This is a genomic window from Thioalkalivibrio sp. ALgr3 (assembly GCF_000377325.1).
Taxonomy (GTDB): Bacteria; Pseudomonadota; Gammaproteobacteria; order Ectothiorhodospirales; family Ectothiorhodospiraceae; genus Thioalkalivibrio.
Window position 1 is genome coordinate 1 of record NZ_KB897978.1, and the last position, 55,480, is coordinate 55,480.

The following is a 55,480-nucleotide window of genomic DNA, read 5'->3' on the forward strand; positions in this document are numbered from 1 at the left end:
CTCGCTGTGGGAGCTGTTGAAGAAAGCCATGAGCTCCTGCAGTTCGTTGGCCTGATTGTCGAGGGACTCGGAGGAGGAGGCGGCCTCTTCGACCAGGGCGGCGTTCTGCTGGGTGACCTCGTCGAGCTGCGAGATGGCTTTGTTGATTTCCTGGAGGCCGGTGGTCTGCTCCTCGGAGGCGGCGGCGATCTCGGAGATGATGTCGGAGACCTTTTTCACGGACTCGACGATCTGTTCGAGGGTCTTGCCGGACTCATCGACCAGTTTGCTGCCTTCCTGGACCTTGTCGACGGAATCGGAGATCAGGGACTTGATCTCCTTGGCGGCCTGGGCGCTGCGCTGGGCGAGGTTGCGGACCTCGGTGGCGACGACGGCGAAGCCACGGCCCTGTTCGCCGGCGCGGGCGGCCTCGACCGCGGCGTTGAGGGCGAGCAGGTTGGTCTGGAAGGCGATTTCGTCGATGACGCCGATGATGTCGGAGATCTTTTTCGAGGACTGGGTGATTTCGCCCATGGCTTCGACGGTCTTGCCGACGACTTCACCGCCCTCCTGGGCCTTGTCGCGGGCTGCGATGGCGAGCTGATCGGCTTGTTTGGCGTTGTCGGCGTTGGACTTCACCGTGGAGGTGATCTCCTCCATGGAGGAGGCCGTTTCCTCCAGCGACGAAGCCTGCTCTTCGGTGCGCTGGGACAGATCCGTGTTGCCTCGGGCGAGTTCCGAGGCGGACGAACGTACGCTGTCGGCCGTGTCCTGAATTTGCCCCACCAGCCGGCTTATGTTGTTGACGCTGGTCTGGACGGCGTCGGCGAATTCCGCGAATTCACCCTCGAAGTCGCCTTCCATTTGCTGGGTCAGATCACCTTTGGAAAGGGCTTGCACTACACGAGAGCCCTCGCGGACAGGCGGTACGACGGCGTCCAGAAGACCATTGATCTTTTCACCGACGACCCGGGTGAAACCGCTGTATTGCTCGGGGTCCAGGCGTTCGCCCAGATTGCCGCTGGCTGCTTTCTCGATCAGCGATGCGATTTCTTCTTCGGCATGCCGGACTTCCGTGACGTCCTGCCACTCCAGCATGTTGCCAGCGTAGTTCCCGCGAGCGTCGATGATCGCCGTCGCGTTGATGCGGAACCGCAGATCATCCAGGGCAATCTCGGCTTCATGCGGCAGGCGCGCGGGGTTGGTAAGGATCGCGCGCTGATGCGCCGGGTTTTCGTGGAACTGGTCAATCGACTGGCCCACCAGATTCCGCGGATCGAAGCCCGCGAAATGCCGGGCAAAGGTCGCCTGATGGCGCTCGAACATGCGCTGTACCGCCTGGTTGGCGAAGGTGACGTTCATGTCCTCGTCGCACATCATCAGGGCCGCTTCGGCGCCATCGATGGCCGCGGCGAAGCGTGCGCGTTCACGCTCGGCGCGATTGAACTCGGTGGTGTCGCTCCATTCCACCATGTTGCCCCGGTAGTTGCCCTCGTCATCCACGACGGCGGTGGCCTTGAGCTGGAACTCGATTCCGCCCACTTCAATATTCGCGGTCCAGGGCAGGCGATCCGGGTTCTGCAGGATCGCCCGCTGGTGCGCCGGGTTCACGTGGAACTGATCGATCGACTGGCCCACCAGGTTCTCCGGATCGAAATCGGGGAACCGCTGCCGGATCTGTTGCTTGCGTTCGGTCAGCAGGTCCACGACATGCTGATTCGCATATATGATGTTCATGTCCGGGTCGCACATCATGACTGACATGCGCGAACCCTCACATGCGGCGCGCATGAACTCGCCGTCGAGCCGTTCTTCGGAGGCGTTGGCGTTCTGCGTTTTTTCGGCCATGGTGCTGTCCTCGCTGGAAGCTTGTTGCGGAGTTTCGGTGCGGGCGGATCCGGTGTTCTTGCGGCTGCGGCTCTTCGCCGGTGCCCTGCGGCGCGCGGGGCGCGCCTCGCTCTCTGCGGCGTCGCCGGGATCGCCGGTGTCGTCGGACCCGGATGCCTCGCTCTGCGGTGGCTCGTCCGAGGGCCCGGACCGGGCTTCGTCGCCGTCGTCCATCCACCCCAGCGGATCGTTGCCCAGTTTGTTGCGCTTGCGTGTGCTCATTGCGTGTCCCGTCGTTCAGGCCGTTGCCGTCGCCGTTTCCATCAGGTCCCCGGCGAGGGCCCTGAAGTCCCCGGCGGCGCGATGCCGGGGCTGATATTCGAAGATCGTCTGGCCGAAGCTCGGGCTCTCGGCCAGCACCACCGACTCGCGGATGGTGGTTTCCAGCAGTTGCGAGCCGAAGTGCTCGCGGATCCGGTCGCGCACCTCGCGGGCGTGGCGGCGCTGTTCCATGAACCGCGACAGCACGATCCACTTCGGCCGCGAGCCGCCCAGGCGCTCCTCGATGCCGTGCAGGATGCGCATCAGCCGCGACAGCCCGTTCAGCGAGAGGAAGTCGCCGGCCACCGGGATCAGCATCTCGTCGGCGGCGATGATCGCGTTCATGCCCAGCAGGCCGGCCGACGGCGGACAGTCGATCAGCACGTAGTCGAACGGCTCGTCCATCGCCGCCAGTGCGCGCTGCAGCCGCCAGCCGCGTTGCGCGCCGCCCTCGTTCAGGTTTTCCACTTCCTGCAGATGCTCGCCGGCGGCGACCACCTGCAGGCCGTTGCCGGCCTCGCTGAAGGCGTCCTGCATGCGCGCCTCGCCGTGCAGCACCCGGTCCAGTCCGGCGGGATCCTCCAGGCCGAAGGCCATGGTCAGGTGCCCCTGCGGATCCGCGTCGATCGCCAGCACGCGGTTTCCGGCCAGTGCCAGCGCGTGCGACAGGTTCAGCGTCACCGTGGTCTTGCCGACGCCGCCTTTCTGGTTGATCACCGCGAACGTGCGCATGGGTCGTTATGCCTCAGGCGCCCTGTTCTTCCCGGATCGCGTCTTCGCTGGCGATCAGGCCGGGGCCGAGCAGGGTGTCGATGTCCAGTACCAGGATCATCTTTTCCTCCACCGTGGCCAGGCCGCGCACGAAGTCGATGCCGATGCGGGTACCGAAATCCGGGGCCGGCTGCAGGTTGTCGTCGCCGATGCTGTACACCTCGGAGACCGCGTCCACCACGATGCCCATCACCCGTTCGCGGTCCTCGCTGATCACCCGCAGCATGATCACCACCGTGGTGGGGCCGTACTCCAGCGGTTCCATGCCGAAGCGCAGGCGCATGTCGATGATCGGCACGATCATGCCGCGAACGTTGATCACGCCGCGGATGTAGTCGGGCGTGTTGGGCAGCGGGGTGGGGCGTTCCCAGCCCTTGATCTCCTGCACGCGGAGGATGTCCACCCCGTATTCCTCGTCGGCCAGGATGAAGGTCAGGTACTGGTCCTCCCCGGCGGTGGCCGGGTCCTGGATGGACTGGGTCGCGTCGTTAGCCATTGCGTTGGACTCCATTGGTGATCATGCGGCGCGGGTGTCGTGTCCGGCGGCCATCCGGGCGATGCCCGCAACGTCCAGGATCAGCGCCACCTGGCCGTCGCCGAGAATGGTGGCCCCGGCTGTCCCCGGCACCCGGCGGAAATTGGTTTCGAGCGTCTTGATGACGACCTGCTGCTGCCCCAGCAGGTCATCCACCCGCAGGGCCACGCGCTGGTTGTCCGCCTCGGCCACCACCAGCAGGGCCCGATCCGGCATCGGCGAGGGTTCGGCCTGGCCGAACAGGGCCGCCAGGTCGACGACCGGGATGTATTCGTCGCGCAGGCGATACAGCGGCAGCTTGCCGAAGGCCTGCTTCACGTTCTCGGGTTCCGTCTGCAGTGACTCGACGATCGCGATCAGCGGGATCACGAAGGTCTCGTCATGGATCTTCAGCAGCTGGCCGTCCATGATCGACAGGGTCAGCGGCAGGCGAATGGTGACCCGCGAGCCCCGGCCCGGTTCGGAATGCAGCTCGATGTTGCCGCCCAGCCCGCGGATGTTTTTCTTCACCACGTCCATGCCTACGCCGCGCCCCGACAGGTCGGAGACCTGATCGGCGGTGGAAAGTCCGGGCTCGAAGATGTACTGCAGGATCTCGTGCGGTTCCGGATTCTGGTCCGGCCGCAGCAGACCGGCGGCACGGGCCTTCTCCAGGATGCGGTCGGAGTTCATCCCGCGACCGTCGTCGCGGATCTCGATCACCACGTTGCCGCCGCGATGGTAGGCCTCCAGCGTGACCCGGCCGGTGGGATCCTTGCCGGCCGCGCTGCGCTCGTCGGGCATCTCGATGCCATGGTCGATGGCGTTGCGCACCAGGTGCACCAGCGGATCGCCCAGGTGCTCCAGCACGGTCTTGTCGATCTCGGTGAGTTCGCCCTCCATCTGCAGGTCGATCTGCTTGCCGAGCTGGCCCGAGAGGTCGTGGACCAGGCGGGGGAAGCGGTTGAAGACCTGCGCGATCGGCACCATGCGGATGCCCATCACGCTTTCCTGCAGCTCGCGGGTATTGCGCTCCAGTTCGGCCAGCCCCGAGCGCAGGCGCTCGATCTGCTGCTCCACGCGCGCGGGGTCTTCTTCCATCTGCTCGCTGATGTCGGTGAGCATCGACTGGGTGATGACCAGCTCGCCGACCATGTCGATCAGGGCGTCGATCTTGGCGGCGTTGACCCGCATGGAGCTGGATTCGGTCGGCTTCGAGGCCGCGCGTGCGGGCGCCCCGCCCGCGCCGTCCTCGCCGCCGGGGGGCGTGGATTCCGGGCCGGAGCCGTCCGGGGCCGGGTCCGCCGGGGGGTGCGCTCCGGTGCTGTCGCGGGCGGTTTCAAGCGGTTCGATCGTCAGGTCGCATTCGTCCTCGACCCATTCGAAGACTTCCTCGATGTCGGCACGGTCCGCGTAGCCGCGCAGCTCCAGGGTCCAGGCGAGGTAGCTGGCCTCCGGGTCGTAGCCTTCGAGCGTCGGGGGCAGGCCCTCCGCGTCGCAGTGCACCGTCAGCTCGCCCAGCTCCTCCAGTACTTCGAACATGCGCAGCGGGTCGTTGCCGGTGCGCAGCAGGTCGGCATGCGGGCGGAAGTGGATGCGCCAGCCACCCGATTTGCCGTCGTCGCCCCCGTCGGCGTTGCCGGAGTCCGCGTCATCGCTGCCCCCTCCGGTCGCCGGTGCCGGGGTGTCATCGCCCAGCGTGGCCTCGATCAGGGCCCGCACCTCGGCCGCCTCGGCCGGGTCGGCTTCACCACCATCGCGAGCCGCCTGCAGCTGGCCGCGCAGTACGTCCACCGCGCGCAGCAACAGATTCACGATCTCCGGAGTGGTCTCCTGCTGACCGTTGCGCATGCGGTCGAGCAGGGTCTCCATGCCGTGGGTGAATTCGGAGATGGCGCTGAACCCGAACGTCCCGGCGCCGCCCTTGATCGAGTGGGCCGCACGGAAGATCGTGTGCAGGGTTTCCTCGTCGCCGGCGTTGAGCGCCAGCAACTCGGTCTCCATGTGTTCCAGCCCCTCGAAGCTTTCTTCGAGGAAGGCCTCGGTGAACTGGGACATGTCCATGGACATGGCTAGCGCAGGACCTTGTTGACGGTGCTCATCAGCTTTTCCGGATCAAACGGCTTGACCAGCCAGCCGGTGGCGCCGGCGGCCTTGCCTTCCTGCTTCTTCTCCGGGCCGGCCTCGGTGGTCAGCACCAGGATGGGCGTGAACTTGTAGTCGGGCAGCTTGCGCAGCTCGCGGGTCAGCTCCAGGCCGTCCTTGCCGGGCATGTTCACGTCGGTGATGACCAGATCGGCCTTCAGCCCCTGTGCCTTGCTCAGGCCGTCGTTGCCATCCCGGCCCTCGGTCACGTCGTGACCGGCCTGCTTGAGCGCGAAGCTCACCATCTGTCGCATCGAGGACGAGTCGTCCACCACCAGCACCTTGGCCATTGCGTGCCCCCTGTTATCCGATTGTCTTGTTCATGCGGGCGACCCCGGGTCCGGTCGTGTGACCTGCAGCAAGCCGTGTGCCAGCGTCGCCGTCGCATTCTCCGAAAAACCTGTACAAGGACTGTACAGCAAACTCGGGGTCCGTCACAGAATTTAACGGGCCCCGGAGGAAAAACTTGAGCCGAGCGGTTCCGCTCCGCGGAAAAACGACCAAATCTTGACCATTCCTGTACAGCGGGAAAGGCTTTGCGTCCTGCTGCCGTCAGGATCCCGGCGGGTTCGCGGAGTCCTGCACGTGGCCTTCCAGGCCCAGGCACTGCAGGCCGCTTTCCAGGGCGGGGCTGACGGGATCGAGTGTCATGGGCTGGCCGCGGCGTTCGGCTTCCCGGCGCAGCATCGCCAGCAGCTGCAGGCCGGCGGTGTCGGTATCCCGGACGCCCTGACCGTCCAGCCGCAGGGGCTGGCCCTGGTCCAGGGTCTGGCGCGCGGTTTCGGTCAGCGCCTCGACGGCGTCAATGCGCAGGCGTTCCGGCAGTTCGATGGCGGGCTGTTCGTTGGTATTCATGCGGGCTCCTGGTTCATGCTGCGAGATGTCGCGTGCGGGGCGTTCCTGTCTGTGTCGGCATCAGGACACAGGTTTTGAGGTTCGTCACGCTTTCACAAGTTCCATTTCTTGTTTCCGGGAGCAGTCGCGATGGTCCGTTCCGGCCCGCCGCATCGACGCATCATCGCCTTGCCGGGGCGACCGGAGGTCTGCGAGCGCGCGGGCAACTGGCTGCGCCAGCGGGCCGAGGACCATGCCGTCCTGTGGGTGGGGCGCCGTGCGCCTGCGGATCTTCCCGCGGTGCGTCCGGCCCAGGCCGGAGACTGGCTGGGCCGCGAGCGCGACGTGGTGGTATTCGAGGCGCAGTCCGGCGTCCCCGCCGATGCCCTGGTGATCGTCAGCGGCATCCTGCGCGGGGGCGGGGTGCTGGTGCTGCTCACGGATGCCGATGGCGCCACGCCGTTCGGCGAGCGCTGGCAGGCCGCGCTGGCGGAGGCGGTGGTGGAGTATCCCGACCCCGGACGGCCGGCGGACTGGCCGCGCCCCGCCGGCGCCGTGCCCGGCGAGGGCTGGACCGACGACCAGCAGCGGGTGCTGGAGCGGCTGCGCGACCCGGGCGAACCGGACGCCCCGGGCGGGCGGCGCTGCGACGTGGTGATCGCCCCGCGCGGGCGCGGCAAGTCCACCGCGCTCGGGCAGTGGCTGGGTGAACAGCTGCGACCGTCGGGCGCTCCGGACGGGGAGATTGCCGTGACCGCGCCGGCCCCGTCCGCGGCCGAGCGGCTGCTGGCGCAGGCTGCGGAAGGCTCGCCCGTCGTGGATCCCGCCACGCTTTATCGCGCACCGGCGGTCCTGCTGGATTCCCCGGCACGGCCCGACCTGCTGATCGTGGACGAGGCCGCGGCCATCCCGGTGGAGCGCCTGCTGGAACTGACCCGGCGCGCCCGGCGGGTGGTGCTGGCGACCACCACCGGCGGGTTCGAGGGCAGCGGACAGGGGTTCCGCCTGCGGGTGCTGCCGGCGCTGGAACGGGCCGGCCTGCGACTGCGGATCCTGCGCCTGCACGAGCCCGTGCGCTGGGCCGCGGGCGATCCGCTGGAAGACTGGATCAACCGGCTGTTCCTGCTGGAGGCGGCCAGCCTCGAGCCTTCGCCCCAGGCCGTGCGTCTGGCGTGGCGCTCGCCGGCCGAGCTCGCGGGTGACGCCGCCCGCCTGCAGGCGCTGACGGGCCTGCTGGCCGACGCGCATTACCGCACCCGGCCCTCCGATCTGCAGCGCTGGCTGGATGATCCCGACCTGCATGTGCTGCTGCTGGAAGGCGTGCGGGACGGCGCGCTTTTCGGGGCGGTGCTGGTGCAGGCCGAGCCGGGGCTGGAGCCGGAGCTGGCGGATGCGGTGTGGGCCGGCGAACGGCGGCCGCCGGGGCGCTTCCTGCCGTGTACCATGGCCGCAGTAGGTTCATTTTCACTAGCGGGCCAGACCGCCTGGCGGATCCACCGGATCGCGGTGCATCCCGCCTGGCAGGGGCGCGGGCTGGGCACGCGCCTGCTGCAGGCGGTGGCCGAGCGGGCCGCGCGCGACGGGGTGGGGCTGCTGGGCGCGGCGTTCGGGGTGACCCCGGGCATGCTGCGCTTCTGGCGGCGCGAGGGCTTTGCGCCGGTGCGCCTGGGCGTGCGCCCGGATCCGGCCAGCGGGCAGGTCACGCTGATCGTAATGCGTGCACTGCCGCAGGCCGGCGAGGCGGGGCCGGCGCTGGCGGCGGTGCAGGGGGCGTTTGCCCGCGACTGGCCGTTATGGCGCACGCTGGCCGCAGAGCAGCTGGACAGTGCCACCACCCGGGCCATCGAGCAGAGCCTGCCGGCGCCCGGCGAGTACGGTGAAGCCGAGGCGGACGATCGCGCCTCGATCGAGGCATTCGCCCATCGCAGCCGCAGCTTCGAGTGGGCCCTGCCGGCACTGCGCCGGGCCCTGATGGCCGACACTCCGCCGGATCGTGAGCCAGATCAGAACCCGGGCCAGAACCCGAGCCAGGATTCGGGCCAGGACTCGGACCGGGCCCTGCTGCATGCCGCCTGTGTGCAGCAGCAGGACTGGGCGTCCCTGCAAGCGCTGGCCGGGGTCTCCGGCCGGCGCGGGGTCATCCGCCGCCTGCGCGAGGCGGCGGCCCGGTGGCTGGCCGGGAGCCGCCCCGAGAGCCGGCCCGAAACCCGCTAGTCCACCCGCACCAGGCGCGAGCTGACCAGCTCGCCGTGGCGCAGCATCGCGTCGTACAGGGCCTCGCTTCGTGCGGCCAGTTCGGCGTCGTCGTCCCAGGCCCCGGGGCGGTCGAATGCGTCGCCGGCGCGGTAGCCGTTGCCCACGGCCTGCACGAAGGCCGCCGCCGCCCGGGTGGTAACGGTCGGGTCGCTGACCGAGCCGTCGCCATGGTCCAGGCGGGCCGGCACGTAGTCGCCGTCGAGCTGGTATTCGAGCGCGCCGAGGAACATGCGGTCCAGTGCCCGGCCCACCTTCTGCTCCAGTTCGGGGTGACGTTCTCCCATCAGGCCGGAGGTGCCGTCGCGCTCGCGCAGGATGGAAAACCCGCCGGTGACCTGATGCACGAAGCGCCACTGGCCTCCGACATCCACCTCGTCCGACGCGGCCATGGCCCGGCCGTCGACGAATTCCAGGCGCGCGGGCAGGCCCCAGTCACGCAGCGGCCCGTGTCCGTCCAGCACGGCCGTGGTGATGGCCGCGGCGCGATCCGCCAGGGTTTCCGCCCGTTCCTGGTCGTCATCGTCTCCGTACAGCGCCAGCATCTCGTACAAGCCCTTGTGCCCGCGCAGCATGGCACCGAGCTGATCGACGGACCACTCGGCACCCTCGTCCAGCACGTAGATTCCGGCGTCTGCGTCCCAGGCCTCGTCGGCCCGGTCCGCGACCGCGCGGGCGACCGCGACCAGGTCGTCACGCGAATGGCCCAGCCAGCCGGCCAGCGCGTCCAGGTCGAGCTGGCCCATGTCATCGGCGCCACCCGGCTTGTCCTGGCGGACCCAGGCATAGGCCGAGGCGTGCAGCGCATCCATGCCGTAGGCGAAGGCCTCGGCATCGCTGGCGTCGGCACTGTGGATCCGGCCGTCTTCGTGGCGCGTGTTGACCAGATGGTTCTCCAGCTGCGAGATCATCGGACTGGGCTTATGGGTGAGGTCGTCGTACAGCCCGAGGTCCTCGAACCGGCCCGCGCTGTGGTGCATGTGATAGAGATAGCCGGCCTCGGCATAGGCGGCCGGGCCGGCCTCGTCTTCCCCACCGACGTGCGCCCGCAGGCGGCCCTGGTCGAGGAACGCCCCCTGGGCGTAGTCCAGCAGGTCCAGCCAGCGTTCGCCGACCGCCTGCATCGGGTCTCCGGCCAGTTCCGGGCGATAGCCTTCATGGCCCATCTCGCTGTCGCGCATCAGCCGGCCCTTGACCGTCAGGGCCCCGAGGGCGGCGAAGGTGTCCTCCGCCCGTGCGCCGTCGACGGAGACCAGCGGCTGGCCGTTGCGGTCCAGGGTCTGGGCGACCGTGCCGGTGCCGGTGTCCGCATGCGCGGCGCCTCCCGCGAGGCTCAGCGCCGCGATCAGGGTGCCGCCGAATCGAGTCGTTGCAGTCATCATGAAACCTCCAGGATCATCCTTTGTGGTGTTCGAAGCCGGGCGGCAGGTGCTCGCGCATCGCGTCGCTGAGCGGGACATCGTGCACCACCATCACCGGCAGACTGGCGTGGCGCACCAGCCACTCGGTGGCCGAGCCCGACAGCATGCTGGCGAGCTGGCTGCGCCCGCGGGTGCCCATCACGATCAGTTCGCCATCCCACTCCTCGGCCAGGCGGGAGATTTCCTCGGGTGCACTGCCCACGGCCACCGCGCATTCCTCGTCGTCCCGCGCCCATTCCTTCAGCCGCGCATGGGCCTGATCCTCCGCCGACTGGCGCATGTCTTTCGAATGCAGCGGGGAGGAGCCGGCCCCGGCCATCGCCCCGGCCGCGCTGCCGCGGGCGACATCTGCGGGTTTCATCACGTGCAGCAGGCGGCGCGTGGCACCGGGGCAATGGTGCCGGGCGATGGCCAGGGCCGCGGCCGAGGCGGAAGAAAAATCGATGGCGACGATGACGCGTTGCAGCATGCGGAAATCCTGATTTTCGAGCGTGCGTGGCGGGGGCGACCCCGTTGGACTTTGAGGCTGGCACTTCAGAAAACGCTGATGAGGTGTTAGACTCTCGCGCCTTTCTCACGGGCGGTTCCTGTGACCTGCTCCTCGTCCGTGATCCAGCGCCGTAACTGGTGGCCACGGGATGCCTAGCAGTACCCCACTGACCGGTGCCCGTCAATCCCACCCGTCTTATCACTGCAGTCGCGGTCTGCACCGTGCTCAGGGCCGGCGCGTCAAACCTCTGATCCGGGAGATTTGCCGTGCAGCAGACGCTAAAGGCCTTCTGGCAACGCCAGCGTGACATCTGGTTCTTCAACGTTCGTGGCGACCTTATCGCGGGGATCGTGGTCGCCCTCGCCCTCATTCCCGAGGCGATCGCCTTCTCCATCATCGCCGGGGTGGACCCGTCGGTGGGGCTGTACGCCTCGTTCTCCATGGCGGTGGTGATCGCGTTCACCGGTGGCCGCCCGGGCATGATCTCCGCCGCCACCGGGGCCATGGCCCTGCTGATGGTCACCCTGGTGGCGGAACACGGGCTGCAGTACCTGCTGGCCGCGACCCTGCTGACCGGGGTGATCCAGCTGCTGTTCGCCTGGGCGAAGCTGGGGCGTTACATGATGTTCATCCCGCGTACCGTGATGGTCGGGTTCGTGAACGCGCTGGCGATCCTGATCTTCATGTCGCAGGTGCCGTATCTGGTGGACGGTGACACCACCATGTGGGTGCTGGTCTCCGTCGGCCTGCTGATCCTCTACGGCCTGCCGCTGATCCCGGGTTATCCCAGACTGCTGCCGCCTCCGCTGGTGGCCATCGTGGTCCTGACCATCGTGGTCTACTACATGGGCCTGCCCACCATGGAAGTAGGCGACATGGGCGAGCTGCCCGACGGCCTGCCGGTGTTCCTGTTCCCCGACATCCCGTGGAACCTGGAGACCCTGCAGATCATCTTCCCCACCGCGTTCTCGCTGGCCGTGGTCGGGCTGCTGGAATCGCTGATGACCGCGCAGGTGGTGGACGACCTGACCGACACCCCCTCGGGCAAGAACCGCGAAGCCCAGGGGCAGGGCATCGCCAACATCGTGACCGGGTTCTTCGGCGGCATGGCCAGCTGCGCGATGATCGGGCAGTCGGTCATCAACATCAAATCCGGCGGTCTGGGACGGCTGTCTACCCTGTCGGCGGGTCTGTACCTGCTGTTCTTCATCCTTGTGCTGGGGGATCTGGTGTCGATCATCCCCATGGCCGCACTGGTGGCCGTGATGATCATGGTCTCCATCGCCACCTTCGACTGGAGCTCGCTGACCACCCTGCACAAGCTTCCGCGCACCGATGCCACCGTGCTCATCGTGACCGTGGGCGTGACCGTGGTGACCCACGACCTCTCGCTGGGCGTGTTCGCCGGCGTATTGCTCAGTGCGGTGTTCTTCGCGCGCAAGATGGTCAACGCCGTCCATGTGGAAAGCGAACGACCGGAAGGAAGCAGGATCCGTACGTACAAGGTCCGCGGGCAGCTGTTCTTCGTGGCCGTGGACAAGTTCATCGACAGCTTCGACTACCGCGAGCGCATTCATCACGTGGTCATCGACCTCAGCGAGGCCTCGCTGTGGGACAGCTCCGCGGTGGCCGCCATCGACAAGGTGGTGGCCAAATTCCGCCGCAATGGCATGGAAGTGGAAGTGAAGGCCCCGCCCGGCCAGAGCGGCGAGCTCCACGACAAGCTCGCGCAGCACGACAAGGAAGGTGGCGCCAGCGAACCCGGCGGGCACTGATCCGCGCCGGCGCGTGACGGGGCGCCCCGGGCGTTCGGCTATCGCCCGGCGCCGGTGTTCAGCGCCGCTTCCAGGTGCGTGATGATGTGGTCGGCGATGCGGGTGTCCAGCCAGTAACGGGGGCGCCCGGGCACGTCTCCGGCCACAAAGCCCACATGCCCGCCGCGCGCCTGCAGCTCCAGCCGGATCCCGGGGCCCAGTTCGCGGGTGGCGGGAACGCCGGTGGCCGGGACGAACGGGTCGTCCGCGGCATGCAGGATCAGGGTCGGCTGGCGGATCGCGCCCAGGCGCGGGCGGCAGCTGGCGCGGGTGTAGTAGTCGGCACTATCGCGAAAGCCGTGCAGCGGGGCGGTGATGCGCTCGTCGAACTCGCGCAGCCGGCGCATGCGGCGCAGTTCCGGCAGCGGCAGCGGGGCATCGTCGCGCGCCGCGAACTTGCGCAGCGTCACCCGGCGCAGACCGCGCATCAGATGCCACTGGTAGACCCGCGCGAACCCGCGCTCCAGTGCATCGGCGCTGGCGGCCAGATCGAACGGCACCGATACCGCCACCGCCGTGGCCAATGGCGTGTCGCCGCGTTCCCCCAGCCACGACAGCAGCATGGAACCGCTCAGGGAAAACCCGCAGACCGCCATCGGCCGGGCGGGGTCGCGTCGACGCAGGGTCTCCACCACATGGTCGAGGTCGTCCCACGCCGCCGCGTGGTAACTGCGGCGCAGGCGGTTGGGGTGCGAGCCGGCCCCGCGCGAGATCAGCACCGCGCTGCCGATCCCGCGCCGCGCCAGCGCCGCCACCACGCCCAGCGCGTAGCCCGAGGTCTCGTCGCCGCCCAGACCGTGGCCCACCAGCACCAGACCGCGTCCCGGCGGCCCCCAGGCCAGCTCGAGGAAATCCCCGTCCGGCAGTTCCAGGCGTTCGCGCTCCAGCCGCATCGGTGGCGGCGCGCGAAACAGTGCCGGAAAGACCGTTTGCGCATGGCGTCCCGGCAGCCACCAGGCCGGCCGGAACGCCTGATCCGTTTTATCCTCGGGCGGGTCGCTCAACCTCTGGTCTCCAGGATCGCCACCGGATGGTTTTGCGGACAGCGAGCAGGCCATGAAGTGCCCCGAGCGCGCTCGAACCGGGCCACGGCGCCAAAGACGTGGGAAACGATCTTGCCTCCGGATGTCCTGGTGTCGATCGTTTTCGAGACTCCCCGCTCATGGATCGCAGGGATGGACTCGGGGCCGGATGCCGCGCTAACTTAGCACAAGGTAATACCCAGTAATACGAGGTCCACCATGGCAACGTCCCTGAAAATCGATGACGCACTGAAAGCCCGCCTCCAGGATCTCGCCGCCCAACGCCGACGGTCGCCCCACTGGATCATGCTCGAAGCCATCCGCCAATACGTTGATCGCGAGGAAGCCCGAGAGAGTTTCAGGCAGGAAGCCCTGGCGTCCTGGTCGGCCTATCGGGAAACCGGCCAGCACCTGACCGGGCAGGAAGCCCGCGACTGGTTGAGAACATGGGGCACTGACGATGAAGGAGCCGTGCCCGAGTGCCACGAGTAATCGTCACCGCAGGCGCCGCAGAAGGTTTGGAGCGATGCCGGCGCGCTCTCGCCACTAAAGCTCCGGATGCGGCCAGGCGCGCGGGCCAGGTGATCGAGCGGCAATTCCTGCTGCTGGAAACGGCCCCCGATATTGGGCGACCGGACCCTGAAATCCCCGAACTGCGTGAGCTGGTGATTGCCTTCGGCGACTCCGGATTCGTGGCCCTCTACCGTCACGAACCGGCCGACGACGCCGTGTACGTCCTCGCCTTCCGGCACCAGAAAGAGGCGGGTTACTGAATGCGGAGCCCGAGCTTCAATCGCTTGTGCCGTGCATCGGTCACGAACAGCGGAATCCGTAACCGCGCCTTACAGGTTCGGGGCCGGAATTTTCAGATCGTCCGGCGTGAGGCGGTCCGGCAGGAGCGCCTGAACGGCGTCGGGTGCGGCCACTGGACGGCGGGGCGCGCTTACTGGCCCGGCGTCCGTCGACGGTAGACCCCCAGCTCCAGGCGCTCCCACGGATCTTCGCTGTCGCGCTTGTCGATGATGCGGGCCACCAGCTCCTCGTCGCGGTCCAGCAGCTCCGCCGCCATGTCGTTCTCCTCGCGCGGCAGATACCCCAGCTGGTGATCCAGCCAGCACACCGCCACTGCGTTCGGATCGACCGGATTCAGCCGTTCGCGCTGCACCGTCAGCCCCTGCCCGCGGCGCAGATGCGGCCACAGCCGCGGCGCCTCGTGATGCCGATACCCCGCCAGCGGGATCCGCTGCAGGAGCTCCTCCGTGGTCGCCGTGTTCTGAATCCGGTCGCGCCGCGCATAATAACCGCGCAGCACCGGAACGGGCCGGGCCTGATCGGGAAAACGGGAACCGTTGCGTTGCATGGGAACCTCCGGGTTCGTGTGGCAGTACCCGTATCCCACCACAGGCGGTGGCTCACACAGTGAGCCACCCCGCACGGGGGTGGTGTGGCGAGGGAGGTTCAGGCGTAACGGGTGGCGGCCTCGCGCAGGGTTTCGGCGACGCGCTGGCGCAGGGATTCGGGGGCGATGACTTCCACGCCGGGGCCGTGGCGCAGGATTTCCTGGATCAGTTCGGTGGGGTCGGAGTAGGGGATCTGCAGTTCCCAGGTGTCGCCGCGGTACTGGCCGATCTGGTCGGGGTGCCAGGTTTCGTCGGCGACCCAGCGGGCGTGTTCGGGGGTGAAGCGCAGTACGGCCCATTCGCTGGCGGGGCCGGTGAAGATGCCGAAGGCGGCGCCGATGTGGCGGTCGAGGTCGGCATCGGCTTCTTCGCGCAGGGGGGCGTCCTGCACGGGGGTGGCGGCGCGGATGCGTTCCAGGGCGAAGGTGCGCAGGGCTTGGGCGTTTTCGCACCAGGCGATCAGGTACCAGTTGTCGCGGTAGTAGAGCAGGCGCTGCGGGTGGATGCGGCGCCGGGTGGCGCTGTCGCGGGCGCGGCCGTGGTAGTCGATGTCCAGCGGGTGGCCGGCGAGGGTGGCTTCGGCGGCGACGCGGAAGGTGTCGGCAGCGCTGGTGCGATGGGCCTGGGGCTGGATCTGGATGCGCCGGCGGAGTTCGGTGGAGTCCTGGCCGCCGGTCTCCAGCAGGCGGCGGATGCGGGTCTTCATCGGGCCGATGACGGGGGCGAGCAGGCCCGGCTGCATGTCTTCCAGCAGCTGTTCGATGGTCAGCAGGGCGAGCAGCTCGGATTCGTTGAACCACAGCCCGGGCAGTTCGAAGGCCGGGGCGTCGGGGTCGTAGCGGTAGCCGTTGGCCTGCGCGTCGTACTCGATGGGCGCCTGCATGAAGTCGCGCATGTATTCGATGTCGCGCTTGAGGGTGGCGCGCGACACTCCGAGCTGCTCCACCAGCTGCGCCAGCGAGGGCGGCTGGCGGCTTTCCTTGAGCCGGCGATGCAGGTGGAAGATGCGTTCGGCGCGGTTCATGGGGCGGATCGGGCGGCGGATCAGTGCAGCCGGCGGCTGACGCGGATGATCTCGTCGTCGGAGGTGAGGATCTCGCGCTGGAAGCCGTGGCGGCGGGCGAGGGCGAGCATGCCGTCGTTGTGGCGCAGGACCTCGCCGAACAGTTCGCGCAGGCCGTTGCGCCGGGCGGAGTCGACGATGGCTTCCATCAGCAGGGAGCCCACGCCGCGGCCCTGCCAGGCGTCGCTGACGACCACGGCGAATTCGGCGCTCTCGCCGTCGGGCTCGGTGGTATAGCGGGCCACGCCCACCTGGACTTCCTGACCGTCGGCGTGATCCACGGCGATGAAGGCCATCTCGCGGTCGTAGTCGATCTGGGTGAAGCGCACCAGCATTTCGGGCGTGAGTTCGTCCAGCGAGCGCATGAACCGCAGGTAGCGGGTCTTTTCCGACAGGCTGCGCACGAAGGCCTGTTCGATGGCGGCGTCTTCGGGGCGGATCGGCCGCAGTTCCAGCTCGTGGCCGTCGCGGGTGGTGACGGTGTGCGCCACGTGCCCGGGATACGGGTGGATGGCCATGTGGGCGTAATGGCGGGTGTCGTGCCCGGGGTCCGCCAGTTCGATACGGGCGTCCACGGCCATGACGCCGTGCTCGCCGGCCTGCAGCGGGTTGATGTCCAGCGAGGCCAGCTCGGGCAGTTCGCAGGCCATCTCCGAGACCCGCAGCAGGACCTGCTCGACAGCCTCGCGCGGTACCGGCGGGGCGCCACGGAACTCGCCCAGGGTGCGCGCGGCGCGGGTCTGGTCCACCAGGCGTTCGGTCAGTGACTGGTTCAGCGGCGGCAGGGCGATGGCCTGGTCGCCGATGACTTCCACCGCGGTGCCGCCCAGGCCAAAGGCGATCACCGGGCCGAACACCGGGTCGCGCGAGATCCCGACGAGGAGTTCGCGGGCGTGGCCGACCTCGGACATGCGTTCCACGGTGACGCCTTCGACGTCGGCGTCGGGGAAGTGCTCGCGGATCTGGTCCAGCATCTCCTGGGTCTGCTGGCGCACGGTCTGCACGCTGCGCAGGTTGAGGCGTACGCCGCCGAAGTCGCTCTTGTGGCTGATCCCGGTTGCGCTGATCTTGAGCGCCACCGGGAAGCCCAGGGTCTCGGCGGCCAGCATCGCGTCGGCCGGGTCGCGCGCGAGGATGCTGGGGTTGGTGGGGATGTGGAAGGCGGCCAGCACGGCCTTGGACTCGCGGATGCTGAGAACTTTGCGGCCGTCGTTGCGGGCGTTCTGCAGGATCAGGTGGGCGCCCTCGATGTCGGACGGGGTCTCGTCGCACAGCGGGCCCGGGGTCTGCAGCAGCATGCGCTGGTTGTGGCGGTGCCGGATCAGCCAGGCGAAGGTCTCGATCGCCGCTTCGGGCGTGCGGTACTGCGGGATCCCGGCCTCGTCGAAGCGCCGGCGCGCGCTGGCCACCAGCGGGTCGCCCATCCAGCAGGCCAGCACCGGCTTGCGGCTGTTGCGCGCCTGTTCGATCACGGCCTCGGCGCAGGCGTCCGGGTCGGTCATGGCCTGCGGGGTCAGCAGTACCACCGCCATATCTACGCCGGGGTCGGCCAGCGTGATGCGCAGCGCCTCGCCGTAGCGTTCGGCGGTGGCGTCGCCGAGGATGTCGATCGGGTTGCCGTGCGACCAGTGGCCGGGGAGCAGGTCGTTCAGCGCGTCCATGTTCTTGTCCGCCAGGCTGGCCAGTTCCAGGCCGAGGTCGGCGGCACGGTCCACGGCCATCACCCCGGGCCCGCCGCCGTTGGTCAGGATCGCCAGGTTCTCGCCGCGCAGGCGCATGCCCTGCGCCAGGATGTGCGCCGCGGAGAACCACTGCGAGACGCGCTCCACGCGGACCACGCCGGCGCGTTCCAGCGCGGCATCGAAGACTGCGTCGGAGCCCATCATCGCGCCGGTGTGGGTGGCCGCCGCCTGGGCGGTGGCCGCGTGGCGCGCCGATTTCAGTACCACCACGGGTTTCATGCGGGCGGCCGCGCGCAGCCCGGAGAGGAAACGCCGGGTGTGGCGGATGCCCTCGACGTAGAGCAGGATGCCCTGGGTCTCGGGGTCGACCGCGAGGTAGTCCAGCAGCTCGCCGAAGTCGACGTCGGCGGCGTCGCCGGTGGAGGCCACCCCGGAAAAGCCAATGCCGGTGGACTGTGCCCAGTCCAGCACCGCGGTGACCAGCGCGCCCGAGCTGGAGACCAGCCCCAGCTTTCCGGGCAGCGCCTGGTTGTGGCTGAAGGTCGCGTTGAGCCCGATCCGCGGGCGCATGATGCCGAGGCAGTTGGGGCCGATCAGGCGCATGCGGTAGCGCTGCGCGATTTCCACGCATTCCTGCTGCAGGCGCTGGCCCTCGCGCCCGGCCTCGCCGAAGCCGGCCGACAGGATGACGGCGCCGTGCAGCCCCGCCTCGCCACAGTTGCGCAGGATGGCGGGCACGGCCCGCGCGGGCGTGGCGATCAGCGCCAGGTCCACGCGGTGCTCGCCGGGGCGCAGTTCGGGGACGCAGGGCAGCCCCTGCACCGTGTCATGCTTGGGATTGACCGGGACCAGCGTGCCTTCGTATCCGGCGGTCAGCAGGTTGGCCAGGACAGTCTGGCCCACGGCCCCCTCGCGCTCGGTGGCGCCGAACACGGCGACGCCGCGGGGATTGAAGATCTTGTCGAGGATATGGGTGCCCATGCATGCTTCCTGCTGTGGTGGATCCGATGAATTGGTGCTGCCCGGAGGGGCCTTCATAACATGAATCTTGCCTTTTTATCTCCCGATGCCGGGCTGGAACACGACAACGGGCCCGGGCATCCGGAGTGTCCCGAGCGGCTGACCGCGATCCGCGACCAGCTGGTGGCCGGCGGGCTGGACCCGTGGATCCTGCATCGCGAGGCGCTGCCGGCCGGACGCGCCGACCTGCTGCGGGTTCATACCGAGGCCCACGTGGCACAGGTGCTGCGGCATGTGCCGGCGGGCGAGCGGGTCATGCTCGACGGCGACACCGCGCTGTCCCCCGGCAGCCACGAGGCGGCCCTGCTGGCGGCGGGCGCGGGCATGACGGCCGTCGACTGGGTGATGGGTGCGGAGAACCGCCGTGCGTTCTGCGCGGTGCGTCCGCCGGGGCACCATGCGCGCGCCGACCGCGCCGCGGGGTTCTGCCTGTTCAACAACGTGGTGATCGCCGCGCGGCACGCGCAGGCCCGCCACGGTATCCGGCGCATCGCCATCGTGGACTTTGACGTGCATCACGGCGACGGCACCGAGGCGCTGGTGGCCGGGGATCCGTCCATCCTGTTCGCGTCGTCGTTCGAACATCCCGCCTACCCCGGGTCGGGCGTAACGCCACTGGGCGACAACTGCCTCAACGTGCCCGTGCCCGGCGGCTCGTCCGGCGGACAGTGGCGCGAGGCGGTGGCCGCGGCCTGGTTCGAGCAGTGGGATGCGTTCGCCCCGGAGCTGGTGCTGGTGTCGGCCGGTTTCGACGCCCACCGCGAGGACGAGCTCTCGCGCCTGGCCCTGAGCGAAGACGACTACGCCTGGATCAGCGCGCGCATCGTGGAGCTGGCCGAGCGCCACGCGCAGGGGCGGGTGGTCTCCATGCTGGAAGGGGGGTATGCCCTGCACGCGCTGGGGCGCAGCGCGGTGGCTCACATGCGCGAGCTCGGAGGGCTGTAACCCCGACGCTATTCGTGCGCGGCCACGCGGTTGCGGCCGCGACGCTTGGCCTCGTACAGGGCCTCATCGGCGCGCTTGAAGGTGTCCTTCAGCGGTTCCCCCGGCTGGTGCTCCGATACCCCGATGCTGACGGTGATATGGCCGGGGCCCGGGAAGACTGCCTTCCCGACCCGCGAGCGCAGGGTTTCGGCGACCTTGCGCGCACGGGGCAGTTCGGTGGCCGGCAGCAGGATCATGAATTCCTCGCCGCCCCAGCGGCCCACTACATCGGACTTGCGCAGGCGGTCCTGAAGGACCCGCACCAGGGTCTGCAGCACCTCGTCGCCCACGTCGTGGCCGAAGGTGTCGTTCACGTCCTTGAACCGGTCCAGGTCCAGCAGCAGGATCGAGAACGAATCACCGTGGCGGTCGGTGCGGTGGGCCTCCTGTTCCAGCAGGCTCTCCAGGTGACGCCGGTTGGGCACGCCGGTCAGGCGGTCGTGCAGGGCCTGGCGTTCCAGCTCCGCCTCCAGGTGTTTCTGCCGCGAGATGTCGTGGAACACCGCCACGTAGTGTTCCACCGGTCCGTCGTCCCCGGATCGCAGCGCGGTGATGGACATGTACAGGGGGATCCGCGTCCCGTCCTTGCGCCGGTCCCAGACCTCGCCTTCCCAGTGGCCCTGCTCGTCGAGGCGGCCGAACAGGTCGGAATAGAAAGACCGGTCGTGCTCGCCCGATTTCAGCAGTTCCCGCGGGTTGGCGCCGATCGACTCCGCCGCGCTGTAACCGGTGATCTCCTCGAACGCCGGGTTGGCCCGCAGGATTCGCCCGTCGGCGTCGGTGATGAAGATCGCATGGCTGGCGCGGAAGGTCGCCGCCAGCAGTTCCAGCTCTTCCTCCAGTTCGCGGCGTTCGGTGATGTCGACCAGGTAGCCGTGATAGTGATCAACCGCCCCGAATTCATCGCGTTCGATGGTGGTGAAGTCGAGCATCCAGCGCCACCCGCCATCACGGTGGCGCATGCGGTAGGGGCTGTGCTGGAAGTTCGCGCTGCGGTCTTCGGTGTGCGCCAGCACTTCCCGGTCCAGGCGTTTGCGGTCGTCGGGATGGACCAGGTCGTTGTGCGGCGTGCGTTCGCCGGCCAGTTCCTGCGGGTCGTAGCCCAGGATCTCGCGTACGTTGGGCGAGACATACTGGATGGGCCAGCCCGGGGCATTGTCCCAGGCAAAGATCAGCGTCGGGCCGGCCATGAACAGGTTGCGCTCGCGTTCCAGCGCCAGGCGCTGTTCGCGCCGGGTCAGTTCATGTCCGATCCACTGCGCCATCAGGTTGATCAGGTCGCGCTCGAAGGGCACGAAGGCTTCGCGCGGTCGCCGCGCGACAAAGCTCAGCACCGCGCGCAGTTCGCCGTTCACGTGCACCGGCATGCCGAAACATGCGCCGGCCGCGGGCGTGTCCGAGATGCTGCAGCCGTCGGTCCGGGCCTCCGGGGCATGGAAACCCACCGGGCCGGTTTCCGCGAGGGCGTTGTCGCAGAAGGTGGCACCCGTTTCTCCGGCTTCCCGCGGGCCCTCCGGCCACTCGCCGGCGGCCTCCAGGATGCGCCGGCTGCCGTCGTCCACCCGCACCAGGCGGCCGTGGTCCATGGCGAATTCGCGCAGGCCGAGTTCCAGCAGCGCGCGCAGCTTGCCGGCGTCTTCGGTGTCCGCGGTGCTGGTGATCCGGTGCAGCTCCTGCAGCGCGTTCTGCCGGCGCTGCTCCAGGGCCTCGCGCGCCTTCTCCGGGCGGATGTCGCGGATGATGGTGGAGTAGTACTCGGGCTCGCCGTCGCCATCGAAGTGCGCAATGATCCTCTGCGACACGGGTATCTCGTGGCCGTCGACATCCAGCAGCGCGGACTCGCCTTCCCAGAAACCGGTGCGGCGGGCGGTCGGGAGCCCTTCCCGCTGCAGTCGGCGCGTGGCCCATTCGGGGTGAAGCCACTCGCCGGCGCGCTCTCCGGAGAAGTAATCGCGATCCTGCTCCGGGGCCGCGCCACCTTCCGCGCCCGGCAGGCCCAGCATCTCCTTGCCGCCGCGGTTCACGTAGTGGATGCTGCCGTCGGCATCGGCCATGGAGACGAAGTCCGGCGTAGCCTCGAGGATCTGGATCAGGCGTTCGCGGCCGCGCTCGGCCTCGCGCTGCTCGGTCACGTCGATCCCCACCCCCTGAAACGCGGTGATCCGGCCGTCCGCGTCGAAGAACGCCCGGTTGCTCCACATGATGGTGCGCAGCTCGCCGTCGGCCCGCGGCAGGGTGTTCTCGAAATGTCCCACCGGCCGTTCCGGGGTGAAGCTGTCCAGATGCGCGCGGACCCGAGCGACGTCCGCCTCCGGGGTCCAGTCCAGCCAGCGCTGGCCCAGGACCTCCTCCGACGTGCGTCCCTGGAATTCCAGCATCGCGCGGTTGGCATGCAGAAGCGTGGTATCCGGGAGGTAGCGGGTGACCAGATGCGGGTGGTCGTCCACCAGGCTGCGGTACAGCGCCTCCTGCTGCGCCAGTTCGCGGCGTGCGCGGTGGCGGGTCACGGCGTAGACCAGGCTGCGCTGGAGCAGGTCTTCGCCCAGCCGGTTCTTGCTGAGGAAATCCTCGGCCCCCGCCTCGATGGCGTGCGCCCCGGTGGCCGCATGGTCGTCGCCGGTGAGGACCACCACGGGGACCTCGCGGGTCGTCGACAGCACCCGCTCCAGGGTGTCGTCCGGGTCCGAATCGGGCAGGTTCAGGTCCAGCAGGACCGCGTCGACCGCGGTGGCGTCGCGTGCCAGGTGCTCCCGGGCCTCCTGCAGCCGGCCGCAGTGTGTGGTGTCGAACCGCGTGGTCCCGGTCGGGATTGTCAGCAGATCCCGTACCAGGGCCGCATCACCCATGTTGTCCTCGATCAGCAGAACGCTGAGGCGAGGGGACTCCTCGGGGCGGGGGATCTCGGACGCTCGGAGCGGCATCGGTTCCTTCCGTGCATGGTTCACGGTCTGCAGGATAACCGCTGCCTGTCGGCGAATACAGCGACGGTGCCCGAGCTCAGGCCGGGGCGGGTGCGGCGGACCACTCCGTCGGGGGTGTCCAGTGTTCCAGCCAGCCCTCCAGCGCGTCCGGCGGCAGCGGGCGGGCGATGGCATAGCCCTGGCCGTTCTCGCAGCCCATGCCGATCAGGATGCGCCCCTGTTCGACCGTTTCCACGCCCTCGGCCAGGACCAGGCGGTCGAACGCCCGGGCCAGGCCCACCACCGCCTCGATGATCGCCCGGTCATCGGCGTCCTCCAGCATGTCGCGGACATAGCTGCGGTCCATCTTCAGCGCGTTGGCGGGCACGCGCTTGATGTAGGTCAGCGACGAGTAGCCGGTGCCGAAGTCGTCGATGCTCATGGACACGCCCAGTTCGCGGACCGCACGCATGTTCGCCTCCGCCGCCGCGGCGTTGTCGAAGGCGGTGCTTTCCAGCACCTCGATCTCGAGGTCGCCGCGCGGGATGTCCGGATGGCGATCCAGGATGTTTTCCAGACGCCGTGGCAGGTCGCCGCTCTCCAGCTGCAGGGCGCCGATGTTGACGCTGACCGGCAGATGACGGCCGGCCGCGCGCCAGGCCTCCATCTGGCGCATCGCCTCCTCCAGCATGTACTCGCCCAGCTCGATGGAGACCGGGTCGTTTTCAATGGTCGGCAGGAACTCGCCCGGCGTCAGCAGGCCGTGATCCGGATGCCGCCAGCGCACCAGGGCCTCAACGCCCAGGATGGTGCCGGTGCGCATGTTCACCTTGGGCTGGTATTCCACGCTCAGTTCGTTGCGATGCATCGCCTGGCGGAATGCGTTGATGGTGCGATGCCGGCTGGCCACCCGCTGGTACTGGCCATGGTCGAAATATTCCCAGGCCCGGTCGCGGCGCAGCTTGGACTCGTACAGCGCATGGTCGGCCTGGCGCAGGACCGTTTCCGGGTCGAGGCCGCTGCGTGGCGGGCGGATCGAGATCCCCGCGCTGACCGAGACGTTCTCGCTGGCGCCGGCCGGTCCCTTGTCGGACACCGGCAGGTGATGCCCGGCCTCGATCACGGTACCCATGATCTCTTCCAGGCGTTCGATCGCCCCGGAGCTGCGCAGCACCAGGATGAAATCGTCGCCGCCGCGGCGTCCGAGCAGGGCATCGTCGTTCAGACGTTCGCGCCAGCGGCGGCTCAGTTCGGCCAGGATCCGGTCCCCGGCCGCCGTGCCCAGGCGGTTGTTGAGAGCACCAAAGTCGTCCACGTCGATGGATATCAGGGCCAGGGCCGTATCGTCGTGCTCGGTGGTGACCTGCTCCAGCGCCTGCATGATCCCGGCCCGGTTGGGCAGGCCCGTCAGCGGATCATTGAACGAACGCCATTCCAGTTCGCGGCGGTGTTCCAGCTCGCGGGTCATGTCCTCGTAGAAGGCGACGCGCAGCCTGCGGCCGTGATCCCGGAGTTCGCCGCCGCGGGTGATGCGGACCGGGACGTCGCGCTGCGTGGCGGTGCGCACCCGGCTGTACAGTGGCGGGTTCTCGTGCCCGGCGGGGGCCTCGGGCGGTGCCGTCAGGTGCGCGGCAATCCGCTCGCGTTCGTCGTCCGGGTGCAGATCGGTGATGGGCCGCTGCTTCAGCTCGTCCTCCGCGTGGCCGGTCATCCTGCAGGCGGCGGGGTTGGCGTCGAGTATGCTGCCGTCTTCGGCATCCAGGATCAGCAGGGGGTGGATGAAGCAGTCGAACAGGGTGCGAAAGCGGTTCTCGGCCTCTTCCTGCCCGCGCGAGGCGAGCTGTTTGGCGAACTGCGAGACCTGGCGCTCGATATGTACGTAGGTGTTGAGGAGGGATTCCAGGCTGGACGGTGACTGTTCGCGGAAATGCCGCGCGGCCCGTTCGCGCGCCTCGGCCACCCCGACCCCGGCTTCCAGTGCGTTGATGGCGGCGGCCATCTGCTTGTCGCTGCGCAGGATGTGCAGGGTCAGCCAGCGGACCAGGAACTCCAGCAGGGGCTGCAGGCGGTACTCCTCGGGGCCCTCCAGGGCGGCGATGCGGTCCAGTTCGTCGATGAACCCCGCGTGGGCCTGGCAGTGGCGGGCGAACCACTCGTCATCCTGAAACGCCCGCGCCCAGATGCCTTCCTCGGTCTCGAAGTGGTAACGCGCGTAGTCGCGCAGTTCCGCCACGATCCCGTCGGCCGTGGCCTCGTCGGTGCCCTCCAGCACCGTGCGGGCCAGGCGGTTGATGAGGTCCACCAGGTAATGATGCTGGCGGTCCACCTCGGGGATGCGGGTCAGGAATTCATCGCCCCAGGGGAAGATCTCGAATTCGTCCGTGTTCATGGTGCTGCTCCAATTCCCGCTGATTCCTCCGGGTAGAGTGTACGCACCGCAGGGCGGGTTTTCCCACCGGCCGCTTGTGGCAGTCCGGGGCACCGCCGACGGGAGCCGCGGTGCGGCGGGCCACGGTCAGGTCACCGAGACAGGATTCCAGCAGCAGCTCACGGATGATCTCGTGTTCGGGATCGGCACCGGGGCGCCCGCGGCAGTCTTCCGGGCACAGTCGTCCGGATTCCATGAGGTCGGCGAGCTCCCGGCCCTGCCATTCGGCGACCACCCGGCGCGAGTCACGGTCGAGGATGCGGACGCGGGGGGACGGGCATTCCAGCCAGGCATCGAGGGTCAGCATGTGGAACTCCTTCTTGAAGTAAATGCGACTCGTTCGCATTCAATAGTCGTCGTTCCGGCGGCTTCCGTCAAGTGACGGATGTCTCGTCTTCCCGGGGCCGGCGTTTCCTTCAGGCGTCCAGGCGCAGGACGAGCCGCGGGTCGCCCGCGGCCGGCTGCGGGGAACGGTGCACCGCGGCCTGTCCGGCGCCGCCGGGGAAGCGTTCGCCCTTCATCAGGATCGCGTGCCCGCGGGCGATCCGCAGGGGGGCATGGCCGGCGAGCACGCCGTCGTTGTCGCCGCAGCCCAGGCGGCTGCGGTCGACGTGGCGGTCGTCCACGTATTCGGTGCCGGGGCCGGTATAGCTGCACAGCATGCGCAGCTCCAGCTGGTCCACGTGGAACAGCGGGCAGGGTTGTTCGTCCAGCACCTCCAGTTGGACGCGCAGGATCACGCGCCGGGTGACCACCGCGAAGTTGCGCGCCAGGTGTTCGATGTCGAGGGCCAGGTGATGGATGTCGAACGGCCGCGTTCCCGCCGCCTCCAGCATGCCGGTGCGGATCTGGTCCGGCCGGCCCCGGAGATCGAGTTTCAGTCCGGGGCTCTGCTCCGCCAGGGTCTGTGCCTGAAGCCGCAGCTCCTCCGTTTCCGTACGACGCCAGATCAGGGCGTTGACGTCCTCGCGCCGGATCCCGTGCAGCTCGGCGGCCCGGTCAATGAAACGATGCCGGGACGCTGCGGTCGCGCGGGTGCGGGGACGGGTGCTCACGAGATCACCTCGGTTTCTTCTTCGGTCTCTTCCGCGCCGTTCTGCAGCCGCCACTCGGGGAAGGGGTCGCGATACTCGCGCCAGGCGTCGGCTCCCGCGGCCAGCTCGTCGTCGTCCAGCAGGCAGGCGTCCAGGGGCTGGCGGATGGTGTCGGGATCCATGTCGATGCCGATCACCACGATCTCCTGGCGGCGGTCGCCGTAGCGTTCGTCCCAGTGGGGCGCGACGTGGTCCTGCCACCAGTCGGCGTCCACCGGCCGGCGTTCCGGAGGCACCGAGGCCCACCAGAAGCCGGCGGCGTGATGGGTCAGCGCGCCGCCGGCCTGCGACAGCGTGCCCACCCAGTCCGGTCGCGACGCCAGCCAGAACCAGCCCTTGCTGCGGATCACGCCGGGCCATTCCTGATGGAGCAGGTCGAAGAAACGCCCGGGGTGGAACGGCCGGGTCGCCCGGTAGACGAAACTGTGGATACCGTACTCCTCGGTTTCGGGGGTGTGGTCACCCATCAGCTCCCGCGCCCACCCGGGGGCCTGTGCCGCACGGTCGAAGTCGAAGCGTCCGGTGCCGAGCAGTTCGCGCGGGTCCGTGCGCCCGTGCGTGATTTCCAGCACCCGGGCCTCGCGGTTCAGGGCCCGTACGACCCGATGCGCCTGGCGGCGCTGCTCGTCGGTGGCGCGGTCGATCTTGTTCAGCAGGATGACGTCGGCGAACTCGATCTGGTCGACCAGCAGGTCCACGACGGTGCGTTCGTCATCCTCGCCCAGCGATTCGCCGCGGTCGCTCAGGTCGTCGGTGGAGGCGTAGTCCTGCAGCAGGGAGGCGGTGTCCACCACCGTGACCATGGTGTCGAGGCGCGCGACGTCATCCAGCGAGGCATCGTTCTCGTCGCGGAAGGCGAAGGTGCTGGCCACCGGCATCGGCTCGGAGATGCCCGTGGACTCGATCAGCAGGTAATCGTACTGGCCGGATTCGGCCAGGCGGCGTACCTCCACCAGCAGGTCGTCGCGCAGGGTGCAGCAGATGCAACCGTTGCTCATCTCCACGGTGCGGGCGTCGGTGCGCGAGACGCCGCCCTGATCACCGTGGTCGACGTGGTCGCCTCGCACCAGCGCGCCGTCGATGTTGATCTCGCTCATGTCGTTGACGATCACGGCGACCTTGAGCCCTTCCTGATTGTGCAGCAGGTGATTGAGGACGGTGGTCTTGCCGGCGCCGAGGAATCCGGAAAGGACGGTAACGGGCAGACGTTCGGTCATGGCGGGCTCCCGGGGATTGTGTTGGATGTCACTCATGGAACAGATGTTCGGTCGCTTCCATGCGCTCCTTGGCCTCCACGCTCAGCGTGGCGGTGGGGCGGGCCAGGAGTCGGGGCAGGCCGATGGGGTCCCCGGTCTGCTCGCAGAAGCCGTAATCGCCGGTCTCGATGCGATAGAGGGCCTCGTCGATCTTCTTCAGCAGCCGGTTCTCGCGTCCCCGAATCCGCAGTTCGAGCTGGCGGTTTTCCTCTTCGCTGGCGCGGTCCAGTTCGTCCGCGGCCTGACTGCTCTGGCGCAGATCGGTGCGCACCTGCTCGATATCGTCGAGGACCTGTTCACGCATGGCCTGCAGGCGTGCGCGGAAGAACTCGAGCTGCTGCGGGTTCATGTAAGCCTCCTCGGGCATCGCGAGGAGCTCGTCTTCGGTGCGGGGGGTGTTATGGATCGTCTCGCTCATGGCGTTACAATATAACGTTACTGACCCACGGTCACAACGGCCCCGGGCCGATGACCCGAACTCTTGCGGGAGAAACGATGGACGCATACAGCGAGCACCGGAGCACCGACCTGCCGGACGTGGCGACGGGGACATCGCGCCGCGCCTCGAGCCTCGACTGGGTGGGCATGGAGCGCATCGCACTGCCCCTGCAGGTGGCCGGGCAGCCGGTCGCCGCGCGCGCCGATGCCGGGGTCAGCCTGGACGATCCGAAGGCCCGCGGCATCCACATGTCGCGGCTCTACCTGGCCCTGCGCATGCTGATCCACCGCGAGCTGGACTGCGCGCGGCTGGACCACGTGCTGGATGCGTTCCTCGAGTCGCACGAAGATCTGTCGGGGCGCGCCGCGCTCTCGCTGGAGGGCGAGGCACTGCTGGAACGGCCGGCCATGGTCAGCCCCCTGGCGGGCTGGAAGGCGTATCCGTTTCGCGTGGATACGGAAAAGGACGACCGCGGTACGCAGATCCGTCTCGGGATCGAGATCGGGTATTCCTCGACCTGTCCCTGCTCGGCGGCACTCGCCCGCCAGGCCATCCAGGAACGCTATGATCAGGACTTCGGGACGGCGCCGCCGGATCCGGACCGGCTGCGTGAATGGCTGGGCAGCGAGGCGGGCATCATGGCGACACCGCACAGCCAGCGCAGCCGGGCGTGGGTGGAGGTGGGCCTGCGGCCGGATGCCGAGACCTTTCCGTTCCGCTTTCTGGTCGATCGGGTCGAGCAGGCGCTGGGCACCGCGCTGCAGACCGCGGTCAAGCGCGCCGACGAGCAGGCGTTTGCGGTGGCCAACGGTGCGAACCCGATGTTCTGCGAGGATGCCGCGCGGCGACTCGACGAGGCCCTGGAGGCCCCGTTCGGGGCGCGCGGTTACCGCATCCACGTGCGCCACGAGGAGAGCCTGCATGCGCACGATGCGGTGGCGCGGGTCGAGCGGCCGCCGCGCGGGGCCTGAGGCCGGGCAGCAGGGCTATTCCTGTTCTCCGGCCTGTTCTCCGGCCTGACCGTAGAAGCGCTGCAGCGGGTCCTCGAAGCTGCGGTGACGGTCGGCCATGGGCTCCGCCGAGATCAGATAGTCGGCGCCGTACTTGAGTCCTTCCTTCTGCCGGGCGATCGGCAGGGCGCGGGCGCGCAGCTGCTCGATGTAGCCGCGCATGGACTCGGCGGTCCCCGGATCGGTGAAATGATCCAGCTGGCGCAGCGCGAGGTCGAGCTGTCCGTTCACGAAGCGTTCGCGGTAGCGGATCGGGAAGTAGCGCGTCTCCATCACCCGGAAGCCCGCCTGGCCCAGCTGGCGGAGCACCCAGGGGGAGGGATACTCGCGGTACGGCATGCTGCCGCTGAGCAGCAGGCAGGCATCGCGGACACGGCCGATCTCGCGCACCAGGCGTCCGGCCTCGGTGTCGGGTTCGCTGGGCACGTAGGGTTCCACGCCGATGATGTACAGCCGCTGGCCGACATGCGGCCGGATACGGTGCAGGGCCTGTTCCTGCCAGTAGGGAGAGAAGCCCTCGATGGCACCGATGAAGTAGTCCAGCAGTACGGTGTCGAAGCGCTCGCCGTACAGCAGGTGTTCGGAGTGCCAGTTGCCCACCAGCACGCGGTCCTGTGGCCGGCGCCGGTCGCCCGCGGCCTCCTGCACCGTGCGCGCCATGTTCTGCGAGGCGGTGATGGCGGTCCAGCGTTCGGTGTCGAGCGCGGTGATCCACTCGATGGACTTGCGGCCGGTCCCGGCATCGAGAAAGCTGCCCCAGGGCAGCGATCCCTGCATCTGCTCGATGGCCTGAAAGATTGGCGAGCTCGTACCCGAGCCCTGCGGCTTTTCGCTCATGGTTGCATTCCTTGGTTGCAGAGGGAGATCGGAGAATCAGTGTGTGCGCCGCAGGGCGGCGCCCGCCCGGGCCAGCAGAGCCAGAAGCAGCAGCACGACCACCAGCACCGGTGCAAAGGGTTGATCCAGTGGCAGGCTGAGGCTCCACGCGACCAGGAAGCCCGCAATCGCCAGGCCCTGGGTCCACAGCAGCGCCCCGGTCAGGCCGCGGGCCAGAAAGGCCGCCCCCCAGGCCGGCAGCAGCAGGGTGGCCAGCGCCGCGGGCATGCCCAGCACCATGCTCCCGAGTACGATCACGGCAACCAGCCATGCGGTCTCCAGCCAGCGCGCGACCGTCGGGGGTGCCGGCGCGGCGGGAACGTCCGGGGCGAGCTGGGCATGCAGCCAGACCCGGCGCAGCCACGGCCACAGCACTGCGCTGGCCACCCCGGCGACGACCACCGCGCCCAGCTCGCCCGGGCCGGCGAAATACAGCTGTCCCTCGGCCCAGGCGGCCGCCGCGATGCTTGCCTGCGAGAAATTGGCCGCCAGCAGGGTGACCGCGGCCAGCCCGCCCAGGAACAGCGCCAGCGGCAGGCGCTCGGTATCGCGTACCCGCTGCAGCAGCGCCATCACCCCGGCCCCCAGGGCCAGCGCGACCGGCAGCACCGGCCAGTGCAGGACCGAGGCCAGCACGCCACCGGCGGCGGCCCACTGGCCCAGCGCCAGCGCCTGCCAGACCGAGCCGCGCAGGAACAGGCCGCTGCCCGCCAGCGCCAGCACCAGCGTGATCAGGAATCCCGCCACGAAAGGCGTCAGCAGCAGGTCAGTCATGGGCGTCGAGGTAGTCCTGCAGGGGGTGGCGTTCGACGCCGAGGGTGCCCAGCAGTTCGTCGTCGTGGCTGGTCATGACCAGAGTGGCGCTCGCGGGCAGGGCGGTGATCAGTTCCACCGCGGCCGCGCGGACCTCGGCATCCAGGTGGTTGGCGGGTTCGTCCAGCAGCACCAGGTGGGGACGGCCGGTGTCGGCGCCGGCCTCCACGGGCGCCAGTACGGAGGCCAGGCGCAGGAGCTGCCACTGGCCGCCGCTGAGTTGATCCAGACGCCGGCGCAGCAGCGCCCGGATGCGAGGGTGTTCGGGCACGCGCGTACCCATGGCCCGGAACCAGTCGTGTCCGGAAAGGGGCCATGGGTACGGGCGCGGATGATCCTGGGCCAGCAGGCTGATGCGGGTGCCGGGAGCGGTGGTCAGCCGCCCCCCGTGCACCCGCGCCTGCCCCGTCAGGCATTTGAGCAGCAGCGACTTGCCGGACCCGTTGGGGCCGGTGAGCGCCCAGCGTGCCCCGCCCGGGACCGCAAGACTGAGCGGCCCGAGGACGGGGCGGTCAAAGCCCGGGCGCGCGGCCCGGGCCTCGATGACGGGGGAGTCGGACATCCGCGCAGCCTAGCGGGTGCGGAAGGTGGATGCCCAGGTTTCCATCAGCTCGAGGTAGCCGTCCAGGCCGGCGTCCTGGGGCGGATCCAGCGGTACGGCGTGGCTGTCCCAGCCGAGTTCGCGCTCGAGGAATTCGGCCCCGCGCGGCGGCTGGAACTCGGCGTACAGCACGTGACCGTCCATGCCTTCCAGCTCGCCGACCAGGCTCTGCAGGTGGCGACCGGTGGGCGGGATACCCGGTGCCGGTTCGAGGTAGCCGACGACCGTGGCGGGCAGCCATTCCTCGAGATAGTCGAGGTCTTCGTGATAGACCACGATGTTCTGGTCGGGGGCCAGTTCGCCGGCGAGGTCTTCGGCATGCTCGCGCAGCCGCTGCGCGGTCTCTTCCGCGCGCTCGCGGTAGACGTCCGCATTGGCGGAGTCGAGCTCCGCGAGCCGCTCGCCCAGGGCCAGGCCGACTTCCGCCATGCGCAGGGGATCGACATTGAAATGCGGATTGCCCTCTTCATGGACGTGGCCCATGTTGGGCCCGTCCTGGGTGATGGAGCGGCGCAGATCGACCTTGCCGGCGGCATAGAAATGGCCGGGCTGCCCCTCGTTGATGGCCGGGTTGGACGCGCCGCGGGTGGCGGCCGGCAGCCAGCCTTCTTCCAGCCCGGCGCCCAGCTCCAGCAGCAGGTCGGCGTTGCGCAGGGCGGCCATGAAGCTGGGCCGGGCATCCAGATAGTGGGCGTCTCGGTCGGGCGCCGCCAGGACACGCACGCGGGTTTCGTCGCCGCCGATTTCACGCGCAAGCGCTCCCAGGCTGGAGGTCGTGGCGACCACGTTGAGCTCGTCCGCGGAGGCCTGAGCGGGCAGGAACAGTGCGGTGGCGAGTGCGGCGCCGGTCAGGGCGGAGAGCCCGATGGCCGGACGTTGCTGCGGGGTCTTGCGGTTTTTCATGGATACTCCTTGAAAAATGCAGGTTTTGCGCGAGGCCCGTGGCGGGGCCTCGCGCTCCTTGAGGGGTCGATCAGAAGCGGTGCGCGCCGTGCGCGCCCAGCGCCACGTTCACCTGGAACATGAATTCCAGGCCGCGATCGCGGTCGCCATGATCGTCGACGAAGTCGTTCTGCGTGAGCTGCGCGCGCAGGAACACCGGCTCCACCGGCCGGAAGGTGACCTGGGCCGAATGGCGGTACGAGGTGTCGAAGGACGGGATGGCTGTATCGAGGTCATCACGCTCGATGCGGCCGTCATTGGTCAGACCCAGCGCCTCGGTCCGCAGACCGGCCTCCCAGCGGGGAGCGAAGCCGTACACGCCCTGGACGTAGAGGCCGTCCTGCCTGGACTTGCCGCTACCCTCGATGCCATGGCGTTCATGGGTGGTATCAAACTGTCGGCGCTGATAATCGAGGTCGACCTCACGGTAGAAATATTCGCCCTGAACCCGCCAGTCGCCGTGACCGTAGGCGCGCCCGGAACTGTACTTGTACACCGCGTCCAGGCCGGCGAACCATGCATCACCATCCCACTCCTCGAGACCCGAACCATGTTCGGTTTCCTGTTGCCACGTGTTGGCATAGCCCCCGGAGACGCCGAACTGAGCCGCATGATCCGGCCCCAGGTCCGGGCCGACCTTGGCGAACGCGGTAACCATGCGGGGACCGGATACATCGGAAAATGACGAGTGGATCGTGTCGTCCCCATCGGTGTGAGAGCCGCCGCTCCCCTCGTAGGGGATAAAGCTGTTGTCGCCCTGCAGGAGCTCCACGCCCAGCTGGGTGTAGGTCTCCGTCGGCGCGACCCAGGTCCCCTGAACGCCGATTTCCTGCAGGCCGTGGTCGCCGAACAGGTATTCGTTTACCAGCGGGCGGTCGACGAAATCCCAGTCGTGGACGTGGCGGCTGTTGATGTAGCCGATATCCGACAGGAACTTGCCCGCCTTCAGCTGGAGGCCGGCCGGCAGGGAGCGGGTGGTCAGATAGGCCTCCTCGACCTCGATGTCGCTGTCGTCGAAGCCGATCATCAGGGTGCCGTCCAGCAGGCCGCCCAGGTCGGCCTCGAACACCAGTTCGTTGTGGCCGAGGTTGAAGCCGTCGTCGAAGGAGTGGTCGTGGTCGTGATCATGGCCGTGGCCATGGTCGTGCCCGTCGTCGAATCCGGCGGGCTCGTGAACCCCTTCGCTCATCTCGTTGTAGTAGACCCCTTCCAGGATCAGCGAGATGTCCATGCCCCAGTCCGATCCCGAGTCGTCCTGGGCCTGGGCGGCGGCCAGGGCCGGCGTGGCGCAGGCCAGAACGGTCAGGCCCGTGAGGGCGTTGCGATGGTGTCGCGCGTTCAGCATGTCTTTTCTCCCCTTGTGAACACTGATTGCCTCCGTACATCGCTATTAAGACGTTATAGCGTAACGAACGAGCGCAAGAACGATATAATGTAACAATAGAGCGGTACAAGGGGCCGTCACCCCGGTGGGGGCAATGCCGGGAGGGAGAACGGAAAAAAGGAGCCGCCCGTTACAGCGGGCGGCCAAGCGTAGCGGAGGTTGGAGAGACAGGGGGGCGAAGAGGCCCCGGTCCCGGCGACACGCCAGAGTCCGACAACAATCGCGCATCTAAGTGAGAATTATATGCATCCGCGTTTGGGTGTCAACGTGGCCGATTCCAATGGCGCGGTTCATCGACCCAGCGGGGCGGCGGGTTGCCGGGGCTCAGGGCGCCGGGGCGCCCAGCCCGGCCTCGCGGAAGGCCTCGGCCCAGCGTTCAAGCTTGGCCTCGACGCCCAGTCGGGCATTGGCCGGGCTGGTGGAGGGGAGGCGCACCGCGGTCACGCCCAGCGCCCGGGTCTCGCGGATGCGGCGGGCGCTCTCCGCGCCGTTGTGGACGATCAGGCGCAGGCCCGGGGCCTCGCGTATCAGCCGGCCGAGATCGTTGGGCTGCGGATTGCGGATGGCGCTGTCCAGACTGCCCTCGCGTGCGCAGGCGCCGTAGATGTCCCACAGCCCGACCCCGCAGTCGAGCAGGCGAGCGTAGCGCTCCGGCCAGGACAGTTCCGGGAACGGCGGTCCGAGGATGCGCGCCATGATCGGCCAGAACTGGTTGCGCGGATGGGCGTAATAGGCGGCCGCCTCCAGCGAGGCGACCCCGGGGAAGCTGCCCAGCACGACGGCCCGGGTATCCGCGCGCAGCACGGGCTCGAACGCCTGCAACTCCGGACTGGAAAGCGGCACGGTCATCCCCGGAGCACTTCGGGCCGAAAGGTCAGAGCGACTGACAGTCGCGGCACAGGCCGTGGAGTTCCACCGTGCGGGTTTCGATGGCGAAGCCGGTCTCGGCCGCGGCGGCCTCCAGGGCATGGCTGGCGGTATCCGGGGTGTGAAATTCGATGATGCGGCCGCAGCCGTCGCAGATCATCAGCGCGGATTCGTGGCGTTCCCCGGGGTGGCTGCAGGCGACGAAGCCGTTAAGGCTCTCGATGCGGTGGATCAGGCCCTGCTCCAGCAGGAAGGCGAGGGTACGGTAGACCGTCGGCGGCTTGATGCTGCGGTCCTCGGACGACAGCGCGTGGATCAGGTCGTAGGCCTTGATCACGCCGTCGGTGCGCAGGATCTGTTCGAGGATGCGGCGGCGCTGCTCGGTCAGGCGCGCGCCGCGCCGGGTGCAGACCCGCTCGGCCTCGTCCAGGGCCTGCTGGATCGCGGCGTCGTCGGTGGTGTGCTGGCGGGTGGCCGTGGTCATGCCGCCAAGCTTAATCCATATGCACGCGCGGGGGCGAACACGGTCCGGAGCGCTTACTGCAGCAGCGACAGCGGAGGGGCCTCGGCGTCGGCGTCTTCCCCGGGATCGCGATGATGATAGACCACGCTGTTGCGGCCCACGTGCTTGGCATCATAGAGCGCGTTGTCCAGCCGCTTGAGCAGGGCATCGGCATCGTCGTCCGGGTGGATGACGGTGACCCCGAGGCTGACGGTCACGCGCCCCGCCCCCTCGAACGCCGTGGCGGCCACTTCGCGGCGCAGCCGCTCCGCCATCCGCCGGGCGCCGTCGGGGCCGGTTTCCGGCAGCAGCACGACGAACTCCTCGCCGCCCCAGCGGGCAAGGAAATCGGTCCGGCGCAGGGCGTCGGTCGTCCGGCGCGACAGCTCGACCAGTACGCGGTCGCCGGCGTCGTGGCCGCAGGTATCGTTGAGACGCTTGAAATGGTCGATGTCGAACAGGATGGCGCCCGCGTCGTTTCCGTAGCGCCGGGTGCGGGCGAGGGCGCGCTCCAGCTCGGCATCGAAACGCTGGCGGTTGAACAGGCCGGTCAGGCGGTCAGTCGTCGCCTCCCGTTCCAGTTCCGCCTCCAGGCGCTTCTGCTCCGAGATGTCGTGGAACACCGCAACGTAGTATTCGAGCTGGCCGGCCTCGTTGTGCACCGCGCTGATGGTCTCCCACTGGGGATACACCGTCCCGTCGCGCCGGCGGTTCCAGATTTCACCTTCCCATTGCCCGCGGGTCTGCAGCTCCTTCCACATGCGGTGGTAGAACTCCAGGTCCTGATGACCGGACTGCAGGATGCGCGGGTTTTCGCCCAGGACCTCCTCCTCGGCGTATCCGGTAATGCGGGTAAAGGCCGGGTTGGTGCGCAGGATCCGGCCGTCGGGGCCGGTGACCAGGATCGCCTGGGCGCTGTCGAAGGCGGCGGCCATCAGGCGCAGTTCGCGCTGGCTGCGGTAGCGCTCCATGGCATAGCGCAGGGCGCGCGACAGCAGGTCGGGCTGCAGCTCGTCCTTGGGCAGGAAATCCTGGGCCCCCAGGCGAATCGCCCCGGTGCCGGTGCCACGTTCCTGGTGGCCGGTCATGACCACCACCGGCACGCCGGCGCTCGCCTTCAGCAGCAGGCGCAGGGTGTCCAGGCCCTGGGAGTCGGGCAGTCCCAGGTCCAGCAGGGCAACGCTGAAGGGACGCTCCTTCAGCAGCTGCAGGGCCTGATCCAGGCGGCCGGCGCGTTCCACCGTGTACCCCGGGTCGGCGACTTCCTCCAGCAGGTCCTCGACCAGGTCGGCGTCGGCCGGGTTGTCCTCGACCAGCAGGAGCCGATGCCGGGTCATGGGCACATCCGGGACGGGTCCGACGGGGGCAGGCCCGCGCGCGAAGGCAGGCAGACGCTGTCGATCCAGAAATCGCCCAGACACCGGATCAGTTCGAGGAATTCGTCGAAATCCACCGGCTTGGTCAGGAAGGCATTGGCCCGATGGGTGTACGAATGCACGACGTCGTCCGGTGCCGAGGAGGTGGTCAGGACCACGATCGGCAGGGTCTGCAGCTGCGGATCGTTCTTGACCGCGCTCAGCACCTGACGGCCGTCCATGCGGGGCATGTTGAGATCCAGCAGCAGCAGCTCGGCTTGCGGCGCGTCGGCGTACGGACCTTCGCCGCGCAGATAGGCCATGGCCTCCACCCCGTCGCGTACCGGGCGCAGGTCGGCCGAGAATTGATGGTGCTCGAAGGCCTCCTGCAGGAGCTCGACGTCTTCCGGCGAGTCTTCGGCCAGGAGGATGGTGACGGGTTTCATCGGTTACGGTCCGGTGCTGGCAATTCTGAAGTTGACGGTAGTCTATCGATTGCCCTGTGGCCAATGCGATTGTCCCGTCGCTCCGCGCTGGAGTTCACTCGGGGACAGTCGCAGCCACTGGTTGCCGCGGGAGGGTGAAGCGGAACGTCGTGCCGTGCCCCTCGCCGTCGGACTCGGCCCGGATCTGCCCGCCATGGCGCTCCACGATCCGTCGGGCGAGCGCCAGCCCGGCGCCGGTGCCCTCGTACTCGCCGCGACCGTGCAGGCGCTGGAAGACCTGGAAGATGCGTCCGATCTGTTCCGGATCGATGCCGATGCCGTTATCGGTGACGCGGATCTCCCAGTGATCGCCCCGGTCCGTGCAGCCCACGTGGATCTCCGGGGTGGTTTCGGGGGCGCGGTACTTGATGGCGTTGGACAGCAGGTTCTGGAACAGCCGCATCAGCTGTCCGGCGTCCCCCTGCACCGTGGGCAGCGCCTCGCGGGTGATGCGGGCCCCGCTGTCGGCAATGGCGGCCTGCAGATTGTCGCAGGCATCGTCCAGCGCCCGGTCCAGCGCCACCGGCGCGAAGGCCTCGCCCATGCGCTGAACCCGGGAGTACTCCAGCAGGTCCTGGATCATCTGCCGCATGCGCGCGGCCGCGTCGGTGGCGGTGTCGATGTAGCGCCGGGCCTTGTCGTCCAGTGCCTCGGCATGGCGCCGCTCCAGCAGCCCGAGGTAGCTGTTGATGATGCGCAGCGGCTCCTGCAGGTCGTGCGAGACCGCGTAGGCGAACTGCTCCAGCTCGGCATTGGAGCGTTCCAGCTCCATCTCGATGCGCTTGCGCTCGGTGATGTCGCGGATGATCGTCGAGGTCTGGGCGATCGCACCATCCGCGTCGCGATGGATCAGCACCACCTGCGACGCCGGTCGTTCGCGGCCCTCGGCGTCCAGCAGCGCGGTCTCGCCCTGCCACAGGCCGTGTTCCATCGCGGCCGGCAGGGCCTCCTCGCGGACGCGCTCCAGCGCCCAGGGTGGATGCACGCGCTCGATGGTGCCTTCCACGGTGTCCATCTCGCCCGGCAGCCCGGCGCGGTTCCAGCCGGTCTCGGGGTCCCAGTGGTCGGCGAGCTCGGGCTCCGGCAGGCCCATCAGCCGGCGGCCGGCGGCATTGAGGTAGAGCATTGCCCCGTCCGGGCCGTGCATCGACACCACGTCCGGGGTGCTGTCGAGGATCGATACCAGACGCCGCAGGCTGTCCTCCAGCTGACGCTGTTCGGTGATGTCCTGCACCGTCCCCAGCATGCGGATTGCCCGGCCGTTGTCGTCGAACTCGGTGTGGCCACGTTCGCGCACGGTGCGGACCTCGCCGTCCGGCCGCACCACGCGATGCACGATGTCGTAGGGCTCGCCGGCGAACGAGGCCTCCAGCGCCGCCTGCACCGCCGTTCGGTCATGCGGATGGACCGCCTCCATGAAGGTCTCGTGGGTCACCGGGCCGTCTTCCGGCCGGCGGCCGAAGATGCGGTAGATCTCGTCCGACCAGCGGATCTCGTTCACGCGGAAATCCGAGACCCAGCTGCCCATGCGCGCGATCCGCTGCGCCTGGTTGAGCTCCGCCTCGCGCTGACGCAGCGCCTGCTCGGCCGCGACCCGGGTGGTGATGTCCACCAGCACCCCGTTCCAGACCGTGCTGCCGTCGTCCTGGCGTTCCGGGGTGGCCCGGCCGTCCAGCCATACCTCGCCCCGTTGCGGGTGTCGCACACGGAAGTGCTGCTGCCAGGGTTCGAGGGTCTCCCGCGAACGGGCCGCGCTGGCGCGGAGCGCCTCCAGGTCCTCCGCGGGAATGCGCGAGAACAGACGTGCGGCATCACCGGTAGCCTCCGAGGGCAGGAGGCCGGTGAGCTGCTCCAGGCCTTCGCCAAAAAACGGGAATCCGGGGGTGCCGTTGGCATCCTCGCGGTATTGATACAGGGCGCCCGGCAGGTGACGGGCGATGGTGCGCAGGCGGGTTTCGCTCTCCACGCGGTCGCTGACGTCCTGGAATGCGCCCACCAGTTCCTTGACCCGACCCTGCCCGTCGCGCAGCGCGACCAGCTGGTCCTCGATGTGCATCCAGTGGCCATCACCGTGGCGCTGGCGGTACTGGAGGCGACAGGTGCCACGCGCCCCCGCGGCCAGCCAGGCCCCCACGGCTTCAATGTTAGCGGCATGGTCATCGGGATGGATGTGGTGCTCCAGCCAGCGCGGGTTGCCGGTCACCTCCTCCGGCCGCCAGCCGATCACGGCCTCGGCGTTGTTACTGAGGTAGGTCATGGTGGCGAACCCGGCGGGATCCATGGTGTAGATCACCGCCGGACTGGTCTGCAGCAGGGTCTCCATGCGCTGGCGCGCGGCCTTGCGCTCGCTGATGTCCTGGAAGGACACCACCGCCCCGGTCGGTTCACCTTCTGAACCGTGCAGGGGGGCGGCGTAGACCAGCACCGGGAAGGCATGCCCGTCGGGGCGCCAGAAGACGTCCTCCCAGGCCTCCAGCGGCTTGCCGGTCTGCAGCACGCGGTAGATCGGGCAGTCTTCCAGCGGGTAGGGGCTGCCGTCGGCGTGGCTGTGATGGGAGGTCTCGTGGGATGCCAGACCCAGGGCATCGGCCTCCCGTTCGTATCCCAGCAGGCGGCAGGCCGCCGGGTTGAGGAAGGTGTAACGGCCTTCACGGTCCAGGCCGAACACCCCTTCGGCGAGGCTTTCCAGCAGCTGGTTGCGGAAGGCCTCGGCGGCGCGGATCGCGGAGATGTCGTGGAGGATGGTGGAGTAGCGATGCACCGCCCCCGTGTCGTCGCGATGCGCCACGATGGTCTGGGACACCGGGATCAGGCTGCCGTCCCCGGCCTTGAGTTCGGTCTCGCCTCGCCAGACTCCGTCGCGCGCCGCCGTTGGCAGGGCCTCCTCGTGCAGCCGCCGGCGTACGGGCTCGGGATGGAAATCGTCGATGGCGCGTTCGCCCGGCGTCGCCCGTCCGGTCAGGCCCAGGGCGCGGTCGAATGCAGGATTCTGGTACAGGATGCGGCCATCGGGGTCGGCCATGCCGATGAAATCGGGCGCGGCTTCCAGGATCTGCAGCAGCTCCCGTTGTTCGCGTTCGGCCCGATGGTGTTCGGTGACATCGTGGATGATGGAGTGCAGATAGCGCTTGCCGCGCAGCCACACCGGGCCGGAATAGACCTCCACGTCGCGGATCTCACCGCTCGCGACGCGGTGGCGAAAGCGAAAGTACAGCCGCTCCTCCTCAGCGGCCCGTTCCATCTCGGTCCGCACCTCCTCCGCGGAGAGGGTGTTGATCGCCTGGATGGGGCGGTTTTTCAGCTCCTCGATCGACCAGCCGTAGAAGGTCTCGGCGGCGGGATTGGCGTCGACGATGCGGCCGTCGTCCGGGTCGATCAGCAGCTTGACCGCGACATTGTTGGTGAACGTCTGCTGGTAGAAATGTTCGAGTTCGTCGTGCTCGGCCTCGCTGGCCTTGCGCGCGTCGATGTCGGTGGCGGTCAGGGCCAGGCGCGCGGCGCCATCATCGGCGTCGGGCAGGCGGCTCAGCGCCAGTTCCACCCACAGCGGCGGGCCCTGCCGGGGGAGCAGGCGGCATTCGTCGCGCCACTCGCCGGTGTCGCCGTGAACGACCGAATGGATCGCGGCTGCCACCCGGTCGCCCTCGGCGGAGGCCAACCACACCGTCAGCGTCTGCCCGACGAGGACGTCCGCTTCCCGGTCCAGCAGCCCGGACAGGCGCCGGTTGGCGGCGCGCAGACACCCGTCGGCGTCCACCACGGCCATGCCGACCGGGGCGTGTTCGAAGAAGGCGGAATGCGTGTTCTCGGGATCCATGGCGTGTTGCCCGCCGAAGATCGGGCGGCGGTCGGGAGACAGGGCCGCCAATTCTGCCACGCAGCGTCTGCCCGCACGAGGCGGGGGGCAGCGTCAGTCGGCGTGGCGTTCGTGCGGTACGGCGCCGAAGCCGGCGGGGCGGCAGCCGAAACGGGCGGCGGCCCAGGCCGCACGTGCCGCCTGGGGTTCTTCGGCGGTCTTGCGAATGTGCTCGTCGACCGCGCGCAGGCGGGGGCGAAGGCCTTCGCCATTGGCGATCTGGATCGCCAGCCCCGGCCGCGCGTTGAGCTCCAGAATCAGCGGGCCGTGGCGGCGGTCGATGACCACGTCGACGCCCAGATAGCCGAGGCCGCTGAGTTCGTAGCAGCCCGCGGCGAGTTCCATGAGTTTGTCCCACCCCGGGATCGCCAGGTCCACCAGGCTGGCCTCGGTGTCCGGGTGGACCCATACGGGCTGGTTGTGCTGCACGCCGCCCAGGGTGTGTCCGCTTGCGAGGTCGATGCCGGTGCCCACCGCCCCCTGGTGGAGGTTGGCCTTGCCGTCCGATTCCTGCGTCGGCAGGCGCAGCATGGCCATTACCGGGTATCCGCGATAGACCACCGTGCGGATGTCCGGAACGCCGGTATGGGTCACCTCGGCGAAGACCTCGGAGAACTCCACGCGTTCCTCGATCAGTGCCACGTCCGGACGCCCGCCGAGGCTGTACATCCCGGACAGGATCCCGGACACATGGTCCTGCAGCTCGCTGATCTCGAGCATGCGCCCGCCGGCCCGGCGGAGCCGCTCACCGCGCCAGCCGGAGATCACCATGATCCCGTCGCCGGCCGCGCCATGGGCCGGTTTGATGACGAAACCGTTCGCGTATTCGCGCAGTTGCCGTTCCAGGCCGCGCAGCTGGTGGTGACTGTGAATGACACCGATGAGCTCCGGCACGGCCAGGCCGGCTGCGCTGGCCAGCTGCTTGGTCATCCGCTTGTCGTCCACGCGCGGATAGTGGCGCCGTGCGTTGTATTCGGCGATGTACAGGCCGTTGCGTGCATTCATGCCGAGGATGCCCTGCCGGCGCAGGGTCGACGGGCGCACGAAACGGGGCCACCAGCCGCCCATCAGTCGGGTTTCCTCAGGGCGTCCTGCATCTTCCCGAAGCGGAACAGTTCGGTCACGCGGTAGCCGGTGTAACGCCCGAGCAGCAGGGTCACGGCGAGGATGACCAGCAGGAGTTCGGGGAACACGAACAGCAGGTGCTCGAGCTGGCGACTGGCCATCAGGCCATAGGCCGCGGCCGCCACGATCAGGCTGCCGACCCCCTGGGAGATCGCGTCCGCCGGGCCGTGTTCCTCCCACACCACCGACATGCGCTCGATAGTCATGGCCAGGATCACCATCGGGAACAGCGACAGGGCCAGCGCGCGTTCCAGTCCCAGGTGGTGGGCCAGGATCGAGAGCGCCAGCATCAGCATGATCACCACGCTGACCACGGCGGCCAGGCGGGGTACCAGCAGGAGCCGCAGGTGTTCCAGGTAGAAACGCACCGCCAGTCCGAGCGAGACGATCAGGGTGAACAGGATGACTCCGGCCAGCAGCTGGGTCTCGCGAAAGGACAGGGCGATCAGCACCGGCATGAACGTGCCGAAGGTCTGGATGCCGATCACGTTGCGCAGCAGCACGATGATCATCGCTCCCAGGGGGACCATCAGCAGCACGCGATAGGTGTTCTGCGTGCCCAGCGGCAGTTCCAGCGGCGAGAAATCGAGGATTCGGGTGTCCAGGGTCTCCCCCAGACGCTGAGCGGTGCCCAGCGCGTCCTGCACGCTGCGGGTCACCGCGAAGCGCAGTTCTTCTCCGGTGCCGTTACGGACCTCGAGGATCGGCGCATCGCCATGGCTCCAGACCACCACGTCGTCGGGGTAGTCGATGTTGCCGTTCAGCGGATGCACCGGAACCCAGCGCTCGGTGTTGTGCACCTCCAGCCAGGTCTCCGGCTCGATATTGCGATGCCCGTCGCGCAGCGGGATGACCGTGACCGCGCGGGCGGGGATGCGGGCGACGGAGAGCAGGTCGATCAGGGTCTGCGTGCGCAGTTCGCGGTCGCCATCATCCATCACGAACAGCGACGCGTTGCCGTTCGCTCCGGTGCCTCCCAGGTCCCGGACCAGCACCGTGGCAAAGCTCTGGATGCCGGAGGAGCGTTCGCGCACGCTCTGGATCAGGGCTTCGGCGGCCGAATCGAAGGGTTCGTCCCATTCGCGGGGTGCCACCGGTCCGGGGTACTCCGCATGCGGGCCGGCGCTGGCGTCGCGATAGAGCGTGGTGCGGTAATAGAGCGTCTGCTCTCCGCGCGGGTCGCGCGAGGTCCACTGCGCGACGCGGTCATCCGTGCCGTGCGAGGTGGTCAGGCCGTAGCCCCGGGATATGAAGTTCTCGTCCAGCCGGGCGAAGTTCGGGAGCCGTTCGGGGATGCGCAGCCGGACCTCGGCCGCCCCGCCGGTTGGCTGGAAGCGGATGCGCGATTCCACCACCCAGGTGTCGGCCGTCGCACCCGGCTGCAGGGGCATGTCGAGCAGGGTGGCCTTGTAGAGAAAGATGCCGAACCCCGCCCCCAGCAGGAGCAGGATCAGCAGGGGCAGATGGAACCGTTTCATTCGACGGCGTCAGTGCTGTCTTCGTCCGTCGGGCAGTCCGGTGGCAGCAGGTGTTCGTTGCCGGAGTCCACCAGGATGTGCCCGGCCATGTGGCTGCGGCCCACCAGCAGCTGGTAGGTGAGTTCCGTGCGGTCCACCAGGGTGGTGTCGGCTTCGATCTTCCGGTCGCCGAGGCACAGTTCGAGGCGCACGACGTGCCGTTCATCGAGTTCGCCGCTATGCTGACGGATGCGGGCACTGCGCTCGATCGGGCGTTCCAGGGTGATGCGTGCGTCCGCGTCCTCCGGATCGACGATCTCGAAACGGATCCACTTCTCGTCATCGCGCTCGAAGGTTTCCTGCTCCAGGGCGTTGAGGGAGGAGGAGGTGGCGCCGGTATCCAGGCGTGCCTCCAGGGTGATGTCTTCTTGCACGATGCTGGCATCCTCGACGGTGCCGAGGATCGTCAGCGAAGAACCCGATTCCGCCACGGCGGGGAGCCAGGTCAGGCCCGGCAGGAGGGCCACAAAAAGCGCGGCCGATTTGAGTACACTGAAGGGCAGGTGCATACCGTCCGTAAGGATGCAGGGAAGAGCTCTCGAGGATACGGCATGTTTGCCTGAGCCGCTCGAACCCGATTCACACAATCAAGGAGCCGGCCATGAGCTGGGTGATCGACCTCGCCGACCTGACCATGAACGATGTTGCCGAGACCGGTGGCAAGAATGCCTCGCTGGGCGAGCTGCTGGGGCAGCTGGGGGCTGCCGGAGTCCGGGTGCCGGGCGGTTTCGCCACCACCGCGTCGGCGTTTCGCACGTTCCTGGCGCGCGACGGGCTGGATGCCCGTATCAAGGACCGACTGGCCGGGCTGGACATCAACGACATCGAGGCCCTGCGCGCCGCCGGGCGCGAGGTGCGCGGCTGGATCGAGGCCGCCCCGCTGCCCGCGGAACTGGAAGACGCGATCCGCGAGCATTACGCGAAGCTGGGCGAGGACGTGCCGGTGGCGGTGCGCTCGTCGGCCACCGCCGAGGACCTGCCCGAGGCTTCGTTCGCCGGGCAGCAGGAGACCTTCCTCAACGTGCGCGGCATCGATGCCCTGCTGCAGCGGGTGCGCGAGTGCTTCGCCAGCCTGTACAACGACCGGGCCATCGCCTATCGCGTGCACAACGGCTTCGCCCACGACGAGGTGGCGCTGTCCGCCGGGGTGCAGCGCATGGTGCGCTCGGACATCGGCGCCTCCGGGGTCATCTTTACCCTCGACACCGAAACCGGCTTCCGTGACGCGGTGTTCATCACCGGCGCCTGGGGGCTGGGCGAGACCGTGGTGCAGGGCTCGGTGAACCCCGACGAATATCAGGTGTACAAGCCGGCGCTGGCGGCCGGCAAGCGTGCGGTGATAGGCCGCACGCTGGGCACCAAGGCGATCCGCATGGTGCTGACCGAGGACGGCACGCAGACCGAGGATACTCCGGAAGAACTGCGCCGGCGTTTCTGCCTGTCGGATGCCGACGCCGAGCAGCTGGGCCGTTTCGCGGTGGCGATCGAGCAGCACTACGGCCGGCCGATGGACATCGAGTGGGCGCAGGACGGCGAGACCGGCGAGCTGTTCATCGTGCAGGCGCGCCCGGAGACGGTGGAGAGCCGGGTGGAGGTCGGCGGTGGCGAGACCTACCGGCTGGGCGAGCACGACGTCGAGCCGCTGGTGACCGGGCGCGCGATCGGCTCGCGCATCGGCAGCGGCGTGGTGCGGGTGCTGGAGTCGCCCGACGAGATGCACCGCATGGAAGAGGGCGACATCCTGGTGGCGGACATGACCGATCCCGACTGGGAGCCGATCATGAAACGCGCCGCGGCCATCGTGACCAACCGCGGCGGGCGCACCTGCCATGCCGCGATCATCGCGCGCGAGATGGGCGTGCCGGCGGTGGTCGGCTGCGGCGATGCCACCGAGAAGCTGAGCGACGGCTTCGAGGCCACGGTGTCCTGCGCCGAGGGCGACGACGGCTACGTGTACCCGGGGCACATCCCCTTCGAGGTGGAGCAGGCCAGCCCGGAGGAGCTGCCGGAGCTGCCGCTCAAGCTGATGCTCAACGTCGCCAACCCCGGGCGCGCCTACGCCTTCTCGCAGCTGCCGCATGCGGGCATCGGCCTGGCGCGGCTGGAGTTCATCATCAACGGCACCATCGGCGTGCATCCGCTGGCGCTGCTGGACTATGCCGAGGATCCGCAGCGCCTCGAGCCGGCGGTGCGCGAACGGATCGCCGAGCGTCTGCACGGCTTCGATGACGGCCCGCGCGAGTTCTTCGTGCGCAAGCTGTCGGAAGGCCTGGCGACTCTGGCGGCGGCCTTCGCGCCGGAGCCGGTGATCGTGCGGCTGTCGGACTTCAAGTCGAACGAATACGCGCATCTGATCGGCGGGACCGGCTACGAGCCGGAGGAAGAGAACCCGATGCTGGGGTTCCGCGGCGCCTCGCGCTACCGCGCCTCGGTGTTCCGCCCGGCGTTCGCGATGGAATGCGAGGCGCTGCGCCGGGTACGCGACGAGATGGGCCTGGACAACGTGCAGATCATGGTGCCCTTCGTGCGCACCCTGAAAGAGGCCGACGACGTCCTGCAGGTGCTGGAGGAGGAAGGCCTGAAGCGCGGCGAGAACGGCCTGAAGGTCGTGATGATGTGCGAAATCCCGTCCAACGCCCTGCTGGCGGATGCCTTCCTCGAGCGTTTCGACGGGTTCTCCATCGGCTCCAACGACCTGACCCAGCTGACGCTGGGCGTGGACCGCGACTCCGGGCTGGTGGCGGACTCCTTTGACGAGCGCGACGAGGCCGTGAAGCAGCTGCTGGCGCTGGCCATCCATGCGGCGCGGCGCAAGGACAAGTACGTGGGGATCTGCGGCCAGGCGCCGTCGGACTACCCCGAGCTGGCCGGCTGGCTGATGGAACAGGGTATCGACTCGCTGTCGCTCAACCCGGATGCTCTGATCTCCACCTGGAAGAGCCTGGCGCAGCTGCGTCAGGCGGGCGGCGGGGGCTGAACGATGGGCGCCGGCGATCCGGCTGCTTCGGGCGAACCGCGCTGCCCGCAGGTCTATCTGGTCTCCGACGGGACCGGCATTACCGCGGAGACCCTGGCGCGGTCGCTGTTCACCCAGTTCCCGGCGCTGGCGCCGGACTGGCACCGTCTTCCGTTCGTGCAGTCACCCGGGCGTCTGTCGTCGGCGTTCGCGCGCATCGAGCAGGGGCCGCAACCGGCGCTGGTGGTGGCGACGCTGGCCGATGGGCAGCTGCGGGCGCAGCTGGAGCACTGCCCGGTGCCGGTGATCGACGTGCTCGGGGAACACCTGGGACGCCTGGAGGCGATCCTGGGCGCGCAGGCCGAGGCGGTTCCGGGGCGGGCCCACGGGCGCGGCGACGCCGAGCGTTACGATCGCCGGATCGATGCCCTCAACTACACCCTGGCGCACGACGACGGCCTGGCCAGTACCGATCTGGCGGTGGCCGACGTGGTGCTGCTGGGGGCCTCGCGTTCGGGCAAGACCCCCACCAGCCTGTATCTGGCGATGCACTACGGCCTGTTCGCGGCCAATTATCCGCTGGTGCCGGAAGACCTGGATCATGGCGGGACGCCGCACATGCCGCAGCCCCTGCGCGGGCTGGAGGGGCGCATGGTCGGGCTGACCATTCATCCGCAGCGGCTGGCTCAGATCCGCGAGGCGAGGCGCCCGGGCAGCCGCTACGCCAGCCTGGAGCAGTGCCGGTCCGAGACCCGGGCGATCGCGACCTTTCTGGAGGTCTGGGAAATCCCGCAGCTGGACGTGACCGAACGCTCGATCGAGGAGATCGCCACCCGGGTGCGCGACCTGCTGGACCCGCCGGCGCGCTGAGGGGGTTATGCGGCGTCGGGCAGGCCCAGGCGGGCGAGCCAGTCGGCGGGGTCGCCGTTGCAGACCAGGAATTCCGGGTTCAGCAGGCTGTCGCGGGTATTGTAGCGCAGGTCATTGCCGTCCAGGTCGGTGACGCGGCCTCCGGCTGCGCGCACCACCGCGTGGGCGGCGGCGGTATCCCATTCCGAGGTCGGTCCCAGACGGGGGTAGATGTCGGCGCTGCCCTCGGCCACCAGGCACAGCTTCATGGAACTGCCGAGGCTGACCAGTTCGTGCGGGCCGAGCCGTTCCAGCACCGCGTTCAGGCGCTCGGCGCCGTGCGAGCGGCTGCCGGCCACCCGGACCGTTTCTTCCGGAGAGCGTGGCGTGGACACGTGGATGGACGTGCGCGGCCCGTCGGCGTCACGGCGAAAGGCCTCGCCGTCGATCTGCCCGGCGTACAGGCGCTGCAGCACCGGGCACCAGACCACGCCCAGCACCGGTTCGTGGTTGTGGATCAGCGCGATGTTCACGGTGAACTCGCCGCTGCGCTTCACGAATTCGCGGGTGCCGTCCAGCGGATCGATCAGCCAGTAGGTGTCCCAGTCCTGGCGGGTGGCGAACGGGATGTCCTGGCCTTCCTCCGACAGCACCGGCCACTGCGGGGCGATCTCGCGCAGGCCGTCGCTGATCACGCGATGGGCGGCCAGATCGGCCTCGGTCAGCGGCGAGCGGTCGTCCTTCTCGGTGACGGCAAAGCGGGTTTCGTAGATCTCGAGGATCGCGCGGCCGGCGTCCTCGGCCACGGTGCCGACCTCGTTGAGCAGGGCGGACAGGGCCGCGCCTTCGGGTACGGCGGTGGATGCATTGTCGGTCAAGATTGTTTCCTTAAGTGTTCGCGGATCATGTACAGGGCGGCGATGGAGCGGGCCTCGGTGCAGTCTTCGCGCTGCACCAGTTCCTCCAGGGCATCCAGGGGCCAGGGCACCACCTCGATGGCCTCGGGTTCGTCACCCTCGGCGCGCTGCTCGTAGAGGTCCTCGGCCAGGACCAGATGGGTCTGATGGCTCATGTAGCCGGGGGCCACGGTCAGGCTGCCCATCGCCGTCAGGCGACGGCCGGCATAACCGACCTCCTCCATGATCTCGCGGTTGGCCGCGGCGATGATCTCCTCCCCGCGCTCCATGCGCCCCTTGGGCAGGCCGAGTTCGTAGCGGTGGGTGCCGGCGGCGTATTCGCGGATCAGGAGGACATGGCCATCGTCGCGTACCGGGGCGATGATCACGGCCCCGTTGCCGCGGCTGACCAGGCGCTCGAAACAGGCGTGGGCCCCGTTGCTGAATTCCAGGTCCAGCTCCTCCACTTCGAACAGGCGGCTGCGGGCCACCGTGCGGCGTTCGTGGACGGCGGGCTTGTCGCGGCTCATTGCGGGTCCATCGGTCGGGGCGTCCGGGAGCAGACAGGCTGCTCCCGGACGCGGGTCACTCGTCGCGGCTCAGCCGGATCCGGGTCTCCAGCTCGCCCTCGAAGGTGGTGTCCAGGATCATGCCGTGCTCGAAACCCCGGACGTCCACGCCGGGCTGCCGTTCGGGGATCGTGTCTTCCAGCGACAGGTCCAGATCCCCCCAGGACAGCGTGAGCGTCACGCGCATGGGGAAGTAGCCGTCCAGGAAGCGGCGCATGAACGGCCCGTTCTCCAGCACGTATTCGCCGTTGCCCCGGCTCTCGACCACGCGCATCTCGGCTTCGACACACAGCTCCGAGGCCTCGGTGACGCCGATGACGACGACCCGGTCGTCCTCGGCCCAGGCATCTTCGACCTCGTCGGCGCTGGCCACCCGCAGGCCCCGGATGTTCGGCTCATTGTACACGATGGACATGCGGCTGATCTCGGCCAGGCCGCTATGGCACTGGCGCAGCCGCACCCATCCGTCGTTCAGGCTGTCTTCGTCGAGGGTCAGGTGGTTGTCGTGGTGATGCAGCGGTGTGTCGCGCTCTTCCGGCGGCTCGGCGTAGATCCGCAGTTCCGGGCTGGTGGTCTGGGCGTCCTCGGGATCCACCTGACCGGGGCCCGGGGGGCCGTCCTCCCACAGGCTGTCGTCCTCCAGCGGGTCGTAGTCCGGGTCATCCGGATCCATGGCCATGGCGGGTGCCGTCGCCAGGGCACCGCCCAGGGCCAGGATCAGCCCCGTCGCAATCGCGCCGGGTCCGCGTGCCGTTCGTGTTTCGGTTATTCTGTGCATCGTCAATCCCGTCGTTGCTTCCCCACATCCCATGGACTCGCAGACCCGCGCGAAAAATCCCGAGACGCCCGCCACGCCGGTGGACTGGTCGCGGGTGGATACCGTGCTGTTCGATATGGACGGCACGCTGCTGGACCTGCACTTCGACAACCGGTTCTGGGGGGAGCTGATCCCGCAGGAATACATGCGCTGCCAGCCCGATGATCCGGAATGCGCGCGCCGGCGGCTGGAAGACGAGATGCAGCGGGTGCGCGGGCGCCTGGAGTGGTACTGCGTCGACCACTGGACGCATTTCACCGGTCTCGACGTGCTCGCGCTCAAGCGCGAATTGGCCCATCACGTGGCGATCAAGCCGCACGCCGTCGAGGTCCTGGACCGGATCGCCGCCAGCGGGCGGGAACGGGTGCTGGTGACCAACGCGCATCCCGAGGTGTATGCCTTCAAGCACCGCCTGACCGGGATCGGGGACCATCTCGACCGCATTGTCTCCGCCCATGACCTGTTCTGTGCCAAGGAGGACGCGACCTTCTGGGAGCGCCTGCAGGCGGTGGCACCCCACGACCCTGCGCGCACCCTGCTGGTCGACGACAACCTGCATGCGCTTGCCAGCGCGCACCGGGCGGGCATCGCCCAGCTGCGCGGCATGCGCTACCCGGACGAGCGCGGTGCCCCGATGACAAGCGATGACCGGGTGCTGCTGGAGGACCTGTCGGATCTGCTGGACGGGCTCACTTGACCGGCGTGGGCATGTTGCGGATCCGGTCCAGACGGATGTGCACGGTCTCGTCCTCGCAGGTGCCTTCCAGCCAGTGATGCCCGTGGTCGTCCGCGGTGACCTCGCGCGGGGTCACGCGGCCCATCCAGGCGCGCCCGGCATCGGGCCCGTCATCGGGTCCGGCCCAGTGCAGCTGCAGGGTCTCGCCGGTCAGGATGGCGATTTCCAAGCGTTCGAGGATGTGGCGCGGGGTTTCTTCGGTCATGGTGTCCGTGGTCCGGGTGGCTGGCGGTAGTCGGTCGGGTCGGGGACGCCGGCGGCGGTGAAGGCGGCCTGGCGGGTGTGGCACTGGGGGCAGCGGCCGCAATGGCGTTCCTGACCCAGCAGGCAGCTCCAGGTCAGGCCCCACGGCACCCCGTCCTCTGCGCCCCGACGGATGATATCGGCCTTGCCGAGTTCCTGCAGCGGGGCGGCCACCGACAGGCCGGGAACCAGCCGGGCGGCCAGCGAGCCGAAGTCCTGCAGGAAGGCCGCGCGGCTACCCGGACCGTGCCCGGCGTCCTCGCGGTTGAGCGCGAGCAGGATGCGTCCGGCCCCGTGGTGCTGGGCCAGGTTGACCGCCAGGGCCAGGATCAGCAGATTGCGCTGCGGCAGCGGGACATGCCCGACCCAGTCGGAACGCCGGGTGAACGCCTCGCGCAGGGCCCCGGTTTCCACGGTCTCCAGCCGCACGCCCTCGGCTTCGGCCAGGGCGCGCACGGCAGCCCGCTCACGCGCGGCATTGCGCTGGCCATAGTCGGCCCAGGCGGCGATGACGGGGCGGTTGTCGGCGCACCATCGGCGCAGCAGGGCGGCGCTTTCGATGCCGCCGGAGAGCAGGAGCAGGTCGGGTTCCGGGTTCATGGCTACAAATTATGGGCCGTGCGGGAACGCCGCCAGAGACCGGGCCGCGGCCGGGGTGGTCGCCGCGGAACCCGGGGGTATGGTCATGGCCCAACGATGGGTCTTCACCGGGAGCAGACAGACGATGATCGAGCAGTTGCGGGCGCGCTGGCAGCAGCTGATGCGCGCCGAACGCAGTGACAGCGAGACCGGCGACGAACAGGAACGGCTGCAGCGCGCGGCAGCGGCGTTGATGATGGAGGTGTGCCGCGCCGACTTCCAGCTCGTGGACGCGGAGCTGGAGACCGTGCGCGCCAACCTGATCGAGATGTTCGGACTGGACGACGAGGCGGCCGATGCCCTGCTGGACATCGCACGGGAAAAGAGCGATGCGCTGGTCTCCCTGCATCCGGTGGTGCGCGAGGTGAACGCTGCCTTCGATGCCGATCAGAAGGCGGCGATCATGAAGGCCCTGTGGCGCTCGGCGCTGGCCAACGACGAGCTGCACAAGCGCCAGGAGGCGGTGATCCGGCGGCTGGCGGACCTGCTGTACGTGCCGCACGCCACGTTCATCCGCACCAAGCTGGCGGTGCTGGAGGAGCGCGGCGAGGCACCGGAAGAACAGGGCGGCCGGGAATGACGGTCGCACGACATTATGGCTGATCCGGGTACGCTGCTGGCGGCCGCCGCGGTGGGCATCCTCGGCGGGGTGCACTGCCTCGGGATGTGCGGCGGGATCGTGGGGGCCATTTCCATGGGGCATGCCGGGCGCCGTGGCCCGGTGTGGCCGCTGCTGCTGGGTTACAACATCGGCCGCATGGCCAGCTATGTCATCGCCGGGGCGCTGGCGGGGTGGCTGGGTGCCACGCTGCTCGGGGGGCTGCCCGCGGGGCAGACCATCCTGCAGGTGGTGGCCGCGATCTTCCTGATACTGCTGGGACTCTACATTGCCGGGTGGTGGCCGGTGCTGGCGCGCCTGGAGCAGGTGGGCGGGGTGCTGTGGCGGCGCATCGAGCCGCTGGGTCGGCGCTTTCTGCCGGTGCGCAATCCGGGCCAGGCGCTGGTGGTTGGCGGATTGTGGGGCTGGCTGCCCTGCGGTCTGGTCTACAGCGTGCTGGCCTGGTCGCTGAGTGCCGGCGGCGCGCTGGAGGGCGCGGCGCTGATGGCGGCCTTCGCGCTGGGGACGCTGCCCAACCTGTTGCTGATGGGGGTGTTCGCGGCGAAGCTGGCGGGTTTCGTGCGTCGGCCCCGGGTGCGCCGGGTCGCGGGAGCGGCCATCGCCCTGTACGGGGTCGGGATGCTGGTGGTTCTTCTGGTCTAGAACGGCCCGGAGCGGCGGGTGCAGCCCCGCCCCGGGCACGGACTTCAGTCGACGTAGAACTTCTGCTCGAACTCGATCGGCAGGACCTCGTCCGACCCCGCGGGCGTGATCTCCAGATTGAAGGTCATTTCTTCGCCCGCGCGCACCGTCATTTCCGAGAGGTGGTAGATCGCGTCGCCGTCCTCGATCTCGCGAAAGCGCAGGCTGCGCGACTGCTGGTTCATGTTGACCGCGTTGCCGCTGACATCGGCGGAAACGGCCTGCAGACCGTCATCGGTGCGTTCCATGACGGTGACGTTGATCATTGCACGGTTGCTGCTGCGACGGACGTCATAGGCACGCGCAACTTCGGGCGACAGGAAGGTGGTGTTGATGACGTTGTAATAGACCACGTGATCGTCGAACCCGGTCTCGTTCGCGTTCGCCACCGAACTGCCGAGGGCGAGGGCGGCCACGATCGAGACGACGCCACCGAGAACACGCTGCACTCTTGTCATATCGGACTCCTCATTCGCTTGAACCATGCCCCGGGATCCATACCGGAGCCGGGCGGCGGGTTCCGCCCCTGATTCCAGTCTAGTCCGTCTGACGTGATTTGCGCAGCCGGATCTCAGAAGATGCCGCGTACGATGATGGTCAGGATATACAGCCCGACCAGTGCGATCATCGGCGAGAAGTCGATGGCCCCGGTGGACGGGAGCATGCGCCGCAGCGGGCCCAGGATCGGGCGGTTCACGTCGGCCGCCAGCCGCGCGATGGGGTTGTAGCCGCCCCCGCCGCCGGCCTGTACCCAGCTCATCACGACTTCGACGATCAGGGCGATGATGAACACCCAGATCGCGGTGATCAGGAGTTCGCGGACAGCCACCAGCAGCAGGACCACCGGGTCGGCTTGCATGCCCAGTACGGCGACGCGCAGCCACAGTTCCAGGAATTTGAGGACGACCATCAACACGATGGCTGCCGTGTCGACGCGCCCGATGGAGGGGATGATCGGCCGCAGCAGGTTCAGCGGCGGCGTGGTCAGCATCAGGATGGTCTGCGAGATCGGGTTGCGGTAGTCGGCCCGCACCAGCCCGAAGATGACCCGCAGCATCAGCAGGATGATCGCGATGCCGAAGGCAACGCCGATGAGGAAGTTGAGGATCTCCTGGCCGGTGGTCATGGCTCCGGGGTTCATGCTGGCTCCTGGCGGTCTGCGCGGCGCGAATGGAGACGCGTATTTTCCTCCAGGGTTGTCGGGAAGCCAAGGGACATGGCCGGGGCGATCCCGTCAGCCCCGGCCGAGTTCCTCGCTGCGCGCCGCCGCCGCCTGCATGGCACGCTTCATGAGGCCGCGCAGATCGCCCTGCTCGAGCGCGTTGACGGCCTGTTCGGTGGTGCCCCCGGGCGAGGTGACGCGCCGGCGCAGCTCCGCGGCATCCTCGGGGCTGTTGGCCGCCAGCCGGGTGGCCCCGGCCAGGGTGCCCAGGGTCAGTTCGCGCGCCGTCTCCGCCGGCAGCCCCAGTTCTTCGGCGGCGGCCTGCATGGCCTCGATGATCAGGAAGACATAGGCCGGACCGCTGCCGGAAGTCGCGGTCACGGCGTGCATCAGTTCTTCGTCTTCCACCCACAGGGCGCGGCCGACGGCCTCCATCAGGGCCGTTGCGGCCCGGCGGTCTTCCTCGCCCACGCCGGGCCCGGCGAACAGGCCGGTGACACCGGCGCCCACCAGCGCGGGCGTGTTGGGCATGGCCCGTACGATGCGCGCCTGCGGTCCCAGCCATTCGCCCAGCCGGGCGGTGGTGACTCCGGCGGCCACGGAGACCACCAGCGGGTCGCCGCTGGCTACTGCGTCGCGCAGCGTCGGCGCGACCTCGGGCAGGGTCTGCGGCTTGACCGCCAGCACCAGGATGGCGCTGTCGCCGGCGAGTTCTTCCGCCGCGCCGGCCCCCAGCCCGGGAAAACGCTGCTGCAGGGCGTCGATGCGCTCGGGACGGCTGTCGGCGATGGCCAGGCTGGACGGTTCACGGCCGCTGTCGACCAGCCCCTGGATCAGGGCCTCGCCCATATTGCCGGCACCGATGAAGGCGACTGCGCGGGAATGCGTGGACATGCGGGCTCCGGGCTCGGGTGGTGGATTCAGGCGGGTGGTGTCGGGCGCGGGCCGAACAGGTCGGTACCGATGCGGACCAGAGTGGCCCCCTCGAGGATGGCGGCCTCCAGGTCGCCCGACATCCCCATGGACAGGGTATCGAGTTCGTGGCCGCGACGGCAGAGGTCGTCGCGCAATTCGCGCAGGCGGGCGAAGGGGATGCGCTGGCGTTCCGGGTCGGTTTCGGCCGCCGGCAGGGTCATCAGGCCGCGCAGATGCAGGTGCGGCAGGGCGGCGATCGCGTCCGCCAGCGCCGCGAGTGCGTCCGGCTCCACGCCCGCCTTCTGCGGTTCGCCGGAGACATTGACCTGGATGCAGACCTGCAGTGGACCGAGGTGTTCGGGACGCTGCTCGCTCAGGCGTCGCGCGATCTTCTCGCGTTCCAGGGTGTGGACCCAGGCGGCGCGTTCGGCCACCGCGCGGGTCTTGTTGCTCTGCAGCGGGCCGATGAAGTGCCATTCGATCCCGGCCGGTTCCGGGGGAGCCTCCAGGGCGTCGTGCTTCTCGATGAACTCCTGCACGTAGTTCTCCCCGAAAGCCGTCTGGCCGAGGCGGTGCAGGGCCCGGATTTCCGCGACATCGCGGGTCTTGGAGACCGCCAGCAGGTGGACGGAATCCCGCGGACGGCCGGCATGGTGGCAGGCCTGCGTGATGCGGGCGTGAACTCGTTCGAGGGCGGCTTCTGGCGTGGTCATTGGCCTATGATATAGTCCTGAAGACATGATCAGAAGTGGTGTCTTTATCGGCGCCATCCACGGTCGCCACGGACGGAGCGCGCGGCGGCCCGGAACAACGGGGGATTGAATGGATATCACGCAGCTGCTGGCGTTTTCGGTCAAGAACGGGGCCTCGGACCTGCACATCTCCGCGGGCATGCCGCCGATGGTGCGCATCGATGGCGACATGCGCCGGGTGAATGTCCCGGTGATGGAGCACAAGGAAGTGCAGGGCCTGATCTACGACATCATGAACGACCGTCAGCGCAAGGACTACGAAGAGTTCCTGGAGACGGACTTCTCGTTCGAGGTTTCGGGACTGGCGCGCTTCCGTGTCAATGCCTTCAACCAGGACCGCGGCGCGGCGGCGGTGTTCCGTACCATCCCCTCCAAGGTCCTGACCCTGGAGGACCTGGCCACCCCCAAGATCTTCGAGGACATCTCCAACTACCCGCGCGGACTGGTGCTGGTCACCGGGCCGACCGGCTCGGGGAAATCGACCACGCTGGCGGCGATGGTCAACCACCGCAACGAGAACGACTACGGGCACATCCTCACCATCGAGGATCCGATCGAATTCGTGCACGAGTCGAAAAAGTCGCTGATGAACCAGCGCGAGGTGCATCGCGATACCCACGGCTTCTCCGAGGCCCTGCGCTCGGCGCTGCGTGAAG

General features: G+C 68.7%; 52 protein-coding genes (1 of these 52 cut by a window edge). 12 read left to right on the forward strand and 40 right to left on the reverse strand.

Going from position 1 to position 55,480, the window contains the following annotated elements; translation table 11 throughout:
* The 6 genes from C998_RS0104285 to C998_RS0104310 form a co-directional block, all read right to left on the reverse strand.
* Positions 1–2,088, reverse strand: a 2,088-nt coding sequence (locus tag C998_RS0104285; protein ID WP_018869622.1) for a methyl-accepting chemotaxis protein, incomplete at its 3' end; no start/stop codon positions are given.
* Between the two features lie 15 nt (positions 2,089–2,103).
* Positions 2,104–2,859 carry a ParA family protein gene (locus C998_RS0104290; protein WP_018869623.1) on the reverse strand — a complete coding sequence of 252 codons (756 nt, stop codon included), beginning with the start codon at positions 2,857–2,859 and terminating at the stop codon, positions 2,104–2,106.
* 13 nt (positions 2,860–2,872) lie between these two features.
* The gene (locus C998_RS0104295) at positions 2,873–3,394 is read right to left on the reverse strand and encodes a chemotaxis protein CheW (protein ID WP_018869624.1); all 522 of its coding nucleotides are present in this window, start codon (positions 3,392–3,394) and stop codon (positions 2,873–2,875) included.
* A gap of 21 nt (positions 3,395–3,415) precedes the next feature.
* Complete coding sequence (locus tag C998_RS0104300) at positions 3,416–5,482, reverse strand: chemotaxis protein CheA (RefSeq protein WP_018869625.1); 2,067 nt, start codon at positions 5,480–5,482, stop codon at positions 3,416–3,418.
* A gap of 2 nt (positions 5,483–5,484) precedes the next feature.
* Positions 5,485–5,847 carry a response regulator gene (locus C998_RS0104305; RefSeq protein WP_018869626.1) on the reverse strand — a complete coding sequence of 121 codons (363 nt, stop codon included), beginning with the start codon at positions 5,845–5,847 and terminating at the stop codon, positions 5,485–5,487.
* Positions 5,848–6,109: 262 nt separating this feature from the next.
* Positions 6,110–6,412 (reverse strand): STAS domain-containing protein, encoded by a 303-nt coding sequence (locus C998_RS0104310; RefSeq protein WP_018869627.1) that lies wholly within the window; start codon positions 6,410–6,412, stop codon positions 6,110–6,112.
* Positions 6,413–6,541: 129 nt separating this feature from the next.
* On the opposite strand from C998_RS0104310, the gene C998_RS0104315 reads away from it, so the two are divergent.
* Positions 6,542–8,605, forward strand: coding sequence for a GNAT family N-acetyltransferase (locus C998_RS0104315; protein ID WP_018869628.1), 2,064 nt, complete (start codon positions 6,542–6,544; stop codon positions 8,603–8,605).
* Here C998_RS0104315 and C998_RS0104320 read toward each other — a convergent pair.
* The gene (locus C998_RS0104320) at positions 8,602–10,026 is read right to left on the reverse strand and encodes a hypothetical protein (RefSeq protein ID WP_018869629.1); all 1,425 of its coding nucleotides are present in this window, start codon (positions 10,024–10,026) and stop codon (positions 8,602–8,604) included. The two genes, C998_RS0104315 and C998_RS0104320, sit on opposite strands and share 4 nt — an antisense overlap.
* A gap of 13 nt (positions 10,027–10,039) precedes the next feature.
* Positions 10,040–10,534 (reverse strand): universal stress protein, encoded by a 495-nt coding sequence (locus tag C998_RS0104325; RefSeq protein WP_018869630.1) that lies wholly within the window; start codon positions 10,532–10,534, stop codon positions 10,040–10,042.
* A 287-nt stretch (positions 10,535–10,821) separates the two neighbouring features.
* On the opposite strand from C998_RS0104325, the gene C998_RS0104330 reads away from it, so the two are divergent.
* Positions 10,822–12,330: a SulP family inorganic anion transporter gene (locus tag C998_RS0104330; protein WP_018869631.1), complete on the forward strand. Its 1,509-nt coding sequence runs from the start codon at positions 10,822–10,824 to the stop codon at positions 12,328–12,330.
* A gap of 38 nt (positions 12,331–12,368) precedes the next feature.
* Here C998_RS0104330 and C998_RS0104335 read toward each other — a convergent pair whose 3' ends face one another.
* Positions 12,369–13,373 carry a hydrolase gene (locus C998_RS0104335; protein ID WP_018869632.1) on the reverse strand — a complete coding sequence of 335 codons (1,005 nt, stop codon included), beginning with the start codon at positions 13,371–13,373 and terminating at the stop codon, positions 12,369–12,371.
* 237 nt (positions 13,374–13,610) lie between these two features.
* Here C998_RS0104335 and C998_RS0104340 point away from each other — a divergent pair, with 237 nt between their 5' ends.
* Complete coding sequence (locus tag C998_RS0104340) at positions 13,611–13,883, forward strand: CopG family ribbon-helix-helix protein (protein ID WP_018869633.1); 273 nt, start codon at positions 13,611–13,613, stop codon at positions 13,881–13,883.
* Between the two features lie 26 nt (positions 13,884–13,909).
* Positions 13,910–14,164, forward strand: a complete 255-nt coding sequence (locus C998_RS0104345) for a type II toxin-antitoxin system RelE/ParE family toxin (protein WP_024329990.1) — start codon at positions 13,910–13,912, stop codon at positions 14,162–14,164.
* Between the two features lie 170 nt (positions 14,165–14,334).
* Here the strand turns inward: C998_RS0104345 and C998_RS0104350 are convergent, their stop codons facing one another.
* The 3 genes from C998_RS0104350 to C998_RS0104360 all read right to left on the reverse strand — a co-directional run bounded on the left by C998_RS0104350 (position 14,335) and on the right by C998_RS0104360 (position 18,517).
* Positions 14,335–14,751 carry an HIRAN domain-containing protein gene (locus C998_RS0104350; RefSeq protein ID WP_018869635.1) on the reverse strand — a complete coding sequence of 139 codons (417 nt, stop codon included), beginning with the start codon at positions 14,749–14,751 and terminating at the stop codon, positions 14,335–14,337.
* Positions 14,752–14,849: 98 nt separating this feature from the next.
* Positions 14,850–15,815: a YafY family protein gene (locus C998_RS0104355; protein WP_018869636.1), complete on the reverse strand. Its 966-nt coding sequence runs from the start codon at positions 15,813–15,815 to the stop codon at positions 14,850–14,852.
* A 20-nt stretch (positions 15,816–15,835) separates the two neighbouring features.
* Entirely contained in the window at positions 15,836–18,517 is a 2,682-nt protein-coding gene (locus C998_RS0104360; protein ID WP_018869637.1) for a bifunctional acetate--CoA ligase family protein/GNAT family N-acetyltransferase, read from the reverse strand.
* Positions 18,518–18,577: 60 nt separating this feature from the next.
* On the opposite strand from C998_RS0104360, the gene C998_RS0104365 reads away from it, so the two are divergent.
* Positions 18,578–19,501, forward strand: a complete 924-nt coding sequence (locus tag C998_RS0104365; protein ID WP_018869638.1) for a histone deacetylase family protein — start codon at positions 18,578–18,580, stop codon at positions 19,499–19,501.
* Between the two features lie 8 nt (positions 19,502–19,509).
* Here C998_RS0104365 and C998_RS0104370 read toward each other — a convergent pair whose 3' ends face one another.
* The 6 genes from C998_RS0104370 to dksA all read right to left on the reverse strand — a co-directional run bounded on the left by C998_RS0104370 (position 19,510) and on the right by dksA (position 27,636).
* The gene (locus tag C998_RS0104370; RefSeq protein ID WP_018869639.1) at positions 19,510–22,461 is read right to left on the reverse strand and encodes a PAS domain S-box protein; all 2,952 of its coding nucleotides are present in this window, start codon (positions 22,459–22,461) and stop codon (positions 19,510–19,512) included.
* A 76-nt stretch (positions 22,462–22,537) separates the two neighbouring features.
* Positions 22,538–24,829 (reverse strand): bifunctional diguanylate cyclase/phosphodiesterase, encoded by a 2,292-nt coding sequence (locus C998_RS0104375; protein ID WP_018869640.1) that lies wholly within the window; start codon positions 24,827–24,829, stop codon positions 22,538–22,540.
* The gene (locus C998_RS14425) at positions 24,789–25,175 is read right to left on the reverse strand and encodes a hypothetical protein (RefSeq protein WP_018869641.1); all 387 of its coding nucleotides are present in this window, start codon (positions 25,173–25,175) and stop codon (positions 24,789–24,791) included. The genes C998_RS0104375 and C998_RS14425 overlap by 41 nt, the downstream gene beginning before the upstream one ends.
* A 109-nt stretch (positions 25,176–25,284) precedes the next feature.
* Positions 25,285–25,923 (reverse strand): DUF1826 domain-containing protein, encoded by a 639-nt coding sequence (locus tag C998_RS0104385; RefSeq protein WP_018869642.1) that lies wholly within the window; start codon positions 25,921–25,923, stop codon positions 25,285–25,287.
* The gene (gene zigA / locus C998_RS0104390; RefSeq protein WP_018869643.1) at positions 25,920–27,179 is read right to left on the reverse strand and encodes a zinc metallochaperone GTPase ZigA; all 1,260 of its coding nucleotides are present in this window, start codon (positions 27,177–27,179) and stop codon (positions 25,920–25,922) included. The genes C998_RS0104385 and zigA overlap by 4 nt, the downstream gene beginning before the upstream one ends.
* A 28-nt stretch (positions 27,180–27,207) precedes the next feature.
* Positions 27,208–27,636: an RNA polymerase-binding protein DksA gene (gene dksA / locus C998_RS0104395; RefSeq protein ID WP_018869644.1), complete on the reverse strand. Its 429-nt coding sequence runs from the start codon at positions 27,634–27,636 to the stop codon at positions 27,208–27,210.
* Positions 27,637–27,713: 77 nt separating this feature from the next.
* Here dksA and folE2 point away from each other — a divergent pair, with 77 nt between their 5' ends.
* Positions 27,714–28,628 (forward strand): GTP cyclohydrolase FolE2, encoded by a 915-nt coding sequence (folE2, locus tag C998_RS0104400; RefSeq protein ID WP_018869645.1) that lies wholly within the window; start codon positions 27,714–27,716, stop codon positions 28,626–28,628.
* 15 nt (positions 28,629–28,643) lie between these two features.
* Here the strand turns inward: folE2 and C998_RS0104405 are convergent, their stop codons facing one another.
* From C998_RS0104405 to C998_RS0104465, 13 genes are all read right to left on the reverse strand, one after another.
* A complete protein-coding gene (locus C998_RS0104405) occupies positions 28,644–29,504 on the reverse strand; it encodes a class I SAM-dependent methyltransferase (RefSeq protein ID WP_018869646.1) in 861 nt (286 codons plus the stop codon).
* 36 nt (positions 29,505–29,540) lie between these two features.
* Positions 29,541–30,317 (reverse strand): hypothetical protein, encoded by a 777-nt coding sequence (locus C998_RS0104410; RefSeq protein ID WP_018869647.1) that lies wholly within the window; start codon positions 30,315–30,317, stop codon positions 29,541–29,543.
* A complete protein-coding gene (locus C998_RS0104415; RefSeq protein WP_018869648.1) occupies positions 30,310–30,918 on the reverse strand; it encodes an ABC transporter ATP-binding protein in 609 nt (202 codons plus the stop codon). Before C998_RS0104415 ends, C998_RS0104410 begins: the two co-directional genes overlap by 8 nt.
* A gap of 9 nt (positions 30,919–30,927) precedes the next feature.
* Entirely contained in the window at positions 30,928–31,860 is a 933-nt protein-coding gene (locus tag C998_RS0104420) for a metal ABC transporter substrate-binding protein (protein ID WP_018869649.1), read from the reverse strand.
* Positions 31,861–31,930: 70 nt separating this feature from the next.
* Complete coding sequence (locus C998_RS0104425; protein WP_018869650.1) at positions 31,931–33,244, reverse strand: hypothetical protein; 1,314 nt, start codon at positions 33,242–33,244, stop codon at positions 31,931–31,933.
* Positions 33,245–33,607: 363 nt separating this feature from the next.
* Positions 33,608–34,132 (reverse strand): DNA-deoxyinosine glycosylase, encoded by a 525-nt coding sequence (locus tag C998_RS0104430; protein ID WP_018869651.1) that lies wholly within the window; start codon positions 34,130–34,132, stop codon positions 33,608–33,610.
* A 25-nt stretch (positions 34,133–34,157) separates the two neighbouring features.
* The gene (locus C998_RS0104435) at positions 34,158–34,634 is read right to left on the reverse strand and encodes a Fur family transcriptional regulator (RefSeq protein WP_018869652.1); all 477 of its coding nucleotides are present in this window, start codon (positions 34,632–34,634) and stop codon (positions 34,158–34,160) included.
* A 53-nt stretch (positions 34,635–34,687) separates the two neighbouring features.
* The gene (locus C998_RS0104440) at positions 34,688–35,989 is read right to left on the reverse strand and encodes a diguanylate cyclase (protein WP_018869653.1); all 1,302 of its coding nucleotides are present in this window, start codon (positions 35,987–35,989) and stop codon (positions 34,688–34,690) included.
* Positions 35,986–36,453, reverse strand: a complete 468-nt coding sequence (locus C998_RS0104445) for a response regulator (RefSeq protein ID WP_018869654.1) — start codon at positions 36,451–36,453, stop codon at positions 35,986–35,988. Before C998_RS0104445 ends, C998_RS0104440 begins: the two co-directional genes overlap by 4 nt.
* A 94-nt stretch (positions 36,454–36,547) precedes the next feature.
* The gene (locus C998_RS0104450) at positions 36,548–40,309 is read right to left on the reverse strand and encodes a PAS domain S-box protein (protein ID WP_018869655.1); all 3,762 of its coding nucleotides are present in this window, start codon (positions 40,307–40,309) and stop codon (positions 36,548–36,550) included.
* Between the two features lie 93 nt (positions 40,310–40,402).
* Positions 40,403–41,416: an alpha-L-glutamate ligase-like protein gene (locus C998_RS0104455; RefSeq protein WP_018869656.1), complete on the reverse strand. Its 1,014-nt coding sequence runs from the start codon at positions 41,414–41,416 to the stop codon at positions 40,403–40,405.
* Positions 41,416–42,951 carry an inactive transglutaminase family protein gene (locus tag C998_RS0104460; protein ID WP_018869657.1) on the reverse strand — a complete coding sequence of 512 codons (1,536 nt, stop codon included), beginning with the start codon at positions 42,949–42,951 and terminating at the stop codon, positions 41,416–41,418. Before C998_RS0104460 ends, C998_RS0104455 begins: the two co-directional genes overlap by 1 nt.
* Positions 42,948–43,499 carry a RimK/LysX family protein gene (locus C998_RS0104465; RefSeq protein WP_018869658.1) on the reverse strand — a complete coding sequence of 184 codons (552 nt, stop codon included), beginning with the start codon at positions 43,497–43,499 and terminating at the stop codon, positions 42,948–42,950. The genes C998_RS0104460 and C998_RS0104465 overlap by 4 nt, the downstream gene beginning before the upstream one ends.
* Positions 43,500–43,591: 92 nt before the next feature.
* Here C998_RS0104465 and ppsA point away from each other — a divergent pair, with 92 nt between their 5' ends.
* Positions 43,592–45,967 carry a phosphoenolpyruvate synthase gene (ppsA, locus tag C998_RS0104470; RefSeq protein WP_018869659.1) on the forward strand — a complete coding sequence of 792 codons (2,376 nt, stop codon included), beginning with the start codon at positions 43,592–43,594 and terminating at the stop codon, positions 45,965–45,967.
* Between the two features lie 3 nt (positions 45,968–45,970).
* The gene (locus tag C998_RS0104475; RefSeq protein ID WP_018869660.1) at positions 45,971–46,816 is read left to right on the forward strand and encodes a pyruvate, water dikinase regulatory protein; all 846 of its coding nucleotides are present in this window, start codon (positions 45,971–45,973) and stop codon (positions 46,814–46,816) included.
* A 5-nt stretch (positions 46,817–46,821) separates the two neighbouring features.
* On the opposite strand, the gene cysQ is transcribed toward C998_RS0104475, so the two are convergent.
* From cysQ to C998_RS0104490, 3 genes are read right to left on the reverse strand one after another with little or no spacing between them, the layout of a single operon-like run.
* Positions 46,822–47,673 carry a 3'(2'),5'-bisphosphate nucleotidase CysQ gene (gene cysQ, locus C998_RS0104480; RefSeq protein WP_018869661.1) on the reverse strand — a complete coding sequence of 284 codons (852 nt, stop codon included), beginning with the start codon at positions 47,671–47,673 and terminating at the stop codon, positions 46,822–46,824.
* Positions 47,670–48,221: an ADP compounds hydrolase NudE gene (gene nudE, locus C998_RS0104485; RefSeq protein ID WP_018869662.1), complete on the reverse strand. Its 552-nt coding sequence runs from the start codon at positions 48,219–48,221 to the stop codon at positions 47,670–47,672. Before nudE ends, cysQ begins: the two co-directional genes overlap by 4 nt.
* A 55-nt stretch (positions 48,222–48,276) precedes the next feature.
* On the reverse strand, positions 48,277–49,038 hold the full coding sequence (locus C998_RS0104490) for a hypothetical protein (protein ID WP_026279469.1): 762 nt from the start codon (positions 49,036–49,038) through the stop codon (positions 48,277–48,279).
* Between the two features lie 31 nt (positions 49,039–49,069).
* On the opposite strand from C998_RS0104490, the gene C998_RS0104495 reads away from it, so the two are divergent.
* Entirely contained in the window at positions 49,070–49,774 is a 705-nt protein-coding gene (locus C998_RS0104495) for an HAD family hydrolase (protein ID WP_038081691.1), read from the forward strand.
* Here the strand turns inward: C998_RS0104495 and C998_RS0104500 are convergent.
* Both C998_RS0104500 and C998_RS0104505 read right to left on the reverse strand, forming a co-directional pair.
* A complete protein-coding gene (locus tag C998_RS0104500; RefSeq protein ID WP_018869665.1) occupies positions 49,767–50,018 on the reverse strand; it encodes a hypothetical protein in 252 nt (83 codons plus the stop codon). The two genes, C998_RS0104495 and C998_RS0104500, sit on opposite strands and share 8 nt — an antisense overlap.
* A complete protein-coding gene (locus C998_RS0104505) occupies positions 50,015–50,656 on the reverse strand; it encodes a 7-cyano-7-deazaguanine synthase (protein ID WP_018869666.1) in 642 nt (213 codons plus the stop codon). The genes C998_RS0104500 and C998_RS0104505 overlap by 4 nt, the downstream gene beginning before the upstream one ends.
* A gap of 124 nt (positions 50,657–50,780) precedes the next feature.
* Here C998_RS0104505 and C998_RS0104510 point away from each other — a divergent pair, with 124 nt between their 5' ends.
* Entirely contained in the window at positions 50,781–51,275 is a 495-nt protein-coding gene (locus C998_RS0104510; protein WP_018869667.1) for a TerB family tellurite resistance protein, read from the forward strand.
* Between the two features lie 15 nt (positions 51,276–51,290).
* Positions 51,291–51,956, forward strand: a complete 666-nt coding sequence (locus tag C998_RS0104515; protein ID WP_018869668.1) for a sulfite exporter TauE/SafE family protein — start codon at positions 51,291–51,293, stop codon at positions 51,954–51,956.
* 44 nt (positions 51,957–52,000) lie between these two features.
* On the opposite strand, the gene C998_RS0104520 is transcribed toward C998_RS0104515, so the two are convergent.
* The 4 genes from C998_RS0104520 to C998_RS0104535 all read right to left on the reverse strand — a co-directional run bounded on the left by C998_RS0104520 (position 52,001) and on the right by C998_RS0104535 (position 54,785).
* On the reverse strand, positions 52,001–52,453 hold the full coding sequence (locus C998_RS0104520; protein ID WP_026279470.1) for a DUF4426 domain-containing protein: 453 nt from the start codon (positions 52,451–52,453) through the stop codon (positions 52,001–52,003).
* Positions 52,454–52,566: 113 nt separating this feature from the next.
* Entirely contained in the window at positions 52,567–53,136 is a 570-nt protein-coding gene (locus C998_RS0104525) for a YggT family protein (RefSeq protein ID WP_018869670.1), read from the reverse strand.
* 93 nt (positions 53,137–53,229) lie between these two features.
* Positions 53,230–54,051, reverse strand: a complete 822-nt coding sequence (gene proC, locus C998_RS0104530) for a pyrroline-5-carboxylate reductase (RefSeq protein WP_018869671.1) — start codon at positions 54,049–54,051, stop codon at positions 53,230–53,232.
* A gap of 26 nt (positions 54,052–54,077) precedes the next feature.
* The gene (locus tag C998_RS0104535; protein ID WP_018869672.1) at positions 54,078–54,785 is read right to left on the reverse strand and encodes a YggS family pyridoxal phosphate-dependent enzyme; all 708 of its coding nucleotides are present in this window, start codon (positions 54,783–54,785) and stop codon (positions 54,078–54,080) included.
* Positions 54,786–54,894: 109 nt separating this feature from the next.
* Here C998_RS0104535 and C998_RS0104540 point away from each other — a divergent pair, with 109 nt between their 5' ends.
* Positions 54,895–55,480, forward strand: partial view of a type IV pilus twitching motility protein PilT gene (locus C998_RS0104540; RefSeq protein ID WP_018869673.1) — the 5' portion only. The gene runs 449 nt beyond the window's last position; 586 of the gene's 1,035 nt are visible here — the first part of the coding sequence; it begins with the start codon at positions 54,895–54,897; its stop codon lies beyond the right edge, outside the window.

Excerpts from the sequence above, each read along its gene's own strand:
- C998_RS0104290 (WP_018869623.1), bottom strand. The coding sequence starts at position 2,859 with ATGCGCACGTTCGCGGTGATCAACCAGAAAGGCGGCGTCGGCAAGACC.
- C998_RS0104295 (WP_018869624.1), bottom strand. The coding sequence starts at position 3,394 with ATGGCTAACGACGCGACCCAGTCCATCCAGGACCCGGCCACCGCCGGG.
- C998_RS0104300 (WP_018869625.1), bottom strand. The coding sequence starts at position 5,482 with ATGTCCATGGACATGTCCCAGTTCACCGAGGCCTTCCTCGAAGAAAGC.
- C998_RS0104305 (WP_018869626.1), bottom strand. The coding sequence starts at position 5,847 with ATGGCCAAGGTGCTGGTGGTGGACGACTCGTCCTCGATGCGACAGATG.
- C998_RS0104310 (WP_018869627.1), bottom strand. The coding sequence starts at position 6,412 with ATGAATACCAACGAACAGCCCGCCATCGAACTGCCGGAACGCCTGCGC.
- C998_RS0104315 (WP_018869628.1), top strand. The coding sequence starts at position 6,542 with ATGGTCCGTTCCGGCCCGCCGCATCGACGCATCATCGCCTTGCCGGGG.
- C998_RS0104320 (WP_018869629.1), bottom strand. The coding sequence starts at position 10,026 with ATGATGACTGCAACGACTCGATTCGGCGGCACCCTGATCGCGGCGCTG.
- C998_RS0104325 (WP_018869630.1), bottom strand. The coding sequence starts at position 10,534 with ATGCTGCAACGCGTCATCGTCGCCATCGATTTTTCTTCCGCCTCGGCC.
- C998_RS0104340 (WP_018869633.1), top strand. The coding sequence starts at position 13,611 with ATGGCAACGTCCCTGAAAATCGATGACGCACTGAAAGCCCGCCTCCAG.
- C998_RS0104350 (WP_018869635.1), bottom strand. The coding sequence starts at position 14,751 with ATGCAACGCAACGGTTCCCGTTTTCCCGATCAGGCCCGGCCCGTTCCG.
- C998_RS0104355 (WP_018869636.1), bottom strand. The coding sequence starts at position 15,815 with ATGAACCGCGCCGAACGCATCTTCCACCTGCATCGCCGGCTCAAGGAA.
- C998_RS0104360 (WP_018869637.1), bottom strand. The coding sequence starts at position 18,517 with ATGGGCACCCATATCCTCGACAAGATCTTCAATCCCCGCGGCGTCGCC.
- C998_RS0104365 (WP_018869638.1), top strand. The coding sequence starts at position 18,578 with ATGAATCTTGCCTTTTTATCTCCCGATGCCGGGCTGGAACACGACAAC.
- C998_RS0104370 (WP_018869639.1), bottom strand. The coding sequence starts at position 22,461 with ATGCCGCTCCGAGCGTCCGAGATCCCCCGCCCCGAGGAGTCCCCTCGC.
- C998_RS0104375 (WP_018869640.1), bottom strand. The coding sequence starts at position 24,829 with ATGAACACGGACGAATTCGAGATCTTCCCCTGGGGCGATGAATTCCTG.
- C998_RS14425 (WP_018869641.1), bottom strand. The coding sequence starts at position 25,175 with ATGCTGACCCTCGATGCCTGGCTGGAATGCCCGTCCCCCCGCGTCCGC.
- zigA (WP_018869643.1), bottom strand. The coding sequence starts at position 27,179 with ATGACCGAACGTCTGCCCGTTACCGTCCTTTCCGGATTCCTCGGCGCC.
- dksA (WP_018869644.1), bottom strand. The coding sequence starts at position 27,636 with ATGAGCGAGACGATCCATAACACCCCCCGCACCGAAGACGAGCTCCTC.
- folE2 (WP_018869645.1), top strand. The coding sequence starts at position 27,714 with ATGGACGCATACAGCGAGCACCGGAGCACCGACCTGCCGGACGTGGCG.
- C998_RS0104405 (WP_018869646.1), bottom strand. The coding sequence starts at position 29,504 with ATGAGCGAAAAGCCGCAGGGCTCGGGTACGAGCTCGCCAATCTTTCAG.
- C998_RS0104410 (WP_018869647.1), bottom strand. The coding sequence starts at position 30,317 with ATGACTGACCTGCTGCTGACGCCTTTCGTGGCGGGATTCCTGATCACG.
- C998_RS0104415 (WP_018869648.1), bottom strand. The coding sequence starts at position 30,918 with ATGTCCGACTCCCCCGTCATCGAGGCCCGGGCCGCGCGCCCGGGCTTT.
- C998_RS0104420 (WP_018869649.1), bottom strand. The coding sequence starts at position 31,860 with ATGAAAAACCGCAAGACCCCGCAGCAACGTCCGGCCATCGGGCTCTCC.
- C998_RS0104425 (WP_018869650.1), bottom strand. The coding sequence starts at position 33,244 with ATGCTGAACGCGCGACACCATCGCAACGCCCTCACGGGCCTGACCGTT.
- C998_RS0104430 (WP_018869651.1), bottom strand. The coding sequence starts at position 34,132 with ATGACCGTGCCGCTTTCCAGTCCGGAGTTGCAGGCGTTCGAGCCCGTG.
- C998_RS0104435 (WP_018869652.1), bottom strand. The coding sequence starts at position 34,634 with ATGACCACGGCCACCCGCCAGCACACCACCGACGACGCCGCGATCCAG.
- C998_RS0104440 (WP_018869653.1), bottom strand. The coding sequence starts at position 35,989 with ATGACCCGGCATCGGCTCCTGCTGGTCGAGGACAACCCGGCCGACGCC.
- C998_RS0104445 (WP_018869654.1), bottom strand. The coding sequence starts at position 36,453 with ATGAAACCCGTCACCATCCTCCTGGCCGAAGACTCGCCGGAAGACGTC.
- C998_RS0104450 (WP_018869655.1), bottom strand. The coding sequence starts at position 40,309 with ATGGATCCCGAGAACACGCATTCCGCCTTCTTCGAACACGCCCCGGTC.
- C998_RS0104455 (WP_018869656.1), bottom strand. The coding sequence starts at position 41,416 with ATGGGCGGCTGGTGGCCCCGTTTCGTGCGCCCGTCGACCCTGCGCCGG.
- C998_RS0104460 (WP_018869657.1), bottom strand. The coding sequence starts at position 42,951 with ATGAAACGGTTCCATCTGCCCCTGCTGATCCTGCTCCTGCTGGGGGCG.
- C998_RS0104465 (WP_018869658.1), bottom strand. The coding sequence starts at position 43,499 with ATGCACCTGCCCTTCAGTGTACTCAAATCGGCCGCGCTTTTTGTGGCC.
- ppsA (WP_018869659.1), top strand. The coding sequence starts at position 43,592 with ATGAGCTGGGTGATCGACCTCGCCGACCTGACCATGAACGATGTTGCC.
- C998_RS0104475 (WP_018869660.1), top strand. The coding sequence starts at position 45,971 with ATGGGCGCCGGCGATCCGGCTGCTTCGGGCGAACCGCGCTGCCCGCAG.
- nudE (WP_018869662.1), bottom strand. The coding sequence starts at position 48,221 with ATGAGCCGCGACAAGCCCGCCGTCCACGAACGCCGCACGGTGGCCCGC.
- C998_RS0104490 (WP_026279469.1), bottom strand. The coding sequence starts at position 49,038 with ATGCACAGAATAACCGAAACACGAACGGCACGCGGACCCGGCGCGATT.
- C998_RS0104495 (WP_038081691.1), top strand. The coding sequence starts at position 49,070 with ATGGACTCGCAGACCCGCGCGAAAAATCCCGAGACGCCCGCCACGCCG.
- C998_RS0104500 (WP_018869665.1), bottom strand. The coding sequence starts at position 50,018 with ATGACCGAAGAAACCCCGCGCCACATCCTCGAACGCTTGGAAATCGCC.
- C998_RS0104505 (WP_018869666.1), bottom strand. The coding sequence starts at position 50,656 with ATGAACCCGGAACCCGACCTGCTCCTGCTCTCCGGCGGCATCGAAAGC.
- C998_RS0104510 (WP_018869667.1), top strand. The coding sequence starts at position 50,781 with ATGATCGAGCAGTTGCGGGCGCGCTGGCAGCAGCTGATGCGCGCCGAA.
- C998_RS0104515 (WP_018869668.1), top strand. The coding sequence starts at position 51,291 with ATGGCTGATCCGGGTACGCTGCTGGCGGCCGCCGCGGTGGGCATCCTC.
- C998_RS0104520 (WP_026279470.1), bottom strand. The coding sequence starts at position 52,453 with ATGACAAGAGTGCAGCGTGTTCTCGGTGGCGTCGTCTCGATCGTGGCC.
- C998_RS0104525 (WP_018869670.1), bottom strand. The coding sequence starts at position 53,136 with ATGAACCCCGGAGCCATGACCACCGGCCAGGAGATCCTCAACTTCCTC.
- proC (WP_018869671.1), bottom strand. The coding sequence starts at position 54,051 with ATGTCCACGCATTCCCGCGCAGTCGCCTTCATCGGTGCCGGCAATATG.
- C998_RS0104535 (WP_018869672.1), bottom strand. The coding sequence starts at position 54,785 with ATGACCACGCCAGAAGCCGCCCTCGAACGAGTTCACGCCCGCATCACG.